The organism is Kribbella sp. NPDC104740 (genome assembly GCF_055583505.1).
Genome location: NZ_JBVJNV010000004.1, coordinates 554,005 through 609,445, shown reverse-complemented (window position 1 = coordinate 609,445; position 55,441 = coordinate 554,005). Strand labels below are relative to the sequence as shown.

Annotated in this window: 61 protein-coding genes (2 of these 61 running past the window's edge); 32 read left to right on the top strand and 29 right to left on the bottom strand. The window is 69.6% G+C overall.

What is annotated here, in order from left to right:
* The 5 genes from ACZ6Z4_RS24060 to ACZ6Z4_RS24040 all read right to left on the bottom strand — a co-directional run.
* Positions 1-195, bottom strand: the start of a protein-coding gene (locus ACZ6Z4_RS24060) for an ABC transporter ATP-binding protein (protein ID WP_465568639.1). Its footprint begins 870 nt before the window's first position; the window shows 195 of its 1,065 coding nt (coding positions 1-195); the start codon lies at positions 193-195; its stop codon lies beyond the left edge, outside the window.
* A gap of 23 nt (positions 196-218) precedes the next feature.
* Positions 219-1,292: an ABC transporter ATP-binding protein gene (locus tag ACZ6Z4_RS24055; RefSeq protein WP_465568636.1), complete on the bottom strand. Its 1,074-nt coding sequence runs from the start codon at positions 1,290-1,292 to the stop codon at positions 219-221.
* A 52-nt stretch (positions 1,293-1,344) separates the two neighbouring features.
* A complete protein-coding gene (locus ACZ6Z4_RS24050; RefSeq protein WP_465568633.1) occupies positions 1,345-2,346 on the bottom strand; it encodes an ABC transporter permease in 1,002 nt (333 codons plus the stop codon).
* A gap of 8 nt (positions 2,347-2,354) precedes the next feature.
* A complete protein-coding gene (locus ACZ6Z4_RS24045; protein ID WP_465568630.1) occupies positions 2,355-3,401 on the bottom strand; it encodes an ABC transporter permease in 1,047 nt (348 codons plus the stop codon).
* A 122-nt stretch (positions 3,402-3,523) separates the two neighbouring features.
* Entirely contained in the window at positions 3,524-3,916 is a 393-nt protein-coding gene (locus tag ACZ6Z4_RS24040; protein ID WP_465568627.1) for an NUDIX domain-containing protein, read from the bottom strand.
* Between the two features lie 56 nt (positions 3,917-3,972).
* Between ACZ6Z4_RS24040 and ACZ6Z4_RS24035 the strand changes: the two genes are divergently transcribed.
* From ACZ6Z4_RS24035 to ACZ6Z4_RS23990, 10 genes are all read left to right on the top strand, one after another.
* Positions 3,973-4,614 (top strand): hypothetical protein, encoded by a 642-nt coding sequence (locus ACZ6Z4_RS24035; RefSeq protein ID WP_465568624.1) that lies wholly within the window; start codon positions 3,973-3,975, stop codon positions 4,612-4,614.
* Positions 4,615-4,736: 122 nt separating this feature from the next.
* On the top strand, positions 4,737-5,000 hold the full coding sequence (locus tag ACZ6Z4_RS24030) for a hypothetical protein (protein ID WP_363665281.1): 264 nt from the start codon (positions 4,737-4,739) through the stop codon (positions 4,998-5,000).
* An 11-nt stretch (positions 5,001-5,011) separates the two neighbouring features.
* Entirely contained in the window at positions 5,012-5,800 is a 789-nt protein-coding gene (locus tag ACZ6Z4_RS24025; RefSeq protein ID WP_363665282.1) for a hypothetical protein, read from the top strand.
* An 18-nt stretch (positions 5,801-5,818) separates the two neighbouring features.
* Positions 5,819-7,696 carry a fumarate reductase/succinate dehydrogenase flavoprotein subunit gene (locus ACZ6Z4_RS24020; RefSeq protein WP_465568617.1) on the top strand — a complete coding sequence of 626 codons (1,878 nt, stop codon included), beginning with the start codon at positions 5,819-5,821 and terminating at the stop codon, positions 7,694-7,696.
* Positions 7,693-8,445 (top strand): succinate dehydrogenase/fumarate reductase iron-sulfur subunit, encoded by a 753-nt coding sequence (locus ACZ6Z4_RS24015; protein ID WP_465568595.1) that lies wholly within the window; start codon positions 7,693-7,695, stop codon positions 8,443-8,445. Before ACZ6Z4_RS24020 ends, ACZ6Z4_RS24015 begins: the two co-directional genes overlap by 4 nt.
* Positions 8,446-8,580: 135 nt before the next feature.
* Entirely contained in the window at positions 8,581-10,563 is a 1,983-nt protein-coding gene (locus ACZ6Z4_RS24010; RefSeq protein WP_465568584.1) for an ABC1 kinase family protein, read from the top strand.
* Positions 10,564-10,597: 34 nt separating this feature from the next.
* A complete protein-coding gene (locus ACZ6Z4_RS24005; protein ID WP_465568580.1) occupies positions 10,598-11,977 on the top strand; it encodes an MFS transporter in 1,380 nt (459 codons plus the stop codon).
* A 10-nt stretch (positions 11,978-11,987) separates the two neighbouring features.
* Positions 11,988-12,275, top strand: a complete 288-nt coding sequence (locus ACZ6Z4_RS24000) for a 4a-hydroxytetrahydrobiopterin dehydratase (RefSeq protein WP_465568576.1) — start codon at positions 11,988-11,990, stop codon at positions 12,273-12,275.
* Positions 12,276-12,361: 86 nt separating this feature from the next.
* On the top strand, positions 12,362-13,633 hold the full coding sequence (locus tag ACZ6Z4_RS23995; RefSeq protein WP_465568573.1) for a phosphodiester glycosidase family protein: 1,272 nt from the start codon (positions 12,362-12,364) through the stop codon (positions 13,631-13,633).
* 413 nt (positions 13,634-14,046) lie between these two features.
* A complete protein-coding gene (locus ACZ6Z4_RS23990; RefSeq protein WP_465568570.1) occupies positions 14,047-14,871 on the top strand; it encodes an acyltransferase domain-containing protein in 825 nt (274 codons plus the stop codon).
* Here the strand turns inward: ACZ6Z4_RS23990 and ACZ6Z4_RS23985 are convergent.
* From ACZ6Z4_RS23985 to ACZ6Z4_RS23975, 3 genes are all read right to left on the bottom strand, one after another.
* A complete protein-coding gene (locus ACZ6Z4_RS23985; RefSeq protein ID WP_465568565.1) occupies positions 14,861-16,033 on the bottom strand; it encodes a polysaccharide deacetylase family protein in 1,173 nt (390 codons plus the stop codon). The genes ACZ6Z4_RS23990 and ACZ6Z4_RS23985 overlap by 11 nt on opposite strands.
* A gap of 75 nt (positions 16,034-16,108) precedes the next feature.
* Positions 16,109-16,738 (bottom strand): DedA family protein, encoded by a 630-nt coding sequence (locus ACZ6Z4_RS23980; RefSeq protein WP_465568562.1) that lies wholly within the window; start codon positions 16,736-16,738, stop codon positions 16,109-16,111.
* An 85-nt stretch (positions 16,739-16,823) separates the two neighbouring features.
* Entirely contained in the window at positions 16,824-17,969 is a 1,146-nt protein-coding gene (locus tag ACZ6Z4_RS23975) for a cytochrome P450 family protein (RefSeq protein WP_465568559.1), read from the bottom strand.
* A 91-nt stretch (positions 17,970-18,060) separates the two neighbouring features.
* Here ACZ6Z4_RS23975 and ACZ6Z4_RS23970 point away from each other — a divergent pair, with 91 nt between their 5' ends.
* On the top strand, positions 18,061-18,189 hold the full coding sequence (locus ACZ6Z4_RS23970) for a hypothetical protein (protein WP_465568556.1): 129 nt from the start codon (positions 18,061-18,063) through the stop codon (positions 18,187-18,189).
* Positions 18,179-18,592, top strand: coding sequence for an SRPBCC family protein (locus ACZ6Z4_RS23965; RefSeq protein WP_465568553.1), 414 nt, complete (start codon positions 18,179-18,181; stop codon positions 18,590-18,592). The genes ACZ6Z4_RS23970 and ACZ6Z4_RS23965 overlap by 11 nt, the downstream gene beginning before the upstream one ends.
* Before the next feature lie 18 nt (positions 18,593-18,610).
* Here ACZ6Z4_RS23965 and ACZ6Z4_RS23960 read toward each other — a convergent pair whose 3' ends face one another.
* Positions 18,611-21,313, bottom strand: a complete 2,703-nt coding sequence (locus ACZ6Z4_RS23960; protein ID WP_465568548.1) for a helix-turn-helix transcriptional regulator — start codon at positions 21,311-21,313, stop codon at positions 18,611-18,613.
* A gap of 94 nt (positions 21,314-21,407) precedes the next feature.
* Between ACZ6Z4_RS23960 and ACZ6Z4_RS23955 the strand changes: the two genes are divergently transcribed.
* Positions 21,408-22,481, top strand: coding sequence for a class I SAM-dependent methyltransferase (locus ACZ6Z4_RS23955; RefSeq protein ID WP_465568544.1), 1,074 nt, complete (start codon positions 21,408-21,410; stop codon positions 22,479-22,481).
* A 13-nt stretch (positions 22,482-22,494) separates the two neighbouring features.
* Positions 22,495-24,564 carry an alpha/beta fold hydrolase gene (locus ACZ6Z4_RS23950; protein ID WP_465568541.1) on the top strand — a complete coding sequence of 690 codons (2,070 nt, stop codon included), beginning with the start codon at positions 22,495-22,497 and terminating at the stop codon, positions 24,562-24,564.
* On the opposite strand, the gene ACZ6Z4_RS23945 is transcribed toward ACZ6Z4_RS23950, so the two are convergent.
* The 13 genes from ACZ6Z4_RS23945 to ACZ6Z4_RS23885 form a co-directional block, all read right to left on the bottom strand.
* Positions 24,561-25,376, bottom strand: coding sequence for an ABC transporter permease (locus ACZ6Z4_RS23945; protein ID WP_465568538.1), 816 nt, complete (start codon positions 25,374-25,376; stop codon positions 24,561-24,563). The genes ACZ6Z4_RS23950 and ACZ6Z4_RS23945 overlap by 4 nt on opposite strands.
* Positions 25,339-26,118, bottom strand: coding sequence for a 2-aminoethylphosphonate ABC transporter permease subunit (locus ACZ6Z4_RS23940; RefSeq protein ID WP_465568535.1), 780 nt, complete (start codon positions 26,116-26,118; stop codon positions 25,339-25,341). Before ACZ6Z4_RS23940 ends, ACZ6Z4_RS23945 begins: the two co-directional genes overlap by 38 nt.
* Positions 26,115-27,140: an ABC transporter ATP-binding protein gene (locus tag ACZ6Z4_RS23935; protein ID WP_465568530.1), complete on the bottom strand. Its 1,026-nt coding sequence runs from the start codon at positions 27,138-27,140 to the stop codon at positions 26,115-26,117. The genes ACZ6Z4_RS23940 and ACZ6Z4_RS23935 overlap by 4 nt, the downstream gene beginning before the upstream one ends.
* Positions 27,137-28,156 (bottom strand): 2-aminoethylphosphonate ABC transporter substrate-binding protein, encoded by a 1,020-nt coding sequence (locus ACZ6Z4_RS23930; protein WP_465568527.1) that lies wholly within the window; start codon positions 28,154-28,156, stop codon positions 27,137-27,139. The genes ACZ6Z4_RS23935 and ACZ6Z4_RS23930 overlap by 4 nt, the downstream gene beginning before the upstream one ends.
* Positions 28,153-28,839: a phosphonatase-like hydrolase gene (locus ACZ6Z4_RS23925; RefSeq protein WP_465568523.1), complete on the bottom strand. Its 687-nt coding sequence runs from the start codon at positions 28,837-28,839 to the stop codon at positions 28,153-28,155. Before ACZ6Z4_RS23925 ends, ACZ6Z4_RS23930 begins: the two co-directional genes overlap by 4 nt.
* Positions 28,836-29,945, bottom strand: coding sequence for a TIGR03364 family FAD-dependent oxidoreductase (locus ACZ6Z4_RS23920; protein WP_465568520.1), 1,110 nt, complete (start codon positions 29,943-29,945; stop codon positions 28,836-28,838). The genes ACZ6Z4_RS23925 and ACZ6Z4_RS23920 overlap by 4 nt, the downstream gene beginning before the upstream one ends.
* Before the next feature lie 97 nt (positions 29,946-30,042).
* Entirely contained in the window at positions 30,043-30,744 is a 702-nt protein-coding gene (locus ACZ6Z4_RS23915) for a GntR family transcriptional regulator (protein ID WP_465568517.1), read from the bottom strand.
* 755 nt (positions 30,745-31,499) lie between these two features.
* On the bottom strand, positions 31,500-31,679 hold the full coding sequence (locus tag ACZ6Z4_RS23910) for a DUF5302 domain-containing protein (protein WP_344180215.1): 180 nt from the start codon (positions 31,677-31,679) through the stop codon (positions 31,500-31,502).
* Between the two features lie 141 nt (positions 31,680-31,820).
* Positions 31,821-32,357, bottom strand: coding sequence for a CbrC family protein (locus ACZ6Z4_RS23905; RefSeq protein ID WP_465568513.1), 537 nt, complete (start codon positions 32,355-32,357; stop codon positions 31,821-31,823).
* A complete protein-coding gene (locus ACZ6Z4_RS23900) occupies positions 32,354-33,355 on the bottom strand; it encodes an AraC family transcriptional regulator (RefSeq protein WP_465568510.1) in 1,002 nt (333 codons plus the stop codon). Before ACZ6Z4_RS23900 ends, ACZ6Z4_RS23905 begins: the two co-directional genes overlap by 4 nt.
* On the bottom strand, positions 33,352-34,152 hold the full coding sequence (locus tag ACZ6Z4_RS23895; RefSeq protein WP_465568507.1) for an oxidoreductase: 801 nt from the start codon (positions 34,150-34,152) through the stop codon (positions 33,352-33,354). The genes ACZ6Z4_RS23900 and ACZ6Z4_RS23895 overlap by 4 nt, the downstream gene beginning before the upstream one ends.
* A gap of 111 nt (positions 34,153-34,263) precedes the next feature.
* Positions 34,264-35,481: a DUF6357 family protein gene (locus ACZ6Z4_RS23890; RefSeq protein ID WP_465568504.1), complete on the bottom strand. Its 1,218-nt coding sequence runs from the start codon at positions 35,479-35,481 to the stop codon at positions 34,264-34,266.
* Positions 35,478-36,122 carry a hypothetical protein gene (locus ACZ6Z4_RS23885; protein ID WP_465568501.1) on the bottom strand — a complete coding sequence of 215 codons (645 nt, stop codon included), beginning with the start codon at positions 36,120-36,122 and terminating at the stop codon, positions 35,478-35,480. The genes ACZ6Z4_RS23890 and ACZ6Z4_RS23885 overlap by 4 nt, the downstream gene beginning before the upstream one ends.
* 105 nt (positions 36,123-36,227) lie before the next feature.
* On the opposite strand from ACZ6Z4_RS23885, the gene ACZ6Z4_RS23880 reads away from it, so the two are divergent.
* A complete protein-coding gene (locus tag ACZ6Z4_RS23880; RefSeq protein WP_465568498.1) occupies positions 36,228-36,911 on the top strand; it encodes a VOC family protein in 684 nt (227 codons plus the stop codon).
* Between the two features lie 2 nt (positions 36,912-36,913).
* On the opposite strand, the gene ychF is transcribed toward ACZ6Z4_RS23880, so the two are convergent.
* Positions 36,914-37,990 (bottom strand): redox-regulated ATPase YchF, encoded by a 1,077-nt coding sequence (gene ychF / locus ACZ6Z4_RS23875; protein ID WP_465568495.1) that lies wholly within the window; start codon positions 37,988-37,990, stop codon positions 36,914-36,916.
* A 210-nt stretch (positions 37,991-38,200) separates the two neighbouring features.
* Here ychF and ACZ6Z4_RS23870 point away from each other — a divergent pair, with 210 nt between their 5' ends.
* The 7 genes from ACZ6Z4_RS23870 (at position 38,201) to ACZ6Z4_RS23840 (ending at position 44,063) form a co-directional block, all read left to right on the top strand.
* A complete protein-coding gene (locus tag ACZ6Z4_RS23870; protein ID WP_465568492.1) occupies positions 38,201-38,983 on the top strand; it encodes a polysaccharide deacetylase family protein in 783 nt (260 codons plus the stop codon).
* A gap of 48 nt (positions 38,984-39,031) precedes the next feature.
* Positions 39,032-40,261, top strand: a complete 1,230-nt coding sequence (locus ACZ6Z4_RS23865) for a DNA recombination protein RmuC (protein WP_465568489.1) — start codon at positions 39,032-39,034, stop codon at positions 40,259-40,261.
* Between the two features lie 193 nt (positions 40,262-40,454).
* Complete coding sequence (locus tag ACZ6Z4_RS23860) at positions 40,455-41,642, top strand: glycoside hydrolase family 64 protein (RefSeq protein WP_465568486.1); 1,188 nt, start codon at positions 40,455-40,457, stop codon at positions 41,640-41,642.
* A 105-nt stretch (positions 41,643-41,747) separates the two neighbouring features.
* Positions 41,748-42,083 (top strand): ArsR/SmtB family transcription factor, encoded by a 336-nt coding sequence (locus ACZ6Z4_RS23855; protein ID WP_465568483.1) that lies wholly within the window; start codon positions 41,748-41,750, stop codon positions 42,081-42,083.
* On the top strand, positions 42,080-42,526 hold the full coding sequence (locus tag ACZ6Z4_RS23850) for an SRPBCC domain-containing protein (protein WP_465568480.1): 447 nt from the start codon (positions 42,080-42,082) through the stop codon (positions 42,524-42,526). The genes ACZ6Z4_RS23855 and ACZ6Z4_RS23850 overlap by 4 nt, the downstream gene beginning before the upstream one ends.
* 159 nt (positions 42,527-42,685) lie before the next feature.
* Positions 42,686-43,231 (top strand): SigE family RNA polymerase sigma factor, encoded by a 546-nt coding sequence (locus ACZ6Z4_RS23845; RefSeq protein WP_363665322.1) that lies wholly within the window; start codon positions 42,686-42,688, stop codon positions 43,229-43,231.
* Positions 43,221-44,063, top strand: a complete 843-nt coding sequence (locus ACZ6Z4_RS23840; RefSeq protein WP_465568476.1) for a hypothetical protein — start codon at positions 43,221-43,223, stop codon at positions 44,061-44,063. The genes ACZ6Z4_RS23845 and ACZ6Z4_RS23840 overlap by 11 nt, the downstream gene beginning before the upstream one ends.
* A gap of 8 nt (positions 44,064-44,071) precedes the next feature.
* On the opposite strand, the gene ACZ6Z4_RS23835 is transcribed toward ACZ6Z4_RS23840, so the two are convergent.
* Positions 44,072-45,100, bottom strand: coding sequence for a 4-hydroxy-3-methylbut-2-enyl diphosphate reductase (locus tag ACZ6Z4_RS23835; RefSeq protein WP_465568473.1), 1,029 nt, complete (start codon positions 45,098-45,100; stop codon positions 44,072-44,074).
* Positions 45,101-45,258: 158 nt separating this feature from the next.
* Positions 45,259-45,846, bottom strand: coding sequence for a dihydrofolate reductase family protein (locus ACZ6Z4_RS23830; protein WP_465568470.1), 588 nt, complete (start codon positions 45,844-45,846; stop codon positions 45,259-45,261).
* 64 nt (positions 45,847-45,910) lie between these two features.
* Between ACZ6Z4_RS23830 and ACZ6Z4_RS23825 the strand changes: the two genes are divergently transcribed.
* Positions 45,911-46,456 (top strand): TetR/AcrR family transcriptional regulator, encoded by a 546-nt coding sequence (locus tag ACZ6Z4_RS23825; protein WP_465568466.1) that lies wholly within the window; start codon positions 45,911-45,913, stop codon positions 46,454-46,456.
* On the opposite strand, the gene ACZ6Z4_RS23820 is transcribed toward ACZ6Z4_RS23825, so the two are convergent.
* Entirely contained in the window at positions 46,436-46,912 is a 477-nt protein-coding gene (locus tag ACZ6Z4_RS23820; protein WP_465568463.1) for an HAD domain-containing protein, read from the bottom strand. The two genes, ACZ6Z4_RS23825 and ACZ6Z4_RS23820, sit on opposite strands and share 21 nt — an antisense overlap.
* Positions 46,913-46,986: 74 nt before the next feature.
* On the opposite strand from ACZ6Z4_RS23820, the gene xseA reads away from it, so the two are divergent.
* From xseA to ACZ6Z4_RS23805, 3 genes are read left to right on the top strand one after another with little or no spacing between them, the layout of a single operon-like run.
* Entirely contained in the window at positions 46,987-48,210 is a 1,224-nt protein-coding gene (gene xseA / locus ACZ6Z4_RS23815) for an exodeoxyribonuclease VII large subunit (protein WP_465568460.1), read from the top strand.
* Positions 48,207-48,437, top strand: coding sequence for an exodeoxyribonuclease VII small subunit (locus ACZ6Z4_RS23810; protein WP_465568456.1), 231 nt, complete (start codon positions 48,207-48,209; stop codon positions 48,435-48,437). The genes xseA and ACZ6Z4_RS23810 overlap by 4 nt, the downstream gene beginning before the upstream one ends.
* Complete coding sequence (locus ACZ6Z4_RS23805; RefSeq protein ID WP_465568453.1) at positions 48,434-48,958, top strand: GNAT family N-acetyltransferase; 525 nt, start codon at positions 48,434-48,436, stop codon at positions 48,956-48,958. Before ACZ6Z4_RS23810 ends, ACZ6Z4_RS23805 begins: the two co-directional genes overlap by 4 nt.
* Here the strand turns inward: ACZ6Z4_RS23805 and ACZ6Z4_RS23800 are convergent.
* Positions 48,933-49,640 (bottom strand): TetR/AcrR family transcriptional regulator, encoded by a 708-nt coding sequence (locus tag ACZ6Z4_RS23800; RefSeq protein WP_465568450.1) that lies wholly within the window; start codon positions 49,638-49,640, stop codon positions 48,933-48,935. The genes ACZ6Z4_RS23805 and ACZ6Z4_RS23800 overlap by 26 nt on opposite strands.
* A gap of 42 nt (positions 49,641-49,682) precedes the next feature.
* Here ACZ6Z4_RS23800 and ACZ6Z4_RS23795 point away from each other — a divergent pair, with 42 nt between their 5' ends.
* Entirely contained in the window at positions 49,683-50,282 is a 600-nt protein-coding gene (locus tag ACZ6Z4_RS23795) for a flavodoxin family protein (RefSeq protein WP_465568447.1), read from the top strand.
* On the top strand, positions 50,282-50,602 hold the full coding sequence (locus ACZ6Z4_RS23790; protein WP_465569266.1) for a DMT family transporter: 321 nt from the start codon (positions 50,282-50,284) through the stop codon (positions 50,600-50,602). Before ACZ6Z4_RS23795 ends, ACZ6Z4_RS23790 begins: the two co-directional genes overlap by 1 nt.
* Positions 50,603-50,609: 7 nt before the next feature.
* Here the strand turns inward: ACZ6Z4_RS23790 and ACZ6Z4_RS23785 are convergent, their stop codons facing one another.
* Both ACZ6Z4_RS23785 and ACZ6Z4_RS23780 read right to left on the bottom strand, forming a co-directional pair.
* Entirely contained in the window at positions 50,610-51,257 is a 648-nt protein-coding gene (locus ACZ6Z4_RS23785; protein ID WP_363665334.1) for a nucleotidyltransferase family protein, read from the bottom strand.
* Positions 51,258-51,398: 141 nt separating this feature from the next.
* Positions 51,399-52,109, bottom strand: a complete 711-nt coding sequence (locus tag ACZ6Z4_RS23780) for a DUF4245 domain-containing protein (RefSeq protein WP_465568443.1) — start codon at positions 52,107-52,109, stop codon at positions 51,399-51,401.
* A 68-nt stretch (positions 52,110-52,177) separates the two neighbouring features.
* Between ACZ6Z4_RS23780 and glpX the strand changes: the two genes are divergently transcribed.
* The 4 genes in view from glpX to ACZ6Z4_RS23760 are tightly spaced (at most 44 nt apart) and all read left to right on the top strand, a layout consistent with a single transcriptional unit that may run on beyond the window.
* Positions 52,178-53,212 carry a class II fructose-bisphosphatase gene (glpX, locus tag ACZ6Z4_RS23775; protein WP_363665336.1) on the top strand — a complete coding sequence of 345 codons (1,035 nt, stop codon included), beginning with the start codon at positions 52,178-52,180 and terminating at the stop codon, positions 53,210-53,212.
* A complete protein-coding gene (locus ACZ6Z4_RS23770; RefSeq protein ID WP_465568439.1) occupies positions 53,209-54,147 on the top strand; it encodes a carbohydrate kinase family protein in 939 nt (312 codons plus the stop codon). The genes glpX and ACZ6Z4_RS23770 overlap by 4 nt, the downstream gene beginning before the upstream one ends.
* Before the next feature lies 1 nt (position 54,148).
* Entirely contained in the window at positions 54,149-54,634 is a 486-nt protein-coding gene (locus tag ACZ6Z4_RS23765; RefSeq protein WP_465568436.1) for a hypothetical protein, read from the top strand.
* 44 nt (positions 54,635-54,678) lie between these two features.
* Positions 54,679-55,441: the 5' portion of an ABC transporter ATP-binding protein gene (locus ACZ6Z4_RS23760; protein WP_465568433.1), read on the top strand. 53 nt of this gene lie beyond the right edge of the window; only the first 763 of its 816 coding nucleotides appear in the window; the start codon lies at positions 54,679-54,681; the stop codon falls past the right edge of the window.

Sequence of the window (55,441 nt, the reverse complement as noted above, 5' to 3'; positions counted from 1 at the left end):
GGCGATCAGCTGGAAGTCGATCCCGTCGACCGCCTTGACCGCGCCGGTCTGGCGCTGGAACACGATGCCCTGGGTGACCGGGAAGTGCCGTTGCAGGCCCTTCACGTCCAGCAGGACCTCACCGCGCGTCCCACCGGTGCGCTCGGGCGTCGCCTTGGACCGGCGGGTCGGCTTCGGAGTGGAGGTCGTCGTCACGTTGTCCCCTTGGGTGGCCGCGCTCACAGCGCCGGCTTGATCTGCTCGGTGAACAGCCGCTGCCGTTCCGGGCTGGCGATGTGGCAGCGCGCCGCGTGCGGCCCACCGCCGATCTGCAGCAGCTCCGGTACGTCGGTGACGCAGGCGTCACCCGGTACCCGGTCGCGGAAGTCGCAGCGCGGGTGGAACGGGCAGCCGGTCGGCAGGTTGATCAGTGAGGGCGGCGAGCCCTTGATCGACTTCAGCCGGTCGCCACCGCCGGTGATCCGCGGGATCGAGCCGAGCAGGCCCCAGGTGTAGGGGTGCTCGGGCCGGTAGAAGATGTCCCGGACGTCGCCGGCCTCGACCACGCGGCCGCCGTACATGACGACCAGCTTCTCCGCCATCTGCGCCACGACGCCGAGGTCGTGGGTGATGATGATGATCGCGGAGTTGAACTCCTTCTGCAGGTCGTTCATCAGGTCCAGGATCTGGGCCTGCACGGTGACGTCGAGCGCGGTGGTCGGCTCGTCGGCGATCAGCAGCCGCGGGTCGCACATCAGCGCCATCGCGATCATCGCGCGCTGCCGCATCCCGCCGGAGAACTGGTGCGGGTAGTCGTGGAACCGGCTGGCCGGCGACGGGATGCCGACCCGGTCCAGCATGTCGATCGCCCGCTTCTTGGCGACCGCCTTGGACACGTCGTTGTGCACCAGGTACGCCTCGACCAGCTGGTCGCCCACGCGGTAGAACGGGTGCATCGCCGACAGCGGGTCCTGGAAGATCATCGAGACCTTGCTGCCGCGCAGGCGGCGCATCTCCTCGACCCGCATCGAGACCAGCTCGTTGCCGTCCAGCCAGATCTCGCCCTCGACCTGGGCCCGGCTGCCCTTGTGCAGGCCCATGATCGCCAGGCTGGTGACGCTCTTGCCGGAGCCGGACTCGCCGACGATACCGAGCGTCTCACCGGGCTTGAGCGAGAAGCTCAGCCCGTTGACGGCGCGGACCAGGCCGTCGTCGGTGGGGAAGCGCACCTGCAGGTCGCGGACCTCGAGGAACGCCTCGGCGTCCCGCGCGCCGGCCGGCTGGGTCGGTTCGGTGGATGCGGTGGCGCTCACAGGATCGGCTCCGTCCGGGTGCTGGTGTCGGTACGAGGTGTCATCAGTACGGTCATGACAGCCGCACCCGCGGGTCGATGAAGGCGTACAGCACGTCGACGACGATGTTGGCGAAGACGACGAAGAACGCGGCGACCAGGACGACGCCCATCACCACCGGCAGGTCGTTGCCGAGGACGGAGTCGATCGACAGCTTGCCCAGGCCCTGGATGCTGAAGATCCGTTCGGTGATCACGGCACCGCCGAGCAGTGCGCCCAGGTCGAGCCCGAAGATCGTCACGATCGGTGTCAGCGCGGCGCGCAGGCCGTGCTTGAACACCACCGTGCGTTCGCCCAGGCCCTTGGCCCGTGCGGTCCGGATGTAGTCCTCGTTCATCGTGTCGATCATGTTGGCCCGGGTGAGCCGGGTGTAGAGCGCCGCGTTGACCAGCGCCAAGGTCACCCAAGGCAGGATGTAGAACTGCAGGAACGGTCCTATCCCCGCGGTCGGTGTGGAGTTCGCCTGGTCCGGGTAGGGCAGCACCCCACCCTTCACGATGAACACGAACACCAGCAGGTAGCCGAGGACCAGCGTCGGGAACGAAACACCGAACAACGCCAGTCCGACGCTCAGTTTGTCGACCCACTTGCCCTTGCGCAGCGCCGCTATCAGTCCCAGCAGAACGCCGGAGACCAGCCAGAGGACGGCGGCCCCGGTGGCCAGCCAGAACGTCGGGCCGATCGCGTCGGCGATCGAGTCGCTGACCTGCAGGCCGTTCTGCAGCGAACGGTCCAGGCACGGCCACGAGCAGTGCTCCTGGGAGCCCTCGGTGCCGAGCTCCCGGCCGCCCGGGTTGACGATGCCGCTCATGTAGCGGCCGTACTGGACGATCAACGGGTCGTCGAACCCGTACGAGGCGTTCACCTCGGCGATCCGTTCGGTGTTGCAGTCCTTGCCACAGATCAGCAGCGCCGGGTTGGCCGGCGTCGCCCAGAACAGGAAGAAGGTGATGGCGCTGATCGCGAACAGGATCAGGACCATCTGCAGCAGGCGGCGGACGATGTAGTTGAACACGGCTTCGGTCAGCTCCGTCCGGCTCGCGGGTCGAGCGCGTCGCGCACCGAGTCACCCAGCAGGTTGAAGGCGAGCACTGTGATGAACAGCATCGCGCCCGGGAAAGCAAGGTAGAGGGGGTTGCCCTCGTACCAGTTCGAGGCGTCGGAGATCATCCGGCCCCACGACGAGGTCGGCTCCTTGACGCCGACGCCGAGGAACGACAGCGCGGCCTCGGCCGTGATGTAGGTCGGGATGATCAGCGTCGCGTAGACCAGCAGCGTCGGGATCAGGTTCGGCAGGATCTGCTTGAAGATCACGTAGCCGGGGCCGGCGCCGAGCGAGCGGGCCGCGTCGATGAACTCGCGCTCGCGGATCGACAGCGTCTGGCCGCGCACGATCCGGGCCAGGTAGGCCCAGCCGAAGAAGCCGAGCACGAAGATCAGCACGCCCATCCGCAGCCCGTTGTCGTCGGGGATGCCGAAGGTGTCCTGCGCGCGGTCGGCGATCACCGGGGTCAGCGCCAGGATGAACAGCAGCGTCGGGAAGCTCAGCAGGATGTCCATCAGCCGGCTGATCAGGGCGTCGACCCAGCCGCGGAAGTAACCGGCCACCATGCCCATCACGGTGCCCAGCAGGACCGCGACGATGGTGCCGCCGAGGGCGACCAGCAGCGACGCGCGCGCACCGTAGATGAGCCGGGCGAAGACGTCGCGGCCGTTCTGCGGCTCGACGCCGAGCCAGTGCTCGGAGCTCATCCCGCTGCCGAACAGACCGCCCTTGGGGATACCGCCCAGCGAGTTGTCCAGCAGGTCGTTGCCGTGGCTGTCCTTGAAGTTCGGCTGGTCCGGCGGGAAGCCGGAGATCTTCACGATCAGCGGCGCGAAGATCGCGATCAGGATGATCAGCAGGATGACGATCGCGCTGATCAGCGCGATCTTGTCCTTGCGCAGCCGTGCCCACGCGATCTGCCCGAGCGAACGGCCTTCGATCTGCTTCGCCTCGGCGGTCTCCGCGATGTGTTCAGCGGGGAGTCCGCCGTCGGGCGGGGAAGCCTCGGTCGCTCCCAGAGTCATTGTGTTTCCCCCAGCCCTTCCCGGTCGAGCGAAAATGGCTTTTCGCGGCCTGGCGGGAACCCTACAAATCTCGCAGTGTGGACGCCACGGGACGGGCCAGCCTGTCGCTGAATCGTGACTGATCACCCATCCGCGACAAGATGGTGACCCAGCGTCACCAGAAACGGACGGTCGGCCGGGAGCCAGCGGAGAGTTCCCAGGTCAGCGGCCTGCACCCAGCGGATCTCGGTGTGCTCGCGCAGCACCGGTAACCAGTCGTGACCGGCCGGTTCGGCCAGGTAAACCCGTAGAACGTATTTGTCCCCGATGAATTGTTCACCGGGCAACGCGGCTCCAACGGTGATCCGCAGACCGAGCTCCTCCTCGATCTCGCGCTCCGCGGCGGCCTGGTCGGACTCCCCCGGCTCGACCTTGCCGCCCGGGAACTCCCAGCCACCGTCCGGCCCCGGCCGCAACGCCGCCAGCACCCGACCCTCGTCGACGATCGCCACCCCGACGACCACCCTTCTGTCCATGCGCCGACTGTGCCATCCCCCTGGGAACTGTCGGCTCAGCCACGCAGGATGTGGTCATGCCGCTGCAGAACAGAGTCCTGCCCAGTCAGGAGATCGTCGCGAGTCCCGGTCGCGGACTGCTGATGGGCAACCGCGGATCCCTGCACGACACCGACCGTCGGCTCGGTACGACGCGCTGGCGCTCCAAGGCCTGGCTCATCTGCTTGCTCGACTACAAGGGAGTCCAGCGCGACCCGATGCCGCCGGGGCGATGGACCGCGCTGTTCTTCTTCGACGAGGCGGTCGCGCTGGCGGCCGGTCATCGCCCGTGCGCGTACTGCCGCCGTACCGACTTCCTCCAGTACGCCGACGCCTGGGCCCGCGGGCACGATCTGGCGACCCGCCCGAAGGCCGCGGCGATGGACGCGGAGCTGCACCGCCAACGAGTCGAACCCCACAGTCGCCGGCAGCGCACGACGTACGCCGTACTGGGGGAACTGCCTGACGGCGCGATGATCGCGGACACCGACGGACCGGCGCTCGTCCTCGGCAGCCAGGTCCGCCCGTGGTCCTGGAACGGCTACGCCGCAACGGCAACGCGGCCCCTCGACACCGTCGTGACGGTGCTGACCCCGCCCGCGAATCTCGTTGTGCTGAAGGCCGGATACGGCCCTTTACTCCACCCGAGCGCGGTCGGCAACAAAGGGGAACCTAACTAAAAACACGCCGTACCGAAGGGTCTTCCGTTGTGCGCCGAGCGGAGGCAAAGTGTGCCCATACTTACAGCAACAAAACCATTACTGGAGTCGGTATGGGCGATGGCAGCAGCAGTGTGGCAGCTGTGCAACGCGCACTCGAGGCGCTGCACGGAAGCGTCGGCAAACTCAGCCAGGAGTACGGAGACACCCTCGGCGTTCGCCGGCTGGTCTCCGACGTGGCCCGGTTGAGCGACGACCTGGCCGAGCTGGGCTCGCCGGACCCGCGGCACAGACCCGGACCTGTTCCGGAGGAACTCGAGGAGATTCCCGACGTGGAGTATGACGCGTCCATGTGGACAGAAGCAGAGCACGAGGGCTTCGGAGCACCGGACCGGCGCGCACCCTGATGGCCATTGGAGTGAACAGTCCCGGTCGTGCGCAGATCGGGCAGAAGACGCTGCGAACCGACCGCTGGTGGCTGGCGCCGCTGCGGATCGGCGTGATCCTGGGCTTCTTCGTCGTCTACGCGACGGTCCGGATCTTCATGAACAAGTGGTACTGGGTCGACGAGCACCACTACCTCACTCCCCTGTACTCGCCGTGCATCACCGAGTCCTGCGTCCCCGGGTCGAGTCACCTGGGCACCTGGTTCGGTGAGTTCCCGCGGGTGATCCCGTTCAGCATCATCACCTTCGCGGTGCTGGCCGGCTTCCGGGGCACCTGCTACTACTACCGCAAGGCCGGCTACCGCTCGCTGTTCTTCGCGCCGTCGGCCTGCGCCGTCCCGGAGCCGCACAAGAGCTACACCGGTGAGCGGAAGTTCCCGCTGGTCGCGCTGAACCTGCACCGCTACTTCTTCTACGGCGCGCTGGTCTTCGGCCTGCTCAACGTGTACGACGGTGTGCTCGCCTTCCACGGCACCGACGGCGGCTTCGGCATCGGCCTCGGCACGTTGATCATCTGGATCAACCTCGTTGCCCTGTGGCTGTACACGCTGTCCTGCCACGCCTGCCGGCACATCGTCGGCGGCCGGCTGAAGAACTTCTCCAAGCACCCGTTGCGCTACCGGTACTGGACCTTCGTGTCCAAGCTGAACCCGAAGCACGGCACCTTCGCGATGGTGTCGCTGTTCACCGTGATCCTGACCGACGCGTACATCATGTCGCTGTCGGCGGGCTGGTTCTCCGACCTGCGCTTCTTCAACTGATTCGGACGTTAGTTACCTATGACTGAACTGGAACGACACCAGTACGACGTGATCGTGATCGGGGCCGGCGGCGCCGGCCTGCGGGCCGCGATCGAGGCCCGCGAGCAGGGCAAGCGCACCGCGATCGTGTGCAAGTCGCTGTTCGGCAAGGCGCACACCGTGATGGCCGAGGGCGGCTGCGCGGCGGCGATGGGCAACGCGAACTCCAACGACAACTGGCAGGTCCACTACCGCGACACGATGCGCGGCGGGAAGTTCCTGAACAACTGGCGGATGGCCGAGCTGCACGCGCAGGAAGCCCCCGACCGGGTCTGGGAGCTGGAGACCTACGGCGCGCTGTTCGACCGGACGCCGGACGGCCGGATCAGCCAGCGCAACTTCGGCGGCCACTCCTACCCGCGGCTCGCGCACGTCGGCGACCGGACCGGGCTGGAGCTGATCCGCACCCTGCAGCAGAAGATCGTCTCCCTGCAGCAGGAGGACTTCCAGGCCACCGGCGACTACGAGGCCAACCTCAAGGTGTACGCCGAGTGCACGGTGACCGAGCTGCTCAAGGACGGCGACGCGATCTCCGGGGCCTTCGGCTACTGGCGTGAGTCGGGCCGGTTCATCCTGTTCGACGCCCCCGCGGTCATCCTGGCCACCGGCGGGGTCGGCAAGTCGTTCAAGGTCACCTCGAACTCGTGGGAGTACACCGGCGACGGTCACGCCCTCGCGATGCGGGCCGGCGCGACCCTGATCAACATGGAGTTCATCCAGTTCCACCCGACCGGCATGGTCTGGCCGCCGTCGGTGAAGGGCATCCTGGTCACCGAGTCGGTCCGTGGTGACGGCGGCGTGCTGCGCAACTCCGAGGGCAAGCGGTTCATGTTCGACTACGTGCCGGACGTGTTCCGCGCGCAGTACGCGGACACCGAGGAAGAGGCCGACCGCTGGTACAAGGACGCCGACAACAACCGGCGCCCACCGGAGCTGCTGCCCCGCGACGAGGTCGCCCGGGCGATCAACTCCGAGGTCAAGGCCGGGCGCGGTACGCCGCACGGCGGCGTCTTCCTGGACGTCTCCACCCGGCTCCCGGCCGAGGAGATCACCCGGCGGCTGCCGTCGATGCACCACCAGTTCAAGGAGCTGGCGGACGTCGACATCACGGCCGAGCCGATGGAGGTCGGGCCGACCTGTCACTACGTGATGGGTGGCGTCGAGGTCGACCCGGACACCGCGTCGTCCGTCGTACCGGGGTTGTTCGCGGCCGGTGAGGTTGCCGGTGGCATGCACGGCTCGAACCGGCTCGGCGGCAACTCGCTGTCCGACCTGCTGGTCTTCGGGCGCCGGGCCGGCATGGGTGCCGCGATGTACCTGGACTCGCTCGGGGACAACCGGCCGCAGATCGCCGAGGCCGACATCGACGCCGCCGCCGCTGAGGCACTCGCGCCGTTCGAGCTGGAGGGTGGGGAGAACCCGTACTCCATCCACCAGGAGCTGCAGCAGTCGATGAACGACCTGGTCGGGATCATCCGGCGGGCCGAGGAGATGGAGCAGGCGCTGTCGCGGCTGGCCGAGTTCCGCGGCCGGATCGCGAAGATGACCGTCGAGGGGCATCGGCAGTTCAACCCCGGCTGGCACCTCGCGCTCGACCTGCGCAACATGCTGACCGTGTCGGAGTGCGTCGCCAAGGCGGCGCTGCAGCGCGAGGAGTCCCGCGGCGGTCACACCCGCGACGACTTCCCGGGCATGAACGCCGACTGGCGCAAGCTGCTGCTGGTCTGCGGGCTGAACGCCGACGGTTCGGTCGACGTGACGAAGAAGGACCAGATCCCGATGCGGGACGACCTGCTCGAGCTGTTCGAGCTGGACGAGCTGAAGAAGTACCTGACCGAGGAGGAGCTGCCGGCATGAGCTACAAGGGCAAGTTCCGCGTCTGGCGCGGGGATGCCGAGGGTGGCGACCTGCAGGACTACGAGGTCGAGGTCAACGAGGGTGAGGTCGTGCTCGACGTCATCCACCGTCTGCAGGCCACGCAGACGCCGGATCTCGCGGTCCGGTGGAACTGCAAAGCCGGCAAGTGTGGGTCGTGCTCGGCCGAGATCAACGGCAAGCCGAAGCTGATGTGCATGTGCCGGATGAACACGTTCGCCGAGGACGAGGTCGTCACGGTCACGCCGATGCGCACCTTCCCGGTGCTGCGCGACCTGGTCACCGACGTGTCGTTCAACTACCAGAAGGCGCGCGAGATCCCGGCGTTCACTCCGCCCGCCGACCTGAAGCCCGGTGAGTACCGGATGCAGCAGGTCGACGTGGAGCGTTCGCAGGAGTTCCGCAAGTGCATCGAGTGCTTCCTGTGCCAGGACACCTGCCACGTGATCCGTGACCACGAGGAGAACAAGGAGTCCTTCTCGGGCCCGCGTTTCCTGATGCGGATCGCCGAGCTGGACATGCACCCGCTGGACGCGGCCGACCGCCAGCACGAGGCGCAGGACCAGCACGGTCTGGGCTTCTGCAACATCACCAAGTGCTGCACCGAGGTCTGCCCCGAGCACATCAAGATCACCGACAACGCGCTGATCCCGATGAAGGAACGCGTCGCCGACCGCAAGTACGACCCGATCGTCTGGCTCGGCAACAAGATCAAACGCCGCGGCGCCTGACGCCGTACCCGAACAACAGCCCCCGGCCCTGGTCGGGGGCTGTTGTCGTGTCAGGGCTTGTTCACTCCCGCGGGGGAGGCGGCTCACCTGTCTGGGTGAGACATTCGCCACGTTCGGTCTTCTAGGGTGCTCGGCATGGACGTTCTGCTGATCGGGCTGGTGAATCTCGTCATCTTCATGGTGATCTTCGTGCCGGTGTCGCAGCGGTTGCTGGGGGTGCGGTTCGGGCTGGGGCGGATGGCGATCGGGGCGCTGCTGACGCTGCTGATCTTCAGCCCGATCATGAACGCCCTGGTCGGCCCGCTGCCCTGGACCGGGTCGAACGGCGCCGCCGCGGCGTACCTCGGGTTGACGGCCCTCTGCTCGATGCTCGCCGGGCTGATCTTCCTCGTCCTGTCCGAGGCGCTCGTCCCGACCGGCTCGCTCCCCCGCGTCCGCGACCTGCGCCGCGACGTCGGCGGCCGGATCGCCCGCACCCGGCGCTACCTGCAGATCCTCCGGATCGCCGTACGCCGTGGTCTCGGCCCCTACCTGCGCGGCCGCCGCCGACCGGGCCGCGAGGACGCCGCCGGGCAGGCCGATCTCGCCCGCTCCCTCCGGCTCGCGCTCGACGAAGCCGGGGTCACGTTCGTGAAGCTCGGCCAGGTCCTTTCGACCCGCAGCGACGTCATCCCCGCCTCGGTCGCCAACGAGCTGAGCCGCCTCCAGGACCAAGTCTCCCCCGCCCCCTGGCCGGAGATCGAGCACGCGCTCACCGAGGAGCTCGGCGCCCACCCGCAGCAGATCTTCCACGACTTCGGCACCGAGCCGCTCGCCGCCGCCTCCGTCGCGCAGGTCTACACCGCTCGCCTCGCCGACACCGGTACGGCGGTCGTCGTGAAGGTCCAGCGCCCCGGTATCACCGCGCTCGTCCAGCGCGACCTCGACATCGTCCGCCGGCTCGCGCGGATGCTGGAGCGCAACACCGACTGGGGCCGCGCGATGGGGGTCCGAGCACTCGCGGAGGGGTTCGCCGACGCGATGCTGGAGGAGCTCGACTTCACCGTCGAGGCCGGGAACATGACCAGCGTCGCCGCCGGTCGCGCGGTCGCGGGGAACGCCGACGTCGTCGTACCGGAGCTGTACCCGCGGCTGTCGACCCAGCGCGTCCTGACCATGCAGCGGCTCGACGGCGTCGGGCTCGGCAACGCCGCCACCGCCGTGGCCGAGCGCGGGCTGGACGGCGCCCGACTCGCGAAGACCCTCTTCGACTGCCTGCTGAGCCAGGTCGCGATCGACGGCGTCTTCCACGCCGATCCGCACCCGGGCAACTTCCTGCTGCTCACCGACGGCCGCCTCGGCATGCTCGACCTCGGCTCGGTCGGGCGGCTCGATCCGTCGACCCGCGAGGCGCTGCAGCGGTTCCTGCTCGGTGTCGACCACGGCGACCCGGTGTCGGCGACCGACGCGCTGCTCGAGATCGTGAACCGCCCGGACGTCGTCGACGAGCAGGCGCTGGAGCGCGCGGTCGGCCAGTTCATGGCCCGGCACCTCGGTGCCGGGGCCGCGCTCGGGCCGGCGATGTTCAACGACCTGTTCCGGATCATCACCGCGCACGGGCTCGGTGTCCCGCCCGAGGTCGCGGCGGTGTTCCGCGCGCTGGCGACGATCGAGGGCACGATCGCGCGGCTGTCACCGGGCTTCGACCTGATCGCGGCGTCCCGCCAGTTCGCCGCCGCACACGTCACGGACCGGCTCGCTCCCGACGCCTTACGCCGTACGGCGACCGAGGAGCTCGCCACGCTGCTCCCGATGCTGCGCCGCCTGCCACGCCGCATCGACCGGATCGCCGCGGCCGCCGAGTCCGGGCGGCTCGGCCTGAACGTCCGGCTCTTCGCGGACGAGCGCGACCGGCGGCACTTCACCGCGATGCTGCACCAGGCCCTGCTCGCGGTGCTCGGCGCGACGGCCGGGGTGATGGCCGTCCTCCTGCTCGGTACGCCGGGCGGCCCGAAGGTCACCGACTCGATGACGCTGTTCCAGCTCTTCGGCTACAACCTGCTGGTGATCTGTGCTGTCCTCGTACTCCGGGTGCTGGTGCTGATCTTCCGGCTCCCGGACGCCCGCCGCAGCGGTTGACCTCAAGCGGGCTTGAACGTCGACGATGGTCCGCATGCCTCTAGCTCAAGCGGCCCAGCCGCGCCTGTTCGGCCGCGAGCACCTCGCCCTGGTGCTCGGCGTCGTCGGCCTGGTCACCCTCGGCGCGTTCGAGAACCGCGCGGTCGGTACAGCGCTGCCGACGATGGTCCGCGAGTTCGACGCGCTCGGCAGCTTCGGCCTGACCAACGCCGCGCCGAACGCGTCGTACCTGGTGTCGCTCGCACTCGCCGGACTCTGGGCGGACCGCCGCGGTCCGGTCGCCGCACTGCGGGCAGGCGCGATCATCTTCGCGGCCGCGCAGCTGCTGGTCGGTACGGCGCAGTCGATGCCGATGGTGATCGGCGGCCGGCTGCTCAGCGGCCTCGCCGAGGGCCTGCTCGACGTCGCCTTGATGGTCCTGGTCGCCCGGGCCCTGCCGGCCGCGCTGCGGCCGCGGATGTTCTCGCTGTTCGCCGCGATGTGGATCCTGCCGTCGGTGGTTGGGCCGGTCGTCACCGGCTTCGTCACCGAGCAGGTCGGCTGGCGCTGGGTGTTCCTGGGCGCGCTGCTGCTGCTCGTCCCCAGCTGGCTCTGCCTCCGCCCCGCGTTGCGCATGCTGGCGACCTCCGAGCAATCAGTCTCAGCAGAAGACACGAAAACTCTCGCAGCTCAGCGAACCCTGTTGCCCTGGGCACTCACCGCCTCTGTCGCGCTCTTCACCCTCACCTGGGCCGGCGACCAGCTCGAAGCCCACCCCACCATCGCCTGGATCGCGATCCCGGTCAGCCTCGTCGTCCTCGCCGTCGCCGCCGTCCGCGTGATGCCCGCCGGCACCTTCACCGCTCGCCGCGGCTTCCCCGCCGTCGTCGCCGTCCGCGGCCTCGGCGGTGCCGCCTTCGCCGGAGCGGGCGCCTACCTCCCGCTGCTGCTCACCGTCCTGCACGACTTCTCCCCCTCGAAGGCCGGCATCACACTCTCGATCACCGGCGTCAGCTGGGCCTTCGGCTCCTGGCTGCAAGGCCGCGACCACGGCTTCGAACGCCTCACCGTCCTGCGCACCGGCCTGGCCCTGATGACCGCGGGCATCGCCGGTACGACGCTCCTGGCCTGGACCACCAGCCCCTGGATCGGCCTGGTCAGCTGGGCCGCCGCCGGGATCGGCATGGGCCTGAACTCGTCCAGCGTCTCGGTCCTCACCCTCGACCTGTCCGACGCCACCAACTCCGGCCGCAACAGCAGCAGCGCCCAGATGGCCGGCACGATGAGCATCGCCGCCGTCTTCGCCCTCTTCGGCACGCTGCTCGCGGTCAACGCCGACCACCCGACGCACTGGGTCTTCGGCGCGATCATCAGCACGTCCGCCGTACTGGCGTTGCTCGCCCTGCTCACCTCGGCCCGGGTGCCGGGGCACTAGAGTGTGCCGCATGGCTGAGCTGCTGACCGACGACCAGATCGACCAGGCGATCCGTGACCATCTTCCGGAGTGGAAGGTGCAGAACAACGCCTTGGTCCGCAGCGTCAAGAAGGACACCTTCCTGGACGGGATCCGGCTGGTCGCGACGGTCGCGCAGCTGGCCGAGTCGATGAACCACCACCCGGACATCGACATCCGCTACACCACGATCACCTTCCACGTCGCCAGCCACGACGCCGGCGGGATCACCGACGACGACCTGGTGCTGGCCCGGCACATCGACACCGCCGCGGGCTGAGCAGCCCCGAAAGCGTCATCCGGAAGTTGCTTACCCGTTAACTAGATCCGGCGAAAGTTTCCGCCCGATCGCCTTGGCTCACCGGTATGACTTCTTCCGTACGACCGCGCGTCGCCGCCGCCGGTGCTGTCCTGCTGGCCGCGATCGCCGGTCTCGCGATCGCCCCGGCCGGCGCCAACGCCGCCGGCAGCCTCACCCTGCCCCTGGGCGACCAGGACCTGACCGAGACCCGCAGCGCCCAGACGCTGACCGACGGCGTCACGCTGACCAAGATCAGCCGTGGCACCGACCCGGCCCCGGCCGACCAGATCAACACCACCACCCGTGGCCCGTGGCTGATCAACGTGCTCACCATCGACCCGAAGAAGGCCAAGGGCTACGTCAAGGCGACGTACGGCCCGGACCTGGCCAAGACCGAGAAGACCAGCGCGCTGGTCGCCGGCGCCGGTGCGCTCGCGGGTGTGAACGCGTCGTTCTTCACCTTCACCGCCAGCCAGCAGTACCCCGGTGAGCCGGTCGGTCTCGGGATCTACGACGGCAAGCTGCTCAGCGAGCCGCTGACCGACCCGGCCGAGACCAACTTCGTGATCGACGCGAAGTCGAACAAGGCGCTGATCGGTCACGTCAGCTGGACCGGCACCGTGGAGAACAAGAAGACCAAGGCCGAGCTGCCGCTGGAGTTCGTCAACCACCCGCCGGTCGTCCCGGCCGCGTGCGCGACGCTGACCGCGCAGACGGACTGCACCGTGCCCGGTGACATCTCGCTGTTCACGCCGGAGTTCTCCGCCGCGACCCCGGCCGGTGCCGGTATCGAGGTCGTGCTGGACAAGAAGGGCTGCGTCGTCCGCACCGCGACCACCCGCGGTACGGCGCTGGTCGCCGGCCAGACGTCGATCCAGGCCACCGGCCAGGACACGGTCAAGCTGTTCCAGACGCTCGCCGGTGGTTGCCTCGACACCGAGATCGCGCTGAAGGACGAGAAGGGCAAGAAGCTCTCGCTCAAGGACAGCCTGTACGGCGTCACCGGCCGCGGCCTGCTGATGCGCGACGGCCAGGTCGTCGAGCAGCCGACCGGCGGCAGCTTCAACGACCGCAACCCGCGGACGCTGGCCGGCACCACCAAGGACGGCAAGCTGATGTTCGTCACCATCGACGGCCGCCAGGGCGTCAGCGTCGGCACCACGATGACCGAGTCCGCCGCCCTGGCCAAGTCCCTCGGCCTGCACGACGCCATGAACCTCGACGGCGGCGGCTCCACCGCCATGGCCGTCAACGGCGCGGTCGTCAACCACCTCGCCGGCGCCGAGCGCCTGGTCGGCGACGCGCTGGTCTACGTCGACGCGAAGTACAAGAACTGACCGCTTCCCGCCATGTCGAGGGTCGGCCAGCCCGAGCGCTGGCCGGCCCTCGCCGCGACACCGTGTACGGCGACGGAGGCGTCACGTTCTCGGTCGACGACGGCGCGAGTCTGGCGCCGACGAAGCAGAAGTTGCAGCGGGTCACCTACGCGAAGGTGGCGACGCTGAGTGAGCCGAACGTGCCGAGCCGGATCTGCTGTACTTCGCGTACGGCACCTCGTTCGCGAACTACGGGTCGGACCTCTACCGGTTCAACACATCCACCGGTGAGCTCGGCAAGCAGCACAACAGCTTCGACGGCATCCCGGGGCTCGCCTTCAACCCGGCGGACCCGAGCCTGCTCTACCTCGGGCTGGCCGAAGAACGTTGACCGGCGACGAAGCGCGCTGGTGAGGATCTGACATGCTGGTGCGGTGACGACCGCTGAGGAGTACCGCCTGCTGGGGTTCAGTGCCGAGGACCAGGCCGACGCCGAGAAGCTCGATGTCGACCCGGTGCTGGTGGCCGAGTTCGCCGCGCAGTTGCGGAAGGCGATCGGCGGGGTGCCGGTGGAGGGTCAGCTGAAGGCTCCCGACGACCCGATGGTGTCGCTGGCGGCCTACCTGGAGACGCTGCCGGACATTCGGCGGTACCACCAGGAGCGCGGGGTCAGCGACGAGATCAGCTGGGCGACTCTGGCCGATCTCGGTCAGCAGCTGAAGGTCAACCGGCGCACGTTCGGCAAGTTCGGCCTGGAGACGCACTGGTGGGTGACGACGTACTGGACCGGCGCGCTCTACGCGCTGGGCCGGCTGCAGTTCCTCATTCACCCGCTGCCGGAGGAGCCGAAGGTGCCCGGTGTCGAGCCCGGCGAGTGGGTGCTCGGCGTGCACATCCCGGAGACCGGCCCACTCACCCCCGAGGCGGTCGACGACAGCTTCGACCGGGCGCGCGCGTTCTTCGCCGAGCACTTCCCGGAACACCCGGTGAAGACCGCCACGCTCGGGTCCTGGCTGATCGACCCGTACCTGCTCGACCACCTGCCGCAGGACTCGAACATGGTCCGCTTCGGCCGCCGCTTCACCCCGTACGGCGAACCGCGCGACTCCCAGGACAGCGCGATCTTCTTCACGTTCCGCAGCCACGACCTCGGCAAGCTCGACGAGTTCCCGCAGGACACCGCGCTGCAGCGGCTGATCGTGGCCCGGATCAAGGAAGGCGGCACCTGGCAGACCGGCTTCGGCTCGCTCAGCCTTTAGGTACGCCGTACTTGGTCAGCCAGGCGATCAGCTCGACGTTGCTGACGCACTTCACGTCGGGCTGCTTGCAGGTCTCGGTGACGAACGTGGTGAGCGCGTCGGAGTAGACGCTGTTGTTCCACCGGTTGAAGTGGTTGCCGAGGAACAGCGGCGGGTTGTTCCCGGCGCGCGACCGGGCCAGCGCCTGCCGGTACGTCGCCAGCACCTGTGCCTTGAGCTTCGGCGCGTGCGACAGCGGCGCCTTGCGGGCCTTGGTCTGGGCGTACCAGAGGTTGTAGTCCATCGTCAGCGTGCTCTTGCGGGTCCCGGCCAGGTCGACCGACTGCAGCGGGAAGTCCCAGACGCCGTCCTCCTTCTTCGGCCAAGCGATGTAGCCGGGCTCGGAGGCGTCGTACAGCATCCCGCGCTGGCGCATCACTTGCCGGTACGCCGGCCGGTTGCCCTCCAGGCACGGCGTCCGCATCCCCTTCACCGTCGAGGGGTCGAACGGCGCCGCGAGCGGCTTGCCCGCGGCCAGCGACGGCCCGTTCTTGACCATGGTGTCGAAGGCGTCGAGCTCGGCCTTCCACTGCGTCGCCGACCACTTGTCGATCCCGGTCTTGCCGCAGAAGTGCCCGTTGGCGTGGGTGCCGATCTCGTGACCCTCGGCGATCGCCTGCCGCAGCACGGTCGCCCGCGCGATCGCCTTCGGCGCGTCGGCCCAGCCGATGTCGGAGGCCCCGGGCTTCTTGTACGGCGGCTTGTAGTCGGTCTTGCGCGCCTCGGGGTACAGGTACGGGCCGGACAGGAAGAACGTCATCCGGGCGTCGACCTGCTTGGCGACGGTCCGCCAGTGCGACCAGAGCGCCAGGTCGCCGGCGCCGTCGAACGACACGACCACGAACAGCGGGGGCTTCCCGTTCGGCAGCTTGGCCGGGAACGACCTGGTCACCGGCGCGGCGGCCGGCGGCTTCACCCCCGGCGTCAGCGTGGTCGACGGGTCGGGCTCGCTCGGCTTCGCCGTCGGCGTACCAGACGGTGGTTTGCCGGACGGGCTGCCACTTCCCTCGTTGCTCGGTGCGGTGTCGGCGCAGCCGGCCGCCAGCGCGGCCACCACTGCGGTCAGCGCGATGAGTCGCTGACCCCGACGCGGAACATTCCCCAGAACTGTGCCCCCGGACATACCCCTACTGACGCACGAACCCGCGCTCCGGTTGGCCCGGGACACGCGACCGGGTCGAAAGCGTCCGGATAGTCGTTACCGCGCCGCAACCTTCGCCGCTTTGCGGCGAGCCGCGATCCGCCGGGTGGTCTCCAGGACCAGCCCGATGGTGAACGCGAGGCTGAGGCTGAACGCGAGCGCCTTCAGCGAGTCGTGCGCGAACGCGTCGCCGCCGAGGTACCCGAGCAGGGCCACGTAGGTGTAGGCCACGGTGACCCCGGCCGCCGTGAACAGCACGAACTTGCGGAACGAGTACGCCGTCGCGCCCGCGGTCAGCGTCGCGACCATCCGGGCCCCGGGGATGTAACGGACCGTCATCAGGATCAGCCCGCCGCGGGTGTGCAGCGCCTTGCTGACCTTGTCGTACATCGCCTGCCGGGCCTCCCGGCGCCGCATCCAGCGCCGCAGCGCTGGTCCGGAGCCGCGGCCCATGAAGTAGCAGACGCACTCGCCGATCACCGAGCCGGTCATCGCCAGCACGATCACCAGCAGCAGGTTCTGGTGGCCGGCCGCGGCCGCCATCCCGGCGGTGACGACCAGGCCCTCGCTCGGGATCACCGGGAAGACGGCGTCCACGGCGGCGGCCAGGAAGAGGATGAGCAGCAGCCAGTGGGACGCCATCGCGACGCTGAGCAGCTCCCGGGCGGCGTCCATCAACTCTGTCACGACCCCGAGCATGCCATCCGGTGTCAAGGTCCTCCCAATCGCGCGGCGGTGGTTCGGGGCCGGTGGGGCTGAATTCACCCAGTGTTCACAGGTGGACGGACAGTTCCGCGATCCCGTTCATCAACAGGCCCGGCGTACGCCGGGGGTCGCCGTCGGGCTCGGCCAGCCGCAGGTCCGGAAAGCGGTCGAACAGCATCCCGAGCGCGACCCGGCCCTCGAGCCGGGCCAGCGGCGCGCCGAGGCAGTGGTGGATGCCGTGCCCGAAGCCGAGGTGCTGGTTGTCGGCCCGGGCGATGTCGAGCTCGCCGCCGGCGCCGAACTTCGCGTCGTCGCGGTTGGCCGCGACCAGCGCGAACACGATCACCTCACCGGTGCCGATGGTGCGGCCGGCGATCTCGATCGGCGCCTTGGCGATGTACGGGATCGCGGCCTGCAGCGGGCCGTCGTACCGGATGAGTTCCTCGACGGCGGCCGGGAGGCGTTCCGGCTCGGCCTTGAGCAGCGCGAGCTGGTCGGGGTGGGTGAGCAGGGCGTGCACGCCGTTGGTGATCAGGCTGACCGTGGTCTCGTGCCCGGCGGCGAGCAGCAGGTAGACCATCGAGGTCAGCTCGTCGGTGCTCAGCCGGTCGCCGCCGTCGCGGGCCGCGAGCAGCGCCGACAGCAGGTCGTCGGAGGGCGCGACGACGCGGCGGTCCTCGATCATCTCGCGGATGAACTCGACCATCGCCAGCGCGGCCTCGATGTACTCCTCGGGCGTGTGCACGGCCGCGTTCACCACGATCGACGACCAGCGCCGGAAGTCGTCGCGGCGGATCGCGGGGATGCCGAGCAGCTCCGAGATCACCGTGATCGGCAACGGGTAGCTGTATCCGCTGACCAGGTCGACCGGGCCGTCCGCGGCGGCCATCTCGTCGAGCAGCTCGGTGGCGATCTCACGGATCCGCGGCTCCAGCAGCTCGATCCGCCGCCGGGTGAACGCCGCCGAGACGAGCTTGCGCATCCGCGTGTGGTCCGGCGGGTTGACGTTGAGCATGTGCCGTTCCATCGAGTTCACCAGGTCGTCCCAGACCTGGTCGCGGTGCGGCCCGTCGAGCGGGGACCGGACGACGTCCGGGTGCGCCAGCAACTGCCGGGCCTCGGCGTACCCGGTCACCAGCCAGACCGGAACTCCGGTGAACAGGGTCACGTACTGCAACGGCCCCTGCGCCGCTGCCTCCGCGAACCCCTGCATGCGAGCACGGCCACTGGTTTCGGTGAATGGCGAGGTCACTCCACTACCGTACGGGCGCAGAGGTTGACCCCGCCGGTGCGCCGGGCGGACGGTGGTCTGCGCGCTCCGGCCGGAGGCGCTGTCGGAGGTCGAGGTCTGGCTGGGCGACCTCACGACGTACTGGAACCGCACGGTCGACCGGCTGGCGGACCTTCTGGAGGGGAACGGCGATGGTGAGTGACATCCGGATCGAGCGGGTGCTGAAGGCCCAGCTCGAGGACGTGTACGCCGCGTGGACACGGGCCGAGCTGCTGGCGCGCTGGTACTGCCCGAACCCGGCGCTGGAGCTCAAGGTCGACGCCGACGTACGGGTCGGCGGGGCGTACATCGTCGAGATGGGCCCGTACGTCGTCCGCGGCAGCTATCTGGAGGTGGAGCCGCAGCACGTGCTCGCGTTCACCTGGAAGTGGGACGAGGACGACGACGCGCCGTCGACCGTGCGGGTGGAGCTGAGCGCGGTGGAGGAGGGGACGCGGATGCTGTTGCTGCACACCGGCTTCACCGGGCCGGACGACGCGGCCAACCACCTGCAGGGGTGGGAGCCTGAGCTGGACCGGCTCGAGCAGCTGGTCATCGCCGGCTGAGCCGGTCGGAGGAGCCGCTCACGCTTCGGTGAGTTGCTCGGCGAGCTCGCTGCGGCTGTGGATGCCGAGCTTCGTGTAGACCTTCCGCAGGTGGTACTCGACCGTCTTCGGGCTCAGGAACAGCTTCGCCGCCGCCTCCCGCGTGCTGTGCCCGTCAGCGAGCAGCTGCGCGACCTGCCGCTCCTGCGGCGTCAGATCGTCCGCGCTGCTGTGCTCCCGCCGCCGCGCCGTCTCCCCCGTCGCCTTGAGCTCCCCCGCCGCCTGATCGGCCCACGTCCCCGCTCCCAGGTGATCGAACAGCTCCACCGCCAGCCGCAGCTGCACCCGCGCATCCACCCGCCGCCGCGCCCTCCGCAGCCACGACCCGTAGACCAGATGCGTCCGCGCCGTCTCGAACAGATCCGGCGTCTGCCCGTGCAGCCGCAGCGCGCTCACCAGCAGCTCCTCGTCGTCCCCCACCAGCCCCCGCACCCGCGCCGCACGCGCCAGCGACCACGGCAACCCCTTGTGCGCCGCGCGTTCAGCGAACGCCTCAGCCGTGGACTTCGCGTCCTCGGGCCGCCCGAGCCGCAGGTAGATCTCCACCAGCTCGGGCGCCGGCGACAGATCCGGGTCGAGCATCCCGCCGGTCCCGAGGATCTCCACCAGCCCCTCGTACGCCGACAGCGCGCCCGCCGGATCGCCCTGCCCGAGCGCGAGATCTCCCAGCGCGAACGACGACCAGGCGAGCCCGATCCGGATCCCCCGCGGCGTGCACAGCGCGACCGCCTCGGCGGCCTGCGCGTGGCAGTCCTCGGTCCGCCCGCGGCGCGCCGACAACCAGGCCTGTCCCGCGAGACTGATCGCCAGCTCGGTGGTCTGCCCGGTCTCGCGCGACAGCCGGATCCCTTCGTCGTACGACGTCGCCGCGTCGGCCCAGCGGTCGGTCGTTGCCTGGTCACGGGCCAGGTGGAACAGGACGCCCGGCAGCAGCCCGAGCGCGACGCCGTCGCGGCTGTCGCGCAGGATCCGCTGGATCACCTCGCGGCCGCCTTCGCGTTCGCGCAGGAAGAGCGGGGCGATGACGACCCACACCTGATGCCGCCGGTCGAGCGTGACGCTGCTCGACAGCGACACCGCCGTACGGATCTGCTCGCTGCCGCCACTGCCTGCGAGCACGCGCCCGACACCGCAGGCGAGCAGGCCGAGCAGGCGGCTCTCGGGTTGGTCGATGCTCGGCAGTAGCGCGTCGAGGCTGTCGGCGACCTGGAGGGCTGTGGCGGTGTCGCCGAGGTGGAAGCAGGCGTTCACCACGTCGCTCAGCAGGCGGATGCGGGTCGGGAGATCGTCGGCGGCCTCGGCCGCGGCGAGCAGGATGTCGCGGGCCTGGCCTGGTGAACCGCAACGTACGGCGATGTCGCCGCGAAGCTCCTGCGCGCGGATCGCGACAACTGGCGTGATCGTGCGTTGCAGAGCTTCGACAAGTAGTTCCTCAGCGCGATCAGGCAGTCCAGCGAACCACGCGGCCTCGCCTGCGGCGACCAACCTGCGCGCTTGTTCCGCCGCATCGTCCGTCAGCCGGGCAGCGCGCTCCAGCGCAGTCGCGGCGACTGCGTGCGCGCCGCGCTCGACCGCATGCCCGGCGACCACCTCCAGTTTGCGCGCGACCTCGTCGTCCGCCCCGAGCACCGCCTCCGACAGATGCCACACCTGCCGGTCCGAGTCGGCCAGCACCCCAGCGATCGCCTGATGAACAGCGCGCCGCGTCAATGCGGCCGCACCGGCGTACACGGCCGACCGCACCAACGGATGCCGGAACTCGACCCGGCCATCGGCGATCCGCACCAGCCCGGCGTCCTCAGCCTCGGCCAGCGCAGCAACGTCGACGCCAAGCTCCGAGCACACCGCCGCGACCAGCTGCAGCTCCCCGTCGTCGGAAGCCGCCACCAGCAAGGCGATCCGGGCCTGCTCGCTGAGCCGGTCCGCCTGCGCGGAGAACGCCTCCGCCAGCAACCGCGGCACCGGCACCGGCGCCCCGGGACGCATCTTGTGCAGGTTCTTGGGATCGAGCTCCAGCAAGGCCAGGGGATTCCCACCCACCATCCGGTGCACCTGCGCGACCTCCGCCGTACGCCGCCCGACCAGCTCGCGCGCATCCTCCAGCCCGAGCCCGTCGAGCCGCAGCACCGGAAGATCCGCCTCGGCCAGCGGATGCGACTCCCCCGCCCGCCCGGCGACCAGCAGCACGATCGGGTCCGCCACCAACCGCCGCGCCGCGAACACCAGCGCCTCGGCCGACGGCCGGTCGATCCACTGCGCGTCGTCGACGAGCACCGCCAAGGGCAACTGCTCGGCGTACCGGCACAGGAGGCTCAGCGTCGCCGCCCCCACAGCAAACCGTTCCGCCGCATCCTCCGGCCTCCCCGGGGAGGCGGGCGCCGGCGAGGTCAGCGCCAGCGCAGCGGCGAGCGCATCGCGCTGTGGTGCTGGGATCCTGTCCAGCTCACCGAGCACCGGACGCAGCAGCTGCAGCAGCGCCCCGAAGGGGATCTCCTGCTCGGTCTCCGTCCCGCGAGCCCGGAGCACGCGCAACCCGGCGGACTGCTCGGCCGCCTGGTCGAGGAGGGTGGTCTTGCCGATCCCCGGTTCGCCCGAGATCAGCAGCACCCCGCTGGTTCCCACCCGCGCCCCCGCGACCAACCGCTCGATCGCCCGCCGCTCGGCCTCCCGCCCGATCAGCATCCTCGGAGTCTAGGACTAGGTGGGCCACCTGATGCGACGGTTCAGCGCCGACTTCTAGCGTCGCGAGCAGAAGAAGCCCAGGGAGGGAACCCAGATGACCACCATCGACCAGCCCGTCACCGTCGACGGCGACAAGCTGATGCAGTTCGTGTTCCAGGCCGTCGGCGAGGTCGGCGCGACGCTGAACGCGGCGCTCGTCGTGCTCGGCGACAAGCTCGGCTACTACCACGCGATGGCCGGCGCCGGCGGCCTCACGCCGGCCGACCTCGCCGACCGCACCGGCACCCACGAGCGCTACGTCCGCGAGTGGCTGAACGCCCAGGCCGCCGGCGGCTTCGTCAGCTACGACCCGGCGACCGGCCTCTACACGCTCCCGCCCGAGCAGACCGTCGCGCTCACCGACGAGGACAGCCCGGCGTTCCTGCCCGGCTTCTTCCAGATCGCGCTCGGCACCGTGCAGGACACCGACCGGATGGTCGACGCGGCCCGCAGCGGCGCCGGGATCGGCTGGCACGAGCACGACTCCGACGTGCACCTCGGCTGCGAGCGCTTCTTCCGGCCCAACTACATCGCGAACCTCGTCGACGGCTGGCTGCCGGCGCTCGACGGCGTCGTCGAGAAGCTGACCAACGGCGCGAAGGTGGCCGACATCGGCTGCGGCCACGGCTCCTCGACGATCCTGATGGCGCAGGCCTTCCCGCGCTCGGCGTACACCGGCTCCGACTACCACGCCGAGTCGATCGCGATCGCGCAGCAGCGGGCGGCCGACGCGGGCGTCGACGTCACCTTCGAGGTCGCCGGCAGTACGGCGTACGGCGGGCAGAACTACGACCTGGTGACCACGTTCGACGCGCTGCACGACATGGGCGACCCGGTCGGCGCGGCCCGGCGCGTCCGCGAGTCGCTGGCCGACGACGGTACCTGGATGATCGTCGAGCCGATGGCCGGCGACCACGTCGAGGACAACCTGAACCCGGTCGGCCGCGCGTACTACGGCTTCTCGACGCTGCTCTGCACGCCGGCGTCGCTGTCGCAGGAGGTCGGGCTCGGGCTCGGCACCCAGGCCGGTCCGGCGCGGATCCGTGACGTGGTGACCGCGGCCGGTTTCACCCGGTTCCGGGTGGCGGCGCAGACGCCGTTCAACCTGGTCTACGAAGTCCGCCCCTGACACAGTGAACGCCATGGCACAACGACCCGCGCGGGTGGCCGACTCCGAAGGGACGGTCACCCGCGCCGGGGTGAAGCTGCACTACCGGGTGTACGGCGACCACGACGGCCCGGCGATCGTGCTGCTGCCGACCTGGTCGCTGGTGACGTCGCGGGTCTGGAAGGCGCAGGTGCCGTACCTGGCCCGGCACTTCCGGGTGATCACCTTCGACGGCCGCGGCGCGGGCCTGTCGGACCGGCCGGCCGGTGCGTCGGCGTACGGGGACGCGGAGTACGTCGAGGACACGATCGCCGTGCTGGACGCGACCGGTACGGCGTCCTGCGTGCTGGTCGGCTTCTCGCGTGGCGTCCCGTGGGCGCTGGAGGTCGCGCTGCGCGAGCCGGCGCGGGTGCTCGGCGTGGCCTGCGTCGGCGCGGCGACCCGGCTGACGCCGATGGTCGAGGACCGGACCCGCTGGACCTGGGACGAGCGGCACGACAGCACCGACGGCTGGGCGAAGTACAACCGGCACCACTGGCTCGAGGGCGGGTACGACGACTTCCTGGACTACTTCTTCGCGCAGATGTTCCCGGAACCGCACTCCAGCAAGCAGATCGAGGACGGGATCGGGTGGGCGCACGAGATCACGCCCGAACTGCTCGTCGACACCGAGGCCGGGCGCGCGGTGCATCTCGATCCGTCGCGGTTCGCGGAGGTCGGGTGCCCGGTGCTGGTGATCCATGGCGCGGCCGACGCGATCCGGCCGCCGGCCGAGGGGGCGCGGCTCGCCGAGCTGACGGGTGGTTCGCTGGTGACGGTCGTCGGCGGCGGGCACGCGCCGCATGCGCGCGATCCGGTGGTGGTCAATCACCTGCTGAAGGAGTTCACCGCTCAGTTCGCGCCACGGCCGGTACGCCGTACGTGGGAGCGGGCGGCGGTCAGGCCGCGCCGGGTGCTGTACCTGTCGTCGCCGATCGGGCTCGGGCATGCGCGGCGGGACCTGGCGATCGCGCGGTCGCTGCGCGGTCTTGTGCCTGGTGTGGAGATCGAGTGGCTGGCTCAGGATCCGGTGACGCGCGTCCTCGCCGACGCCGGGGAGACCGTGCATCCGGCGTCTTCCTGGCTGCTGAACGAGTCGGGGCACGTGGAGTTCGAGGCGGGTGAGCACGATCTGCACGCGTTCCAGGCGCTGCGCCGGATGGACGAGATCCTGGTCGCGAACTTCCTCACCTTCGCGGACGTCGTCGAGGACCGGCACTACGACCTGGTCATCGGCGACGAGGCGTGGGAGGTGGACTACTTCCTGCACGAGAACCCGGAGCTGAAGCGCTTCGGCTATGCATGGCTGACGGACTTCGTGGGGTGGTTGCCGATGGACGCTTCCGAGGAGGCGCTGACGACGGACTACAACCTGGAGATGCTCACGCAGCGGGCGCGGTACCGGCGGTTGCGGGACCACTCGCTCTTCGTCGGCGACCCCGAGGACATCGTCGGCGACGCGTTCGGGCCTTCGCTGCCTTCCATTCGCTCCTGGACCGAGGAGAACTACGCCTTCACCGGATACATCACCGGCTTCACGCCTCCGCCGCGGCAGCTGACCGGTGCACCTCGTTGCCTCGTCACCGTTGGTGGTTCCGGTGTGGGATCCGCCTTGCTGCGCCGCGTTCTGGACGCCGTACCGGCGATTCGCCGGCTGGTTCCCGGGCTGACCTTCGACGTTGTCACCGGACCGCGGATCGATCCGGCCGCGCTGCCGAAGCTCGACGGCGTACGGGTGCACGGTTATCTGCCCGACCTGCACCTGGAGCTGGGCAAGGCGGACGTCGTGATCACCCAGGGCGGTCTGACCACCTGCATGGAGCTGACCGCGCAGCGGGTGCCCTTCGTCTACATCCCGCTGCGCAACCACTTCGAGCAGAACTTCCACGTGGCGGCGCGGCTGGATCGGTACAACGCCGGCCATCGCCTCGACTACCTCGAGGCGGCCGACCCGACCGTGCTCGCCGAGGCGGTCGCGAAGGCGCTCACCGATCCGGTCGACTGTCTCCCGGTCGCCACCGACGGCGCCGACCGGGCCGCTCGTCTCCTCGCCGAGTTGCTCTAGCTCGTCGCCTTTCCGCGCAGCCGATCCAGCCCGACCACGAGCACGACCGTCACCACCAGGAGCACCAGCGACTCGGCCGCGGCGGTGAACGTCTGCCCGCGGTCGGTCAGCGCGAAGACGCCGACCGGAACGGTCCGCCACGACGCCGGGTAGACCATGATCGTCGCCCCGACCTCACCCATCGACAGCGCGACCGACAGCCCGGCGGCCGACACGATCGCCGGGCGCAGCATCGGCAACCGGACCTGCCACAGCACCCGGGCCGCCGACGCACCCAGCGACGCGGCGACCTCGGCGTATACGGTGTCGGTCCGCTGCAACGCCGCGGTCACCGTGCCGTAGGTGAACGCGACCATCAGGACGAGATGCGCGATCACGACGATCCACTTGGTCCCGTTGAGCAGCAGCGGCGGGCGGGAGAACGCGACCAGCAGGCTCAGGCCGACGACCACCGACGGTACGGCGATCGGCAGATGGTGCAGCGCGTCGGTCAGCCGCGCGAGGCCGGGTGTCGCCGACCGGGCTGCGAGCGCACCCCACGTCCCGAACACGACGGCCAGCAGTCCGCCGAGGAACGCCGTCTGCAGGCTCACCGCGATCGACGCGAGCTCGTCGCCGGACAGCGCTTCGCTCAGGTGGGTGGTTGTCGGGTCGGACGGCAGGACGCCGTTCCAACTCCCGGCGAACGCCGCGGCCGCGACCACGACGAACGGCGCCAGGACGAGCACGCCGAAGACGAGCAGGAAGACGGCCTGGACGAGCAGGCGCGGCCCTCTAGACCAGACCAGCACGACGACCTCCCAGCCCACCACGCAGTACGGCGTACAGACCGATCGACAACGCGATCTGCACGATGGCGATCACGCAGGCGCCCGGGTAGTCGAACATCACGATCCCCTTGGTGTGCACGAGCAGCGGCAGCGTCGTGGTGTCGCGCGCGCCGAGGAACAGCACGATGCCGAACTCGTTCAGCGTCAGCAGCAACGTGAGCCCGCCGCCGGCCGCGAGCGCGGGACGGACCTCGGGGAGGATCACCTGGCGCAGGACGCGCCAGGGACCGCCGCCGAGACTCGCGGCGACGTCGAGCTGGACGCGCGGGACGCGGCTCATCGCGCCGAGCAGCGGGCGCATCACGAACGGCGTGTAGAAGGTGATCTCGGCGAGGATCACCGCCCAGGGGGTGGTGAGGAAGCCGGTCGCGCCGGTGAGGGTGCCGAGGACGCCGGCTGATCCGTAGAGAAACGTGAACGACAGCGCGACGAGGAACGAGGGCAGCGCGAGCATGGCGTCGACCAGGCCGGAGACGAGGCGGGCGCCGGGGAACGGGACGAAGCTGACCACGACGGCCAGGAACGTCCCTACGACGAGACAGCCTGCCGTCGAGCAGACCGCGATCTGCACGGTCCGGATCAGGGCGTCACGGAACTCGGCCGAGCCGATCACCTCGGCCCACGAGCCGCGCGACTCGGCGGCGACGAGGACGAGCGGGTAGACGACGAGGACGGCGATCAGCAGCAACGGCGGGAGCAACCACGTACGACGTACTGCTCTCACCGCGACTCCACCAAACTGCAGGCCTCACCCGGCAACCGCATGGAGATGGTTGCCCCGAGCGCCGGAAGTTTGTGGTCCGCCGGCACATCGACGTGCACCGGATGCTCACCGAGCCCCTCAATCGTGCAGGTCAATCGGTAAGACGAACCACGCCACTGCGCTCCAACGAGCCGCGCCGGCAACCCACCCTCCTCCAACCGGATCGCATGCGGGCGCACGCACAACAAACTCCCACCCACAGGCTTGATGCCGGGCACTCGGTGACCTCCCACCGTCACCTCGTCGTTTTTCACCTCGATCGGCAGCAGGTTCGCCCCACCCAGGAACGACGCGGTGAACGCACTCGGCGGCGTCCGGTACAGCTCCGCGGCCGGCGCGATGTCGACAAGTCGAGCATCCCGCATCACCGCGATCCGGTCCGCCAGCGCCAGCGCCTCCGCCTGATCGTGCGTCACGTAGACGATCGCCACGTCCGGCACCTCACGCCGCAGCTTCTGCAACTCATCGAGCATCCCCGCCCGCAGTTGCGCATCGAGCGCCGCCAACGGCTCGTCGAGCAGCAGCACCGGCGGCCTGATCGCCAACGCCCGCGCGATCGCGACCCGCTGCTGCTGCCCGCCCGAGAGCTCCCGCGGCAGCCGCTTCGCGTACGTCTCCATCCCCACCATCGCGAGCATCTCGCCGACCCGCTCGGCGACCTCACGCTTGGGCCGCCGCGCCGCCCGCAACCCGAACGCCACATTGTCGAACACCCGCAGATGCGGAAACAGCGCGTACTGCTGAACGACGACCCCGATCCCCCGCTTCGCCGGCGGCACGTCGGTCACGTCGACGCCACCGATCCGCACCCGCCCGCGACTCGGCCGGACGAACCCGGCCACCGCCTTCAGCGCCGTCGACTTGCCCGACCCCGAAGGCCCGAGCAACGCGACCGTCTCACCGGCGGCAACCGTCAGATCGAGTCCCTCCAGCGCACAGGTCTTCCCGAAGTGCACCGTCACGTCGTCCAGCTGGACAGTCATCCCTGCACGGCCTTCGTGTACGCCGCCACGTCCGCGTCCAGGTCGCCGAGCACCTTGCTCCAGTCCGGCTGCCAGATCTCGACGCCGTCGACGGCCTTCTCGACCGCCTGGTAGTTCGCGTCGGTCGGCTTCACATCGGCCCGCGCCGGGATCCCGAAGGCGTCCGCGGAGACCGTCTGCTGCGCGTCGGTGGAGAGCAGGTAGTCCATCAACTGCTTGCCCCCGTCAACATTCGGCGCACCGGCGCCGAGCCCCATCACGTACGGCAGCGACACCGTCGTCCGCTTCCCGTCCTTCGCCGCCGGGAAGAAGACGCTGAACGCGGACTTGTCGTTGGCGATCGAGGCCAGGTTCATCTGCACGTCGCCGTTCGCGACCCAGATCTCGCCCTTGCTCGCCTTCGGCTGCAGCTTGCCGGTCGAGGCCGACGGGCCGACGTTGTTCGCCTCGAGCTTGCCGAGGTAGTCGAGCGCGCCCTGCTTGCCGAGCAGGTGCTGCAGCAGCAGGAGCACCGCCGTACCGTCTCCGGCCTGGCCCGGCGTCGAGTACTGGACCTTGCCCTTGAACCGCGGGTCGAGCAGGTCGTCGAACGTCTTCGGGCTGCCGGCCTTCGGGTTCGCGATGAAGCTCAGGTAGTTCTCGACGACCGCCACGTAGTTGTCGGCCTTGAGGCCCTTCACCTGGTCCGCACCCGGTACGGCGTACGGCTGCAGCAGGCCGTCGGCGGCCGCCTTCTGGATGAACGGCGGCAGCGTCACGATCACATCGGCCTGCGGGTTCGACTTCTCCTTCTGCATCCGGGAGACCACCTCGCCCGACCCGGCCTCGACGACCTGGACCTTGGTCCCGGTCTTCGCGGTGAACGCGGCGAACCGCGTCTGGTACCACTCGGCCAGTCCGTCGGCGGTGTAGACGGTCACGGTCTTGGCGTCGCCGGTCGACGCGGCACCGGTCCCGCCACAGGCGGCGAGCACGGTCAGCAGGGTGGCGGCGAGCAGAGTTCTGAGGACCTTCACTTCTCCAGCTTTCGGTCGCGGAGCAGCCCGGGCAGGTCCCGGACCGACTCGATCACATGGGTGGCTCCCGCGGCCGCGAGCTGCGACCGGTCGTGGGCGCCGGTGCGGACCCCGGCCACGACGCCGGCACCGGCGCGCGTCCCCGAGGTCATGTCGTACGCCGTGTCGCCGGCCACCGCGACGTTCGCGGTGGCGTCGGCGCGCAGGGTGAGCAGGGCTTTCAGGACCATGTCCGGGTACGGACGGCCGCGACCGGCCTGGGCGGGGCACAGGGTCAGGTCGGCGAGCGTGCGCCAGCCGAGCGCGGCGAGGATCCGCTGCTGGGTCGTCTCGGCGAAGCCGGTGGTCAGGCAGACCTTGACGCCGTCGTCCTGCAACTGCCGGATCGCGTCCTCGGCCCCGTCGATCGGGCGGCAGTGCCCGTCGTCGACGAGCTGCCCGTACGCCGTCTCGAACGCCTGGTTGGCCTGCTGGGCCTTGGCTTCGTCGCTTTGGAGGAGATGACGGAAGACGGTGATCTTGGACTCGCCCATGGTGGCGCGGACGTGGGCCAGCATCGCGTCGTACCGGTCGTCGCCGGGTTCGATGCCTTGGGCACCGATCGCCCGGGTGAAGGCCAGTTCGACCAGGCCGTCGTCGGCGACCGTCGTACCGGCCATGTCGAGGACCGCGAGCTGGATCATCGGCCGGCTCCCTGGAAGCTCGCCTCGGCGATCGCCGGGGCCATCGTCATGCCGCGGCCGCCGGGGCCGGTGACGAGGTGGACGCCGTCGGCGACTGTTCTTCGGACGACAACTTCGCCCGGAGTGGTGGCCTGGGAGTAGACGCCGGCCCAGCGCCGGGTGATCGGCGGGAGCGGCCGGTCGAGGATCCGCTCGACCGTCGCCTTGAGGTAGTCGTACGGGTCCTCGTGGACGTCGAAGGTGAACGGCTCGGCGTACTCGTGGGTGTCGCCGATGGTCAGACCGCCGCCGTTGCGCTGAACCATGAGGAGCTGCATCTTGTTGTCTGCGGCAACTTGCTGCTGCTCGGTCTGGTTGAGGGTGTCGAGGGCGGGGCCCTGGTACGCCGGGTAGTAACGGAAGCTGTCGGCGTCGGCGACCGCGGTCGTCAGCTGCTCGTCGAGGGGCGCGGTCTGCATCATCTGCAGGCGGACCCGGCGGACGGGCAGGTCGTCGGTGAGCTCGCGGATCAGGCCGCCGTGCCAGGCGCCAGTGCAGAGCCAGACCTCGTCGGCCGCGTGGACTTCGCCGTCATCGGTGCGCACCTGGCGATCGTTGACGTCCCGAACCTCGCGCCCCGCAAGGAACGAGTACCGGCCAGAACTCTCCAGCTCCCGCCGGAGAGCCTTCAGCACCTGACGAGGCTCGACAACCCCGTCCCGCGGACACCAGAGCGCCCCGAGCATCTCGCCCTTCAGCGCGGGGTTGAGCTTGCGCGCCGCCTGAGCATCCAGCACCTCGAACGCCCGCGCGGTGTCCCGCTCAGCGGCCTCCTTCGCGACCGCCAGTTCGTCCTCGGTCCGGCACACCGTCAGCGATCCGGCCGCCCGGAAGTCCAGCCCTGCGACCTCGCGGCTCCGCTCCTCCCACAGCACCCGGGCCCGCTGCGCCGTCTCCAGCTCAGCACCGTCGGCCCGGCCACTCACCCAGACGAGCCCGAAGTTCCGCACGGTCGCGCCACGCGGCCCGGCCTCGCGCTCGATCTGTACGACGTCGTCGCCGCGCCGTACCGCCTCCCAGGCGTGAAACGTGCCGAGCACTCCGCCACCGACCACAACCACCCGCACAACAGCCTCCTCAGCGTCCGACCAACGACAGATTGGTCCGGACCAATGAAAGAGGCTCGGCGATCACCCGACCCCGCGGTGAACCTCGAACGAACTCCTAGGGCCGCAGTGTCGCGCGGAACGCCACCCGGTCCCCGCGGTAGAGCGACCGGACGACCTCGATCGGCCGCCCGTCGACGTCGCGGCTGTTCCGGTGCAGCAGGAACATCGGCATCGACTGCGTCGCCTGCAGCAGCTCGGCCTCCCGCGGCGACGCGATCACCGTCTCGACCACCTCCTCGCCCTCGCCGAAGCGCACGCCGAGCTCGTCGGTCAGGCAGCGGTAGAGCGAGCCCGTCGGCCGCAGTACGGACTGCAGCGTCGGAAACCGCTCCACGGCCAGGTAAGTGGTCTCCAAACCGATCGGTTGCCCGTCGGCGAGCAGCACCCGCTCGAGGCGGTGTACCGGCTCGCTCGCTCGGATCCCGAGCCCGGTCGCCAGCTCGGCCTCAGCGGCGACCTGCTCGAAGGCGACCACCTCGCGCGCCGGCTCGTACCCCTGCGCACGCAACGCCTCGGTGTAACTGACCAGCGCCAGCGGCTGCACCAGCTTCGGCGTCGCGACGAACGTCCCCTGCCCCTGCCGTGCGCGCAACCGCCCATCCGCGACCAGCTCCCGGATCGCCTGCCGCATCGTCCACCGCGACACCCCGAACTCGGCCGCCAGCTTCCGCTCCGGCGGCAGCGCCGCTCCCTCCCCCAGCCGCTCCAGCAACTCGACCAACCGGGTCTTCACGGCGAAATGCAGCGGCACATCCACGCGGCCGACTCTAGACGGTCGAAGATGAACCGGAGATGAACTTCTTTCACGTCATGGACTTAGACCAATGAAAAGTGGAAGTCGATACCGATTGTCACATGTAGCGCTAAATTTTCAGGGTTCGTCACAGCTCGACCTCAACGGTTTACGACGTGAAGGAAGTCGGCGTGAATAGATGACGCACCCCCGTCGACTCGCCCACGCCGGACCACCTCGGGTGCAGGTGATCCCCAGGAGAACCACCGTGACTCCCCACCCCCGCCCGGCCGCCCGCTCCGGCGAGATCGAAGCCAACCTCGCCCACCTCCGGCCGGCCCCCCGGTCCCCCCGGACCCCCTGACCGATCCGGGGTACGACGATGGGGGCATCAGTCGTCCCCCGGATCCCGGAGCCGCGACCCCCTTGGACGGCGGGGTCGCGGCTCCTTTCTCGTTGAGGCGCGGGAGCGCGTACGGCGTACCGGCACTCGGCTCCGGAACGCGCGTCGCCCCGGGAAACCTCGCGGAGGGCGCGTTGCCCGGGAAACCTCCCGGAAGGCGCGTCGCCCCGGGAAACCTCCCGGAAGGCGCGTCGCCCCGGGAAACCTCCCGGAAGGCGCGTCGCCCCGGGCCTCGGGGCCCCCCGGGCCCTTGGGGCCTTCGGCCTCGGGACCTCGGGACCTCGGGACCTCGGGACCTCGGGACCGCGGGGCCTCGGGAAAAGGTAGAGCCCCGGGCGGTGACCCGGGGCTCGGTGCGGATGGATGGGCGGCGCAATCAGCTGCCGGACTTGCGCCGGAACTGGCGCTTCTGCTTGTCGTTGTGCGCCTCGCCGACACCCTCGTGCCGCGGCCCGCTCCCCGGGTGCGACTCGTGGTGCGCGTTCTTCTTCGCGAGCGCCTCGCGGAACTTCTCCTGCAGATCGTCCTTCGCCGGCTTGCTGGACTTGTCGCTCATACCGTCTCCTTCAAACCGTCAGGGCATACACCTCTACCCAACCAAGTGTGACCGCCCCCACGCCACCGAATTTCAGCGGGTCACACCTTCCACACCCCGAACACGAACTCCAGCCCCGCCCGCGTCTCGACCCGACTGCCCTCAGTTGGCGTCGGAGTACGCGAGGTGTGCTCCGCAGTGCAGACATTGGAAGAGGTACGCCGTCATACCGCCGTCCGGCGTCAGGCGCCTGATCCACTCCTGACTCGCCGCCTCGGTCATGCCGATCTCACGTGCCTCGCGGCGGAGCGCCGCCAGCGCTTCCGGGTCGTGCTGTAGTTGCTCCCAGCCCGTTCGCCCCAGGTAGGCAGCCCCGTCGCCGCAGTGCGTGAGCCAGTAAGCGTCCTGCCAAGCGAAGTAGCCGGGGGTGCGGTGCATGATCTCCTCCCGCACTTCCGCGGGAAGGTCAGACTGCCCGTCCACGAAGCTCGCCGGACCGTCGGGGTGGGCGAGTCGTTCGGCGGCGGCGCCGTTCGCGATGCAGCTGAGACAGAGCTCGGCGGCCTGCACTCCGTCGATCGGCCCGGTGTAGCGGTAGCCGGTCACCTCGCCGCAGACCTCGCAGGCGCCGTCGCTTGCCTCGGCCGAGCCGGTGCCGACCGGGTCCGGGTGATAGCGGAAGACAACCGCATCGCTCATGGCGCCAGCGTAGGGTCTCCGACCGACTGCCTTGTGACCTCCGGGGTTTGGCCGGTCCACGTGTGGAACGCCCGGTAGAACGACGTCGTGTCGTCGTACCCCAGGAGATAAGCGATCTCAGCGGCAGTCATCGTCGACGTCGTGAGGTAGTGCCGAGCCAGCGACTCGCGCGTATCGCGCAGCACAGTCTGGAAGCCGGTCGACTCCTCCTGCAAACGCCGTTGCAGCGTGCGAACGCTGATTGCCAACTCCGCAGCGACCGCAGCCGCCGTGCCGGATCCAGCAGGGAGCAGCTTCAGCAGCGCCGTACGCACGAGCTCCGTGGTCGACGTGCCCTGGTCGAGGTCGGCGAGCCGGCGGCGGAGTTCAGGCTCGAAGTAGTCCCACATGCGCTCGTTCGCGGAGAGAAACGGGCGCTCGGCGTCCGCAGCGGAGAACGTCAGCGACCACCGCGGCTCAAAGGCGATCGGCACACCGACGTACTGCGTATAAGAATCAGCAACAGCACCAGACACAGCCACCGGTGCCGTCAGAGCAACCGGCCGTACGTCGTACCGCGTCGCAATCCGCGCCAGCGCCACCCAGAACAGCAGCTCCACCAGCCCCAGCTCGTCCGGCGGCTGCTCACTCTCCGGCCACACCAGCTCGATCGTCGACCCATCGATCTCAAGCCGCATCGGCCCCACCAACCGCTTGTACCGCGCCAGCCGCTCCGCCGCGACCAGCAGCGAAGGGCTGCAGAACGCCGCGAACAGCGGTGGGTCGAAGACCTCCGCCGACAGCTTCCGCGCGATCGTGATCGGCAGCACCGGGTCGTCCAGCTCCTCCGCGAGCGCCCGCCAGAACGCGTGGTACTCCGGCGGCGTCAGCTCCAGCGTGCCGTCGGTCAGCAGCCGCTCGGGCAGGCGGGCCCGTTGCAGCACCGTCGGCACCGACACCTCGAGGTCGGCGAGCAGCGCCCGCGCCGGCGGGCCGAGCGCGTAGTGGTCGGTGCTCACATCTGACTCATCAGCACGCGGTCGTAGATCCGGTCGCCGAACCATTTCCGCACGAACAGCAGCGGCCGCGCGTACTGCCCCGCGACGTACCGGGTCCTCGGCCGCGGCGCCGCGATCGCCCGCACGATCACGTCCGCGAGCTTCGCGACCGGCGTACCGCCGCCGCTGTAGCTGCGAGAGGTCGACGCGGCGACCTTGCCCGCCAGTTCGGCGTACGCGCCCTGTTCCGACCGCTCGAAGGCCGGCCCTCTCAGCACCGACCCGAAGTCGGTCGCGACGATCCCCGGCTCGATCACGACGACGTCGATCCCGAACGGCTTCAGCTCGATCCGCAGGCAGTCCGACCAGCCTTCCACCGCGTGCTTCGACGCGTGGTACCAGGCGCCGAGCGGCGTGTAGACCTTCCCACCCATCGACGACAGGTTCACGATCCGTCCGGTACGCCGGGCGCGCATCCCCGGCAGCACCAGCTGCGTCAGCCGCGCCATCGCGAACAGATTCACCTCGAACTGGTACCGCGCCTCGTCGATCGTGACGTCCTCGACCGCGCCGTACAACCCGAACCCCGCGTTGTTGACCAGCACGTCGACCCCACCGTCGATCGAGTCGACCAACTTCACCAGCTCGTCGTCCCGCGTCACGTCCACCGCGACGACGGTCGCTCCGAGCTCCTCCAGCTCCCGCATCTGCTCAACCCGCCGCGCCACCGCGACCACGGCGTACCCGTCCTTCAACAACTGCAACGCGGTCGCCTTGCCCATCCCGGACGAAGCCCCAGTCACCAGCACGGTCGTCATCAGCCCTCCTCAGCAACGGCCTCTCTGACCGCCACCCATGACGCTAGTGCCGCCGAACCCGCCAGAGCATTAACCGATCCCGCCAACGTACTTCCCGATCACGCCAAGCGGTCAACGTCGACGTTCGCGGCGGGCGCGTTCGAACTCGGCGTTCGTCAGCCACGGGCCGTGGGCATCGAGGGCGGCGCAACCACCGCTGATGAACGCATCGACCACAACCCGATACCCGTCCATCCCGCCGACCAGGCTGTACTCGACGCGGTACTTCGGCTCGCCGGCGCCTTTCGACACCGTGGTGATCCGTGCGATCGAGTCCGCGTAGAAGTGGAGCTGCAGCCCTTCTCTCGCCGCCTCGTCCTCGATCGTGAAGACCTCGTTGTCCCCGGCCGAACGAGCCTCGACGAACTCCCAGAACGCCGCCGCAGCCGTCCGGGAACCGCCCGATCGCCACGTCTCCTCGCCGTCCTTGTCGTCGGTGAAGATCAGCTTCGTACTCCGAGCAGCGCCGCCTTCCTCGTACGGCGTACTCCTCGCGCGCCCCGCCGCCTCGGAGCAGATCAGGAACTTGACGCTGGCCACCGCATCATCAGCGAGCTCAGCATGCGTACGCCGTACAGCCGTCTCGACCGCCGCCGCCATCCGCTCCCAGTCCCGCTTGTCCGTGCCGCGACTCCCCCGGCGCGGATCACGCCCGATCCGCAGCCCAGCAGCAGCTCGCTCCGCGGTAGCGATCACGCTCAACACCTCGGGGAGCAGCGCTCGATCAACCGCCTCCGGCCGCCGCTGCGGAACCGTCGCGCCATGCAGGTACTGCCCGGTGAACTTCAGGATCGCGGTGTCGAGCGGCGCAAGCACCACACCCCGCTGGGCGCGCCAACGGTTCGCCTGGTGCTCCTGCGCCCGAGCCCAGTCGGCCGTCACCGTCGCCGAGCCCGTCGCGGCCCAGACCTCGCCACGCTCGAGCAGCGCGACGTCGGCACCATGGGCGATGAGCCGACTCCGGTCCCACCGAATCCGCCCGAACAGCGCGTCGAGATCACGAGGCGCGGAGAACAGGATCGGATCCAAGAGCGCGACCGCAGCGCCCTCATCCAACGCACCCCGAGTCCCAGCCGCATCGCACAGCGGCAAGATCGCGCTCCACAGCAGCAGGTGCCGCCGCAGATCGTCCCGAATCACCGCAAGATGCGCCTCCTCGACCGGGAACGTGAAGGTCCGAGGGTCATGGTTCGCATCGGCGCCGGCACCGAGCTCGATCCGCAGCACGCCCTCATCCCGTACGACGCGCGGAAACCACCCGTTCTCACGGGCGAACACGACCTCTGTCATGACCAGCGTTCGAACTCGGCGTCGAGCCGCGCGTCCCGGCGTACCCAGACCTCTCCGTCGGCAGCGCCCGCCGGAGCCTCGACCCGCTCGAGCCCGAGGAACTCGATCAGCACCAGCAGCGCGGCGCGTTCGGCCCGGTCGTCCTCGGCGCCGTGCGAGTCGAAGAAGACGTACCACTGGTCGCTCGGGTCGACGATCCCCGAGTCGCCCCACATCCGCCCGACCTCCTCCAGCGCCGCGGCCTCGGTCGTGATCGTGGCGGCGCGAGTCGCGCCCCGATCCTCCGGTGACGCGTCCAGGTCCGCGAGGTCCGCGAGCCACTGGCCGTAGCGGTCGAGCCCGGCGTACCCCTTCTCGAAGAACAGCATCGCGCTCGGTGTGTAGCGGTTGGGCCGGTCGACCTTCAGGTACGAGACCTCGGTCCCCGTACTGCGAACAATCACGCCTCGATCCGGCATCAGCACCAACCGCTGCCCGGCCGGTTCGTCGTCGATCGTGCAGGTGCGACCGTCCTGGCTCCGGTAGAACACGGAGAACGCCTCGTAGGCCTCCTGCGGATCGGCGACGACGACGCGCTGATCGGTGCCGTCGCCGGCAGCGAAGACGAACTCTTTCGGACCTGGGCGGTAAGGGCGGGCCATCGGTGTCCTTCACTCGATTCCGTCGTACGAACGAAACGACCCTATCTCCGCACAGGGCCCAGATAACCGGTCGCCAACGCCACGAGCCCGTCCTACCGTCGGCTGATGGCACTCCAACTGGAAGCAGTGGTGTTCGACGTGGCCGACGCCGCAGCAACAGCGGCCTTCTGGGCCGGTCTGCTCGACCGCGAGGTCCGCCCGGAGCCCGGCGGCGCGCTGGTCCCAGGCGACGAGACGCAGGTCGGCCTCCGCTTCGTCACCTCGGACACCGTGCAGGTCGACCCGCGCCAACTGCACCTGCACCTGGCCAGCACCAGCCTCGACGACCAGCAGCGAACCGTCGAGACAGCACTGCGCCTCGGCGGCCGCCACCTCGACGTGGGCCAAGCACCCGACGACGCCTTCGTCGTACTGGCCGACCCCGGCGACAACCCGCTGTGCGTGATCGAACCGGGCGACAACTACCTGGCCGACACCGGCCACCTCGGCGAGGTCACCTGCGACGGAACCCGCGCCGTCGGCCTGTTCTGGCACCACGCACTGGGCTGGCCGCTGGTCCTGGACGAGAACGAGCAGACCGCGATCCAGTCGCCGTACGGCGGAGCCAAGATCTCCTGGGACGCGTGGGACGAACCCAAAACCGCAAGGAATCGCCAGCGCTTCGACCTGATCACCACCGACCCCACCAACGACGCAGCCCGCCTGATCACACTGGGCGCGAACCGCCTAGCCGACCATGTCCTGGCCGACCCGGACGGCAACGAGTTCGGCCTCCGCCGAACCGGCTGACCTCAGACGTTGAAGCGGAACTCCACGACATCCCCGTCGGCCATGATGTACTCCTTGCCCTCCATGCGGACCTTGCCGGCGGACTTGGCGGCGGCCATCGAGCCCGCCTCGACGAGGTCGTCGAAGGAGACGATCTCGGCCTTGATGAAGCCGCGCTGGAAGTCGGTGTGGATGACGCCGGCGGCCTCGGGCGCGGTGGCACCCTTCTTGATCGTCCAGGCGCGGGATTCCTTCGGGCCTGCGGTCAGGTAGGTCTGCAGGCCGAGGGTCTCGAAGCCGACGCGGGCCAGCACGTCCAGGCCGGGCTCCTCGACGCCCATCTCGGACAGCATCTCGCGGGCCTCGTCCTCGTCGCCGAGCTCGACCAGCTCGGCCTCGAACTTGGCGTCCAGGAAGATCGCCTCGGCCGGCGCGACCAGCTCGCGCATCCGGGTCTTGAGATCCTCGTCGGCGAGCTCGTCGGCGTCGCAGTTGAAGACGAACAGGTACGGCTTGGCGGTCATCAGCATCAGTTCGCGGATCGCGTCGCGGTCGACGTTCGTCGCGATGATCGGCGTCCCGGCCTCGAGGTGCTTCTGCGCCTCGCGGACCGCCTCCAGTACGGCGACGCTCTCCTTCTTCAGCCGGGACTCCTTCTCCAGCCGCGGGATCGCCTTCTCGACGGTCTGCAGGTCGGCCAGGATCAGCTCGGTCTGGATGGTGGAGATGTCGTCGGCCGGCGAGACCTTGCCGTCGACGTGCGTGACGTCCTCGTCGACGAACACCCGGGTCACCTGGCAGATCGCGTCGGACTCGCGGATGTGGCTGAGGAACTTGTTCCCCAGGCCCTCACCCTCCGACGCACCGCGGACGATGCCGGCGATGTCGACGAACTGCACCGTCGCGGGCAGTTGCTTGGCCGACGAGAAGATCTCGGCCAGCTTGCCCAGCCGCGCGTCCGGCACCCCCACCACGCCGACGTTGGGCTCGATCGTCGCGAACGGGTAGTTCGCCGCGAGCACGTTGTTCTTGGTCAGCGCGTTGAAGAGCGTGGACTTGCCCGCGTTGGGGAGCCCGACGATTCCGATGGTGAGTGCCACGGGCGCCAAGCGTACGCGCCCGCGCCACCGGACCCCAATTCCCCAGCGCTCGTCCGACGGACGGTCACCGTCGGTGTCTGACCCGGAAGCGACCGAGATCTCCCTGCAACACGGCGTTGCCAACCAGTCCGCGCGGTGCCGCGTCTACCTGACGAAAGCTCCTGAGGGGGAGCGACTGGGGACCATCCGCCTGATCTGCAAGGGAGCATCATGTCCCGAAAGCTTGCTGCCGTCATCGGCACCGCCGCTGCCGCCGCACTCGTTCTCGGCGGGCTGTTCGCCGTCGCGCTGGGACGTTCTGCTCAACCGACACCGACCGCTGCCGCCGGCGGCAGTACGACGGGATCGGTGCCACCGCCGACCCCGACCAGCACGCCGCCCACGACCCCGCCGACGACCCCGAACACCAACGCGGGCAAGCCGGTCGCGGATCCGACGGCCTCGTTGGTCACCGGAAACAAGAAGGTCATCTTCTTCAGCTTCGACGACGGCCCGGACCCGGTCTGGACGCCGCGGGTCCTGCAGGTGCTGAAGAAGCACGGCGCGCACGCGACGTTCTTCCAGCTGGGCAAGAACCAGGCCCAGTACCCCGCGCTGCGCGACCAGATCCTTGCCGACGGCAACACCATCGGCAGCCACTCGATCACCCACCCGCAGCTGACCAAGCTGTCCGCCGCCGAGCGGCACCACGAGATCTTCGACGGCCCGCAGTCGAAGTGCTTCCGGCCGCCGTACGGCGCGTCGAACCCGAAGGTGCGCGCGGACATCAAGGCCGCCGGGATGGCCCAGGTGCTCTGGGACGTCGACCCGCGGGACTGGGCCAAGCCGGGCGTGAACGCGATCGCGCACAACATCATGACCCACGCGCACCGCCACAACATCGTCCTGATGCACGACGGCGGCGGCGACCGCGCGCAGACCGTCGCGGCGCTCGACAAGGTGCTCGGCCAGCTCAAGGCCCAGGGCTACAGCTTCCCCGCGATGGACTGCTGATCCCCCGCTGACCGGAAACTGTCGGAGGCCTGTGTCACGCTCTGTGGCATGACCGGTACGACGCTGTTGTTGGTGCTGCTGTTCCTGATCATCGGGTTGTTGCTCGGGGCAGGTTTCGGCGTGCTCTGGTCGCGCGGGCGCGACGGCGCCGAGCTGGCCCGGATCACCGCCGAGCGGGACGCGGCCGAGGACCGGGTGGTCGAGCTGGTCCAGGAGCGGCAGTCGGTCGGGCAGCAGATGTCCGGCCAGGCGGTCGTGAAGGAGGCCCTGGACCGGCTGCACGCCGAGCTCAGCCAGCTGGAGAAGGGCCGCGCGGCCTGGCAGTCCCAGCTGCACCAGCAGGTGAACGAGGTCCGGATGAGCGGCGAGGCGCTCCGGCGGGAGACGGCTTCGCTGTCGACCGCGCTGCGCAAGCCGCAGGTCCGCGGCCGCTGGGGCGAGCTGCATCTTCGGCGTACGGTCGAGCTGGCCGGCATGGTCGCGCACTGCGACTTCACCGAGCAGACCTCGACGGTCACCGACGACGGGCTGCTCCGGCCCGACCTGGTGGTGAGACTTGCCGAGGGCAAGAATCTCGTCGTCGACTCGAAGGTGCCGCTGGCCGCGTTCCTGGAGGCGGCCGAGAGCGACGACGCCGACTTCCGCGAGGACCGGCTCCGCGCGCACGCGCGGCACCTGCGCACCCACGTCGATCAGCTGTCCGCCAAGTCGTACTGGGCGCGGCTGCCCTCGACACCGGAGTTCGTCATCCTGTTCGTGCCCGGCGAGTCGTTCCTGTCCGCCGCGCTCGACATCGAGCCCGGCCTGCTCGAGTACGCCGCCGAGCGCCGGGTGATCCTGGCGACGCCGACCACGCTGATCGCGACGCTGCGGGCGGCGGCGTACGCGTGGAACCAGTCGGCGCTGACCGAGTCGGCCCAGCAGGTCTTCGAGCTCGGCCGCGAGCTGTACGAGCGGCTCAGCACGATGGGCGACCACCTCGGCCGGGTCGGCCGCTCGCTGACGTCGGCCGTCGACGCGTACAACCGGACCGTCGGCTCGTTCGAGAGCCGCGTCTTCACCACCGCCCGCAAGCTCCGCGACCTGCACGTCACCGAGGCCGAGCTCGAAGCGATGGAGACCATCGAGGCGTCGGTGCGCCCACTGGCCGCGCCCGAGCTGCTGGCCCTGGACGAGCCTGACGACCCGACTCGCCGCTGGGTCCCGACGCCGCCGGTCGACCGCACGCGTCGCGACACCCCACCGCCGCTGCCTGGATTCGACTCCCAGACCGGCTGATTTCTCCACGGACAGTGACTGGTTGCCAGCACCGCGTGGCGAATTAACGAAAGCTGTCTTCGGTTCACCATTGACATCGTTGAAACGCTGTCCAACGATGAGAGCGCTCTCACCCCCGTGCGACGGCCTACCGTCCCTCGTCGCAACGGGCGCTCCACCTTCTCTCGCACTGGGACAGACCTGAGGAGGAGTTGTGCGCATCAAACCGAAACTGCTCGCCGTACTGGCAGCCGCCGCGACCGTCGCGGCCGGGCTCACCGCCGTCGTCTCGGCCCCCGCCCAGGCGGTACCGCCGACCGTGCCACTGAAGATCAGCAACAACTCGGGCCGCGGTGACGCGGTCTACATCTACAACCTGGGAACGAACCTCGCGACCGGCCAGCAGGGCTGGGCGGACGCGAACGGCACCTTCCACGCCTGGCCGGCCGGCGGCAACCCGCCGACCCCGGCCCCGGACGCCTCCATCCCCGGGCCCGCGAACGGCCAGTCGATCACCATCCAGATGCCGAAGTTCTCCGGCCGGGTCTACTTCTCGTACGGCCAGAAGCTGGTCTTCAAGCTGACCACCGGCGGCCTGGTCCAGCCCGCCGTGCAGAACCCGAGCGACCCGAACGCGAACATCCTGTTCAACTGGACCGAGTACACGCTGAACGACTCCGGGGTGTGGATCAACAGCACCCAGGTCGACATGTTCTCCGCGCCGTACGCCGTCGGCGTGCAGTCGGCCGCCGGCACGAAGACCACCGGGCATTTGAAGCCCGGCGGCTACAACGCCTTCTTCAACGCGCTGCGCAGCCAGTCCGGCGGGTGGTCAAACCTGGTGAAGACCGCGCCGAACGGGTCTGTACTGCGGGCGCTCGCGCCGTCATACGGGGTCGAGACGGGTGCGTTGCCCGGCTCGGTGATGGACGACTACGTGAACCGGGTCTGGTCGAAGTACAGCAGCCAGACGCTCACCGTGACGCCGTTCACCGACCAGCCGAACATCAAGTACTTCGGCCGGGTGTCGGGCAACACGATGAACTTCACCAACACGTCCGGCCAGGTGGTGACGTCGTTCCAGAAGCCGAACTCGGCCAGCATCTTCGGCTGCGCCGGCCTGCTCGACGCCCCGAACGACCTGGTCCGCGGGCCGATCTCCCGGACGCTGTGCGCCGGCTTCAACCGGTCGACGCTGCTGATCAACCCGAACCAGCCGGACGCGAACAACGCCAACTTCTACAAGGACGGCGTCACCAACCACTACTCCCGTCTCGTCCACGCCCAGATGGCCGACGGCAAGGCGTACGGTTTCGCGTTCGACGACGTCGGCGCGCACGAGTCGCTGGTCCACGACGGGAACCCGACGCAGACGAGCATCACGCTGGATCCGTTCAACTGATCCTGCGCCCCTCGAGCACCCCGGGTCCTTCCGCTGCTGCCGCGGTGGGACCCGGGGTCTTCTCTGCTCTTGACTGGGCTATTGGTTAGTGGCAACTTACCGTTCGTGGGGACTTACGGAACACTCGAAGCCGCAGCGCCGATCCTGGACGCGCTCGGCGATCCCACCCGCCGCGTCATCCTGGAGACGCTCCGGCAAGGCGGCCCGAGCTCAGTCGGCTCCCTGGCCGGCCGGGTGCCGGTCAGCCGCCCGGCGATCTCGCAGCACCTGAAGGTCCTCAGCCGCGTAGGCCTGGTCGCCCACGAGCCCCGCGGGACCAGCAACATCTACCGCGTCGACCCCGCCGGGCTGGCCGCCGTACGGGGGTGGCTGGATCAGTTCTGGACCGAGGCCCTCGACGCGTTCGCGGACCACGTACGGCGTACGGAGGGGAAGTCATGAGCATCGAGCAGGACCTGGCACCACTGGTGAAAACGGTCGTCGTCTCGACGACACCGGACCGCGCATTCACCCTCTTCACCGCCGACCTCGGCAAATGGTGGCCACTGGCCACCCACTCCGTCCGCGGCGACGCCGCGACCGACGTACGCCTGGAGGGCGCAGTCGGCGGCCAGATCATCGAGTACGACACCACCGGCCCAGTCGGCTCCTGGGGCACCATCTCCGACTGGGACCCACCCCACACCGTCGCCTTCACCTGGCACCCCGGCACCGACCCGAAACAGGCCGGCCACGTCACCGTCCACTTCCGCCCAACCACCGACGGCACCGAGGTCGAACTGACCCACACCGGCTGGGAACGCCGCCCCGACGGCACCGAAGCCCGAACCGCCTACGACACCGGCTGGACCTTCGTCCTCGGTCACTTCGCGCAGTTCCAGTAGTCCGGCTCGCACCGTTCATGTGGGCCGGTTCGTGCAGTCACCGGAGGACACTTCAGGCAATTTCGGGACGGACTCAACTTTCTGCCCCGGCTCAGCCATCACACTGCTGACATGGTCGGCGCTGGGCCGGCAACCGAGCTGGGGGCAGGGGACAACGGGATGGATCCAGGGCTTGACGAGGAGTTCGCCGAGTTCGTGAACGGGCGGTTCACCGCGCTGCAGCGGTTCGGTTACCTGCTCACCGGGGAGTGGCACCTGGCCGAGGATCTCGTGCAGACCTCGCTCACCAAGGTGTGGTTCCACCGCAAGTCGCTGCGCAGCGGCAACGCCCTGGAGAGTTACACCCGGACCGTGATGGTGAACACCAGCACCCAGTGGTGGCGCCGCAAGTGGAAGGGCGAGACCCCGACCGAGACGCTGCCCGAACCGGCGGCCCCGTCGGAGTTCGGCACCGTCGACGAACGCGACCGCCTGCTCCGCGCCCTCGCCACGCTCCCCCGCCGGACCCGGGCCGCGCTCGCACTCCGGTTCTTCGAGGACCTGCCCGACGCCGAGGTCGCCAAGATCATGGGCTGCTCGGTCGGCACCGTGAAGAGCACCGTCTCCCGCGGCCTCGCCAAGCTCCGCGAGCACCACCTGCTCGCCGAGTCCGATCCCCTGACACCCGCCCCCCGCCCGACTGGAGGGCTGACCTATGACCGATGAGCTGAAGGCCAAGTTCCAGGCCCTCGTCGAAGACACCCCGGAACCCACCGGCCTCCCGAGCGACGCCGTCTTCGCCCGCATCAAGACCGCCCGCCGCCGCCGTACGACAGGCCTGGTCGCCGGCCTGGCCACCGCCGCCGTAGCCACCATCGCCCTCGCCGCCGGCAACCTGACCGGCATCGACTCGGCCCCGCCGGTCACCGAGACCCCGAACCGGCCGACGCCGTCGGCCGTCGTACCGTCGTCGACCCCGACCTCGACTCCGAGGACGCCCAAGCCGCCGATCGCGGGGTCGGTGAACACGCTTCCTCCGGACACCGAGGAGTCCGCGAAGAACACCGAGACCCCACCGACCGGCACCCCGGACACGCCGGTGTCACCGACGGCGACCGGCAAGGCCGCACCGCCCGGCCCGTACCGGATGTCGTTACGCATCGAAGACCTGGGTCCCGACCCTGGCGAGAAGCCGGGCCTGGACAAATCGCTGGTCGTGGTCATCAGTGGGAGCGTCCTGAAACCGATGTTCACCGAGGGCGGCATCCTTGGCGGCGACAAATTCGACGAGAGCATCATGTACACCGAGTACTGGTGGGGTGACGGCACCCACACCGCTGACGAATGGAACCGCGGGGTGCGCTGCCCACAGCCGGACCGCCCGCAGGACATGAAGAAGGACAGCGGTAGCGGCAACCGGAGCCTGCTCCACACGTACGCCAAGCCCGGGACCTACAAATTCACCTTCGCCGGCACCTACTGCACCCCGAATGGCCCGGTGAAGATCGCCCGCTCGACGACGTTGACGGTGGTCGACTCGGAGACCGGTACGCCGTAAGCCGGTGGTCAGGCGTGGTCGGACGTGCCCGTCGTCGCCATGCCTGCCGCCTTCAGGTCCGTGCGGAGCTCGCGGGGGAGAGAGAACACCAGGCTCTCCTCCGCGGTGGTGACTTCCTGAACCTCGCCGTAGCCGCGGGCGGCGAGCCAGTCGATGACGTCGCGGACGAGGATTTCGGGGACGCTGGCGCCGCTGGTGACGCCGACGGAGTCGACGCCTTGGAGCCAGGTCTCGTCGATCTCGTCGGCGTAGTCGACCAGATAGCCGGCTTTGGCGCCGTGCTCGACTGCTACCTCGACGAGGCGGACGGAGTTGGAGGAGTTGCGGGAGCCCACGACGATCATCAGGTCTGCGTAGGGGGCGAGCTTCTTGACGGCGGCCTGGCGGTTCTGGGTGGCGTAGCAGATGTCGTCGCTGGGCGGGTCCTGCAGGCTCGGGAAGCGTTCGCGGAGGCGGCGGACGGTTTCCATGGTCTCGTCGACCGAGAGGGTGGTCTGGGAGAGCCAGACGACCTTCTCGGGGTCGCGGACCTCGACGTTCGGGACGTCGCCGGGGCCGTCGACGAGGTGGATGTGCTCGGGGGCCTCGCCGCTGGTGCCGATGACCTCCTCGTGGCCTTCGTGGCCGATCAGGAGGATGTCGTAGTCGGTGGCGGCGAAGCGCTTCGCCTCGTGGTGGACCTTGGTGACCAGGGGGCAGGTCGCGTCGATCGTCTTGAGCTGCCGGGCGGCCGCCTCCTGGTGCACCACGGGGGCGACACCGTGCGCGGAGAAGATGACCGTCTCGCCCTCGGGGACCTCGTCGGTCTCGTCGACGAAGATCGCGCCGCGCGCCTGCAGGGTCTGCACGACGTGCTTGTTGTGCACAATCTCCTTGCGCACGTAGACCGGCGGACCGTACAGGTCGAGCGCCTTCTCGACCGCGACCACCGCCCGGTCCACGCCCGCGCAGTACCCCCGCGGCGCGGCGAGCAGCACCCGCTTGGTCTTCACGGCTGTCGAACCACTGGTCTCAGGCTGGGCAGTCACGTCCCCCATCGTACGGGGCGCGGTCGGGCCACCCCGACGGCCGTGGCGCAGCTCACCCCGGGCCGGTGAAGTCGGGGAGCCGCCCGCCCTGTCCGGGCGGCTCCCCCTAGGAGGTGCTTCACTCCCCAGAGGATGCGCGCCGGAAAATCGTTTGCGCAAAGGCATTTTCACTCCTTCCGGTAGGTCAGCACGGCCACGCCGCTTTCGTAGACATGGTGCCCGGCCAGGCGCAGTTTCCGGACCGCGAATTCGTCGCTGTGGAAAAGCTTGACCCCGGCACCGATCACGACCGGGTTCACCTTCACCACCAGGCGGTCGATCTCCGGCCACAGCGTCGCGGCGAGCCGCCCGCCGCCGCACAGCCAGATGCCCAAACCGCTTTCCTGCTTGAGCTCCCGCACTTTTTCGACCGGGTCCGTGCTGACGAAGGAGACCGGCGGAGCGTCGTACGGCGTACTGGAGAAGACGTAGCTGCGCAGCCGCGGGTACGGGTCGGGATTGCCCAGGTCGCGGCCGAGCTCCCAGGTCCGGCGGCCCATCAGGACGGTGTCGAAGACCCTGTTCTCCGCGTCGATCCCGAGCATTTCGCGCACCACGCCGGGAACGGTTTCCGGGTACGCCGTGAGCAGCGGCTGCGAGTGGTCGCCGCTGGACAGGAAGAAGCCGCCCGGGCTCACGTCGGTCGGGTCGCCGCCCGACGGACCGGCTACGAAGCCGTCCAGGGACGACGCCACGAAGTAGGTCAGTTCTCGCATGGTGATCTCCTAACCACTCTAGATGTAGTACTCTAGGCATAGTGGTTCGAAGGAGACAAGGCTGATGCGTAGCAATCCAGAGCGCCGTACGGCGCTCGTCGACGCCGCGATCGAGGTCCTCGCTGCCGACGGCGCCCGTGGGCTGACGTTTCGTGCGGTGGACGTCGCCGCGGGCGTGCCGAACGGGACGGCGTCCAACTACTTCGCCAACCGCGACGACCTGCTGACGCAGGCGGGGCTGCGGATCCACGATCGGCTCGGGCCGGATCCGAGGGATCTCGATCAGCCTCCGTCGGAGGAGTTTCTGACAGCGCTGCTGCGGCTGTTGCGGCAGCGGCTGACGGCTGATCGGACTGGCTACCTGGCGCTGCTGGAGCTGCGGCTGGAGGCGACGCGTCGGCCGGCTCTGCAGGAGGCGCTGACCGAGCGGGTCCGCGCGAATCTGGAGGAGAACATGGCGCTCCACAGGACGCACGGGCTTCCGGGGGATCCGCTGGTGCTGTACGTCGCGATCGGGGGGTTGATGCTGGAGCAGCTCACGCTGCCGGGGGTGCTGCCGGAGGACGCGTTGGAGCAGGTCGTTCGGGGCTTACTCAGCCCAAGCTCGTAGTACGGCGAAGTCCGCGGCAGTCAGGCCCCGGCTGGCGTCGATGGGTAGTACCAACCCCTGAGACTTCAAGTAGGCCTGATCGAAGCTGTTCACCTCGTCATCAACCCACGCGAATCGCCGCTCTCCGACCCATTCGGAGATGTGACGGCTCTTCCACGAGATCTGGTCGACCCGCGAGCGGGTGCCTTCAGGCCACACGATGACCGGCAACTCGGGCAGCCCGAGCAGCGGGGCGATCAAGCGATTGGCGCCGTGTTCCCAGGACGTCGCCCACACCAGCTCGTACGACGTACTGAGCGCGTTCAACTCGACGCCGTGTTGCTGATTGAGCAGGAGTTTCCACGTTTTCTCGCCTTCGCGGATGTCATGGAAGGCGTAGCCCGGGGGAACCGACTTCGCGCGGTACGGGTTGAGCGGGCCGTCGATGTCGAGCAGCAGATAAGGGCGCGCGGGCATCAACCAACCCTACGGCGCAGCCGCCTGTGGACGGGGTGCGTGGGATTGTCGGCGCCGGGTCGTAGGGTCTGGGGGTGGCTTTGGACACCTCGCCGGACGCGCCGGCTGCTGTGCGGACGATCGCGAACGGGATCGCCAGCTGGATCAACCAGCTCGGCGCCGTTTGGGTCGAGGGGCAGCTGACGGACGTCTCGATCGGGCGCGGGACGACCACCGTGTTCGGGACGTTGCGCGACACCGATGCCGACATCTCGTTGCGTTTCACCTGTAACCGCAGGGTTTTCGAGGCCGTCGACCCGCCGGTCAGCGACGGCGCGCGGGTCGTCGTGAACGCCAAGCCCAACTTCTTCGCCCGCCGCGGCACGCTCGCGCTGGCGGTGAGCGAGATCCGGCACGTCGGGATCGGCGAGCTGCTGGCCCGGATCGAGCGCCTCAAACAACTGCTCGGCGCGGAGGGGCTGTTCGCCGCGCACCGCAAGAAACGGTTGCCGTTCCTGCCGCACACGATCGGGCTGATCTGCGGTCGTGACTCGGCCGCCGAGCGGGACGTGCTGGAGAACGCGAAGCGGCGTTGGCCCGCGGTCGCGTTCCGGATCGAGCACGCGTCGGTGCAGGGTCCGAGCGCGGCCGGCGAGGTGATGACCGCGCTGCGCAAGCTGGACGCGGACGCCTCGGTCGAGGTGATCGTGATCGCGCGCGGTGGCGGTTCGCTGGAGGACCTGCTGCCGTTCTCCGACGAGGGCCTGATCCGCGCGGTGTCGCAGGCGAAGACGCCGGTGGTCAGCGCGATCGGCCACGAGCCGGACTCGCCACTGCTCGACCTGGTCGCCGATCTGCGCGCGTCGACGCCGACCGACGCGGCGAAGCGGATCGTTCCCGACGTACGGGAGGAGCTGGACGGCGTACGGATGCTTCGCGATCGCGGGCTGCGCGCGATCACCAGCTGGCTGGATCGGGAGGCGCATGCGCTGGCGTCTCTTCGCAGTCGACCGGCGCTCGCTTCGCCTGCGACGGATCTCGATCGGCGCTCGGAGGAGATCACGATGCTGGTCGAGCGCAACCGGCGTACGCTGCTGCACCGGCTCGACCGGGCCGGCGACGATCTTGCGCACCGGCTGGCGAGCGTGCGCGCCCTGTCCCCCAAGGCGACTCTGGAACGCGGGTACTCCGTGCTCCAGCTCGCCGACGGCACCGCAGTCCGCCAGCTCGACCAGGTCACCGCGGGTGACACCCTGCACGCCCGCGTCACCGACGGCCGATTCGACGTCGAAGTCACCAGCAAGGAGACCAGCAAGTGAGCGACACCCGACCGGACATCTCCTACGAGCAGGCCCGCGAGGAACTGGTCGAAGTGGTCCGCAAGCTCGAAGCCGGCGGTACGACGCTCGAGGAGTCGCTCGCGCTGTGGGAGCGGGGCGAGGAGCTCGCCACGACGTGCCACCAGTGGTTGGAGGGGGCGCGGACGCGGTTGGCCGAAGCGCAGGCTGCTCACACAGGTGACGAGGCGAAGAAGAAGTCTGATTGAGGGTTCGGGCCGCGCTCGACGGTGACTTGCTGGGTGCCGCTGAGGCCCGGATCGCTAGCTGGCGTGCGGCTTTCACCGGGTTGGTGCCGCAGGAGTTTCTGGACGCGATGGATGCGGAGGCGATCGCGGCGGGCTGGCGAGAGAGTGTTGCGGCCGGGCGTTCGCGCTTGTACGTCGCTGAGGTCGGCGGAATCAACTGGGGCCGTGAGGACGGCGGCCGGATCGTCGGGTACGCCGGGGTCGGGCCTGAGCGTGATGGCTCGAACGCCGGGGAGCTGTACGCGCTCTTCGTGCACCCGGATGCCTGGGGAAGCGGTGTCGCCACGGCGCTCGCCGATGCGGCGGTCGACGATCTGCGCACCCGCGGGCACGAGCGGGTGAACCTCTGGGTGCTCGAAGCCAACGAGCGGGCTCGGGCGTTCTACCGGCGGTACGGGTTCACGGAGACCTCCGATCGCACGCACTCGTCGCTCAACGACCTGCCCGAGCTGCGGCTCACGAAGGGGCTAACAGCGCGCTGATCAGCGACGCCAGGCCTGAGCGCAGGCGGTCGAGCTCGAAGCCTTCCGAGCGCAGCGCCTGGTGGAGGTCGGCCGCGAGTGGCGCCAGTACGGCGTGGGCGACGTACGCCGCGTCGAGGTCGGGCCGCGCCTCCTCGACGAGCAGCGTGATGTGGCGGTGCCACAGCCAGTACGAGCCGATGCGGTAGCGGGCGCCGTCCGAGGCGTTCTCGCTGTCGATGAACAGCTCGACGTGGCGGTCGAGCAGCTCCAGGTAGGCGTCGGTGAAGGCGCGGATGCGGTCGACCGGCGGAGCGCCTGGGCCGAGCGGCGGCGGGCCGGAGAGGATTCGCGCCTGAAGCTCCCGTTCGCGTTCGTCCAGCAGGGCGACCGCGAGCCCGGCGCGGTCACCGAAGCGACGGAAGACCGTGCCCTTGCCGACGCCTGCTTCGGCGGCGATCGCGTCGAGGGAGACGTTCTTCACGCCGTGCTCGGCGAACAGCCGGTCGGCGGCCTCGAGGACCTTCAGCCGGTTCCGGCGGGCGTCAGCACGTTCCGGGCGGGCTTCGCCCACGACAGGCAGCGATCGGTCGCGCCGTTCGCTCGGCGATCGGTCCAGCGCCTCGCTCGGCGACGGGTCGCCCGCACCCGTCGACGCCTGCGGGCGTTGTGAAACGGACTGCGGTCCGGTACTGTCGTCCATAAGACGGACTGTAGTCCGATTAGCCTTCCGGAGGTAGTCACCATGCCCACCACCCCTGCCCGAATCGCCGTCGCGTACCACTCCGGCTACGGCCACACCGCCCGTCAGGCCGAGGCCGTCGCGGCCGGCGCCGCCGCCGTACCGGGTACGGTCGCGGAGCTCGTCCCGCTCGACGAGCTCACCGACGAGCTCTGGGCGCGGCTCGCGGCCGCCGACGCGATCATCTTCGGCGCGCCCACCTACATGGGCAGCCCGAGCGCCGTCTTCAAGGCGTTCGCCGAGGCCAGCGCCGACGTCTGGGCCGACAACCTCGGCTGGCACGACAAGATCGCCGCCGGGTTCACCAACTCCAAGGCCATGTCCGGCGACAAGCTCAACAGCCTGGTCGACTTCGCCGTCCTGGCCGCGCAGCACGGCATGATCTGGGTCGGCCTCGACGTCTACCCGGGCTGGTCGAAGTCGACCGCCAGCATCGAGGACCTGAACCGCCTCGGCAGCTGGCTCGGCGCGATGGCGCAGTCCGACTCGGACCTGTCGGCCGAGAAGGCGCCGCCGGAGACCGATCTGCGGACCGCCGCCGCGCTCGGCAGCCGGGTCGCGACCGTCACCTTGCGCCACCTGCGCGGCTCGCTGGCGGCGTGATGGCCTGGATCATCCTGCTGGCCGCGGCCGTGTTCGAGATCGCGTTCGCGCTCAGCCTCAAACCCAGCGAAGGGTTCAGCCGGCTCTGGCCGACGGTCGCGGTGCTCGCCTTCGGCATCACGTCGGTGGTGCTGCTCGCGAAGACCCTCGACCGGCTTCCGGTCGGTACGGCGTACGCCGTGTGGACGGGGATCGGATCAGCCGGCGTGGTGATCCTCGGCATCGTGCTCTTCCACGAGCCGCTCACGCTGACCCGGCTGGCCTGCATCGCGTTGATCCTGATCGGCGTCCTGGGCCTGCGGCTCTCGGGAAGCCACTGACCAACGGTCAGTTGTTCGTGCGGGTGTGGCTCGGGCGGCGCGAACGGGTGGTGAGGCGCGGCGGTGGGACGACCGGGTCGGGCGTGTAGTGGCCGACCAGGGTCTGGTAGTCGTCCCAGGTGTCGACGGTCAGCGGAACGTTGCCGATGGCATCTACATCGGTGACCGGGTGCGGGCCGGACTCGATCAGCGGCCAGAGGTCCTGGTCGCTGCGCAGGGAGCGGAGCGAGCCGAAGGTTTCGCGGCCGAACCAGCACGGGTAGCCGCGGCCGTCGTCGTACCGGGTGACGCCGATCGGGGTCGCGGCCTCGGCGACCAGGGACCAGACGGCGGCCGAGGTGACGTCGGGCTGGTCGCCGCGGAGCACGACCAGGCCGTCGGTACGGCGGTCGACCGCGTCGAGCGCGGGCACGATGGACGAGCTTCCGGTGTCGGCGTGAGGAGTGTCGACAACGCGGACGCCGTCCAGGTCGATCCGGTCGCGGATCTGACCGGCCGCCGTACCGAGGGTCAGCACCAGCTGGTCGAAACCGCACTCCCGCGCGGTGTCGAGGGAGGCACCGAGCAGCGTCTCACCGCGGTAGGCCAGCAGTTGCCGGGGCACACCGAGCTGCGGTGATCCTTCGGCCGCGAGCACGAGTCCGGTGACGAACATGGCGCATCAACCCCCGACCTGGACCGTGAGGTTCACACCAGGCTCCTTCGCCGTCTCCCGATCCTCGATCGAACCGCGAACGCGAACAACCTGTCAACAGCTGCACAAGTTCAAGCCTGCAAGGGGAAACCGCGGACGGCGTCAGCGCAGCGTTGCAGCAAACGTTTCAAGGGCGGGGTATCCGGCGTTGCCGACCACGATCGTGGTGACGCCGGAACCGACCAGCACCAGCGCGTGCTCGTCCTTGCGCTCCAGCAGCGTCTTGCGCTGCCAGACCACGCCGCCGACCGTCGACGTCCCGTCGTCCTCGGTCTTGCCGAGCTCCTCGTTCTGGTACCGGGGCGCGGTCTGGTTCGACTGCTCGAGGCCGACGTACTTCTTGTCGTTGGTGACCGTGCCGAGGTGCCAGGTGATCGGGCTCTGCTCCGGCGCGCGGAACTCGACGTTCGTCGCCGTCCAGCCCTCGGGCATCGGCTCGGGACCGCGGATCCAGGAGGCCGTGGCGCGGGCGTCGGCCAGTTGCTCGGTGTACGGGACGGCGCGGACCTTCTCCTCCTTCGGGCGCCAGGTCACCGTCATCAGGAACGCGACGACGACGAAGGTCGCGAGGAGGGCCCAGAACATGTTCGTCAGGGTGCGGGCCTTCGCGCGGTTGGCGCGGTCCTGGGTGCGGAACTCGATCGCCTCGGCGCGGGCCCGGGCCTTCTCCCGATCGGCTGCCGACAGCGGAGCTGAGCCGGCGTCCGTCGTACGCCGGTCTGCCGCGTCCGCAGCGGCCTCGTTCGGCTGCTGGGAAGCGTTCTCCTCGGCGGTGACGTCGGGGGGCGTCGGCTCGTGACCTGTCGGGCTCATGGCACCAGTGTCTCGCGCGGCCGATCTCGCTCGTTCACCCCCGTCGGGCGTTGGCTACGATCCGTGGCATGAGCGACCCCAGCACACCACCCGCCCATCTCGAGGTCGACGAGCACGCACCCGACCGGAACCTGGCCCTGGAGCTGGTCCGCGTCACCGAGGCCGCCGCGATGGCGGCCGGCCGCTGGGTCGGCCGCGGCGACAAGAACGGCGCCGATGGCGCCGCGGTGAACGCGATGCGCACGCTGATCGGCACCGTCGGGATGAACGGCGTCGTGGTGATCGGCGAGGGCGAGAAGGACAACGCCCCGATGCTCTACAACGGCGAGCGGGTCGGCGCCGGCGACGGGCCCGAGTGCGACGTCGCGGTCGACCCGGTGGACGGGACGACGCTGGTCGCGAAGGGGATGGCCAACGGGATCGCCGTGATGGCGGTCTCACCGCGCAACACGATGTACGACCCGTCCGCGGTGTTCTACATGGAGAAGCTGGTGGTCGGCCCGGAGGCCGCCGACCACGTCGACATCCGGCTGCCCGTCGCGGAGAACATCCGCCGGGTCGCGAAGGCCAAGGGCTCCAGCGTCGACGACGTCACCGTCGTACTGCTCGACCGGCCGCGGCACGACGCGCTGGCCGCGGAGATCCGCGCCACCGGCGCCCGGATCAAGTTCATCAGCGACGGCGACGTCGCGGGCGCCGTCGAGGCCGCGCGGCCGGACACCGGGCTCGACATGCTGGTCGGCATCGGCGGTACGCCGGAGGGCATCATCGCGGCCTGCGCGATGAAGTGCCTCGGCGGGCTGATCCAGGGCCGGCTCTGGCCGCGCGACGACGCCGAGCGGCAGAAGGCGCTCGACGCCGGGCATGATCTCGACCGGGTGCTCAGCACCGACGACCTGGTCGGCGGTGACGACTGCTTCTTCGTCGCGACCGGCATCACCGACGGCGAGCTGCTCCGCGGAGTCCGGTACGGCGGCTCGACAGCCCGCACTCATTCGCTGGTGATGCGCTCGCGCAGCGGGACGATCCGCAGCATCGAGAGCGTGCACCAGCTCGAAAAGCTGCGTGCGTACTCGGCGATCGACTTCGAGCACGCCCGGTGACGGCGCCGGTCCTCGTGATCGGCGAGGCACTTGTGGACATCGTCGGGAACGGGAAGAAGAACGGATCCAAGAACGGGACGAAGGCGACGCCGGGTGGGTCGCCGGCGAACGTCGCAGTCGGGCTGGCGCGGCTCGGGGTTTCGACCGAGCTGGTGACGCGGTTCGGGACGGACCCGTACGGCGATCAGCTGGGCGCGCACCTGTTCGGGAACGGCGTGCAGCTCGCGCCGGGGTCGGTCGACCCGGGCTTCCGGACCAGTACGGCGACCGCGACGCTGGACGCCGCGGGTGTCGCGAAGTACCAGTTCGACATCAGCTGGGAGCCGCCGGCGCTGAAGCTCAACCGGGGCTGCCCGGCCGTGCACACCGGCTCGATCGCGACCGTGCTGGAGCCGGGCGCCGACGCGATCCGGTCGTTCCTCACCGGGCTCGCGGACAAGCCGGTGACGGTGACGCTCGACCCGAACGCGCGGCCGACGATCACGCCCGACCCGGTGAGCACCTGGGCCGCCGTACGGACGCTGGCGGGGCTGTCTGACCTGGTGAAGCTCAGCGACGAGGACTGCGAGTTCCTGCGCCCTGGGTCGACGCCGGACGAGATAGCCGCTGAGCTGCTGTCGGTGGACCGCACCAAGTGCGTGGTGATCACCAGGGGTGGCGACGGCGCGATCGGTGTGACCAGGTCCGGCCGGGTCGAGGTGGCGGCGCCGGAGATCGAGGTGGTCGACACTGTCGGCGCTGGGGACTCCTTCATGTCAGCACTCATCGCTGGGCTGCAGGCGCGCGGGCTGCTCGGTGAGAGCCGGCTGGAAGGGCTGGACGAGGAGGGGCTGCACGCGGTCGTCGATTACGCGGTGAAGGCTGCTGCCATCACCTGTACGCGGCACGGCGCTGATCCGCCCACTGCAGCCGAGCACACGGCGTACTGGGGCTGACGTGAGTACGGCGAGCTGGTCGGCCGAGCTGGCAGCGTCGGGGCGGGTGGTGTTCCCGCCCAGGCGCAACCGGCTACTGGTCCGGCTCGCCCTGTTCGGGCTGCTGATGCTCAGCTCCCTCTGGTCGAACATCGACCACCTGCGCCAGGACGACGTCGCAGGCGCCCTCGGCATCCTGCGGGTGACCGCGCTGCTCGCCTTCGTGTACGGCGTGGGCCTGACGAGCTGGCAGCTGGCGACGCGGCGCCCCGAGGTCACCGTCGACTCCCGCGGGATCCAGCTCGGGCGGTCGGACCGCGGGCTGCTCCCCTGGCACCAGATCGGCCGGATCAACGACCCGAGCGGCTTCCCGGGGCTGCGGTCGATCCAGATCCACCCGACCGGGACGCGGTCCGGCTCGCTCGGGATCCCGCAGGACAACGCCGACGACCTCGGCGAACTGGCCGGCTGGCTGCGCACCGTGCACGCGGACAAGCTCACCCCCTGAGACCGGTGTCCCGCAGTTTGGGCGCAGGGGTTAACGTCGGGTAAGTGCCGAACGATCAGCTGTCGCCGTCCGTGCTCGACCTGCAGTCCGTGAGTCTGGTCCGGAGCGGGAAATCGCTGCTGCAGGATGTGTCGCTCACCGTCCGCGAGGGCGAGCGCTGGGCGCTGCTCGGCGCGAACGGCGCCGGGAAGAGCACGCTGCTGAAGCTCTGCGGCGCGACGGAGCACCCGACGCGTGGGACGGTCGAGGTGCTCGGGCGGCGGCTCGGGACGGTCGACATCCGGGAGCTGCGGGAGCGGATCGGGCACGTGGACCCGCGGCACCCGCTGCGCTCGCCGTTGACGATCGAGCAGGTCGTGCTGACCGGGATCACCGGGACGATCGAGCTGATGCCGCGCTGGCAGCCGACCGCCGGCCAGCTGAAGCGGGTCGCTGAGCTGGTCGAGCTGCTGGGGATCGCTCAACGCGCGAAGGATCCGTGGACGACGTTGTCGCAGGGCGAACGCGGGCGGGCGCTGATCGCGCGGGCGATGGTCGCCGAGCCGCGGTTGCTGCTGCTCGACGAGCCGTCGACCGGACTCGATGTCGCGGCGAGGGAGCAGCTGCTCGACACGATCGATCTGGTGCACGCTTCGCAACCGACGTTGTCGTCGATCCTGGTCACGCACCACCTGGAGGAGCTGCCGTCGTCGACCACGCACGCGGCGTTGCTGCGGGGTGGGCGGGTGCAGGCCGCCGGGCGGGCGGCCGACGTACTGACGTCAGAGCTGGTGTCGGCGTGCTTCGATCACCCGATCGAGATCCATC

Coding starts and splice junctions, on each gene's coding strand:
- ACZ6Z4_RS24045 (WP_465568630.1), bottom strand. CDS start 3,401: ATGACTCTGGGAGCGACCGAGGCTTCCCCGCCCGACGGCGGACTCCCC.
- ACZ6Z4_RS24040 (WP_465568627.1), bottom strand. CDS start 3,916: ATGGACAGAAGGGTGGTCGTCGGGGTGGCGATCGTCGACGAGGGTCGG.
- ACZ6Z4_RS24035 (WP_465568624.1), top strand. CDS start 3,973: ATGCCGCTGCAGAACAGAGTCCTGCCCAGTCAGGAGATCGTCGCGAGT.
- ACZ6Z4_RS24020 (WP_465568617.1), top strand. CDS start 5,819: ATGACTGAACTGGAACGACACCAGTACGACGTGATCGTGATCGGGGCC.
- ACZ6Z4_RS24015 (WP_465568595.1), top strand. CDS start 7,693: ATGAGCTACAAGGGCAAGTTCCGCGTCTGGCGCGGGGATGCCGAGGGT.
- ACZ6Z4_RS24010 (WP_465568584.1), top strand. CDS start 8,581: ATGGACGTTCTGCTGATCGGGCTGGTGAATCTCGTCATCTTCATGGTG.
- ACZ6Z4_RS24005 (WP_465568580.1), top strand. CDS start 10,598: ATGCCTCTAGCTCAAGCGGCCCAGCCGCGCCTGTTCGGCCGCGAGCAC.
- ACZ6Z4_RS24000 (WP_465568576.1), top strand. CDS start 11,988: ATGGCTGAGCTGCTGACCGACGACCAGATCGACCAGGCGATCCGTGAC.
- ACZ6Z4_RS23995 (WP_465568573.1), top strand. CDS start 12,362: ATGACTTCTTCCGTACGACCGCGCGTCGCCGCCGCCGGTGCTGTCCTG.
- ACZ6Z4_RS23985 (WP_465568565.1), bottom strand. CDS start 16,033: ATGTCCGGGGGCACAGTTCTGGGGAATGTTCCGCGTCGGGGTCAGCGA.
- ACZ6Z4_RS23975 (WP_465568559.1), bottom strand. CDS start 17,969: ATGCAGGGGTTCGCGGAGGCAGCGGCGCAGGGGCCGTTGCAGTACGTG.
- ACZ6Z4_RS23965 (WP_465568553.1), top strand. CDS start 18,179: ATGGTGAGTGACATCCGGATCGAGCGGGTGCTGAAGGCCCAGCTCGAG.
- ACZ6Z4_RS23960 (WP_465568548.1), bottom strand. CDS start 21,313: ATGCTGATCGGGCGGGAGGCCGAGCGGCGGGCGATCGAGCGGTTGGTC.
- ACZ6Z4_RS23955 (WP_465568544.1), top strand. CDS start 21,408: ATGACCACCATCGACCAGCCCGTCACCGTCGACGGCGACAAGCTGATG.
- ACZ6Z4_RS23950 (WP_465568541.1), top strand. CDS start 22,495: ATGGCACAACGACCCGCGCGGGTGGCCGACTCCGAAGGGACGGTCACC.
- ACZ6Z4_RS23935 (WP_465568530.1), bottom strand. CDS start 27,140: ATGACTGTCCAGCTGGACGACGTGACGGTGCACTTCGGGAAGACCTGT.
- ACZ6Z4_RS23925 (WP_465568523.1), bottom strand. CDS start 28,839: ATGATCCAGCTCGCGGTCCTCGACATGGCCGGTACGACGGTCGCCGAC.
- ACZ6Z4_RS23910 (WP_344180215.1), bottom strand. CDS start 31,679: ATGAGCGACAAGTCCAGCAAGCCGGCGAAGGACGATCTGCAGGAGAAG.
- ACZ6Z4_RS23905 (WP_465568513.1), bottom strand. CDS start 32,357: ATGAGCGATGCGGTTGTCTTCCGCTATCACCCGGACCCGGTCGGCACC.
- ACZ6Z4_RS23895 (WP_465568507.1), bottom strand. CDS start 34,152: ATGACGACCGTGCTGGTGACTGGGGCTTCGTCCGGGATGGGCAAGGCG.
- ACZ6Z4_RS23890 (WP_465568504.1), bottom strand. CDS start 35,481: ATGACAGAGGTCGTGTTCGCCCGTGAGAACGGGTGGTTTCCGCGCGTC.
- ACZ6Z4_RS23885 (WP_465568501.1), bottom strand. CDS start 36,122: ATGGCCCGCCCTTACCGCCCAGGTCCGAAAGAGTTCGTCTTCGCTGCC.
- ACZ6Z4_RS23880 (WP_465568498.1), top strand. CDS start 36,228: ATGGCACTCCAACTGGAAGCAGTGGTGTTCGACGTGGCCGACGCCGCA.
- ACZ6Z4_RS23870 (WP_465568492.1), top strand. CDS start 38,201: ATGTCCCGAAAGCTTGCTGCCGTCATCGGCACCGCCGCTGCCGCCGCA.
- ACZ6Z4_RS23865 (WP_465568489.1), top strand. CDS start 39,032: ATGACCGGTACGACGCTGTTGTTGGTGCTGCTGTTCCTGATCATCGGG.
- ACZ6Z4_RS23850 (WP_465568480.1), top strand. CDS start 42,080: ATGAGCATCGAGCAGGACCTGGCACCACTGGTGAAAACGGTCGTCGTC.
- ACZ6Z4_RS23845 (WP_363665322.1), top strand. CDS start 42,686: ATGGATCCAGGGCTTGACGAGGAGTTCGCCGAGTTCGTGAACGGGCGG.
- ACZ6Z4_RS23840 (WP_465568476.1), top strand. CDS start 43,221: ATGACCGATGAGCTGAAGGCCAAGTTCCAGGCCCTCGTCGAAGACACC.
- ACZ6Z4_RS23835 (WP_465568473.1), bottom strand. CDS start 45,100: ATGGGGGACGTGACTGCCCAGCCTGAGACCAGTGGTTCGACAGCCGTG.
- ACZ6Z4_RS23830 (WP_465568470.1), bottom strand. CDS start 45,846: ATGCGAGAACTGACCTACTTCGTGGCGTCGTCCCTGGACGGCTTCGTA.
- ACZ6Z4_RS23825 (WP_465568466.1), top strand. CDS start 45,911: ATGCGTAGCAATCCAGAGCGCCGTACGGCGCTCGTCGACGCCGCGATC.
- ACZ6Z4_RS23820 (WP_465568463.1), bottom strand. CDS start 46,912: ATGCCCGCGCGCCCTTATCTGCTGCTCGACATCGACGGCCCGCTCAAC.
- ACZ6Z4_RS23800 (WP_465568450.1), bottom strand. CDS start 49,640: ATGGACGACAGTACCGGACCGCAGTCCGTTTCACAACGCCCGCAGGCG.
- ACZ6Z4_RS23795 (WP_465568447.1), top strand. CDS start 49,683: ATGCCCACCACCCCTGCCCGAATCGCCGTCGCGTACCACTCCGGCTAC.
- ACZ6Z4_RS23790 (WP_465569266.1), top strand. CDS start 50,282: ATGGCCTGGATCATCCTGCTGGCCGCGGCCGTGTTCGAGATCGCGTTC.
- ACZ6Z4_RS23785 (WP_363665334.1), bottom strand. CDS start 51,257: ATGTTCGTCACCGGACTCGTGCTCGCGGCCGAAGGATCACCGCAGCTC.
- ACZ6Z4_RS23780 (WP_465568443.1), bottom strand. CDS start 52,109: ATGAGCCCGACAGGTCACGAGCCGACGCCCCCCGACGTCACCGCCGAG.
- glpX (WP_363665336.1), top strand. CDS start 52,178: ATGAGCGACCCCAGCACACCACCCGCCCATCTCGAGGTCGACGAGCAC.